Below are 56,305 nucleotides of genomic sequence, written 5' to 3' on the forward strand. Positions count from 1 at the left end.
TCGGCGAGGATCTCGCCCGCGCGCATGAGCAGGAGGCGGTCACAGCGCTCGGCCTCGTCCATGACGTGGGAGGAGATCAGCAGGCTGGCGCCCCGTTCGGTGGCGATGGCGTGGAAGAGCTGCCAGAGGTCCCGGCGCAGGACGGGGTCGAGGCCGACCGTGGGTTCGTCGAGGACCAGCAGTTCGGGGGTGCCGAGGAGGGCGACGGCGAGGGAGACGCGGTTGCGCTGGCCGCCGGAGAGGTTGCCGGCGAGGGCGTCGGCGTGCGTGGTGAGGTCGACGTCGGCGATGGCCCGGGTGACGCTGTCCCGGCGGCGGTCCGCGGCGACGGGGGTACCCCCGCGCGAGCGAATTCGAGCGGGGGGAAGGCCGGGGTCGAGAACCGAGGCGAAGTAGTCGAGGTTCTGCCGGACCGTCAGGTCGTCGTAGACCGAGGGGGCCTGGGTGACGTAGCCGATGCGGGTGCGCAGGGTGGGGTGGCCCGCTGGGAGGCCGAGCACGTCCAGCGTGCCGGTGACCTTGGCCTGGGTGCCGACGATGGCCCGCATCAGGGTCGACTTGCCGCAGCCGGAGGGGCCGAGGAGCCCGGTGACCTGCCCGCGGGGAACGGTGAAGTCGAGGCCGCGCAGGACGGTGCGGGGGCCTCGGACGACGGTGAGGTCCTGGGCCCGGACGGCGGGGTCGTGCTCGCCGGGGCCCTCGCCGGTGTCCGGGCGTGGAGGGCCGGAGGAGTAATTCACCATATGATGAATAATCCTCTCGGGGACGGGACACGTCAAGCCGGCCGGCGGACCCGCCGAAGGGGCGCGCGGGCACGGTGGCGGCAGGCGCGTGGCGGTGAGGACGCGGGGGAGGCGGGCGGCGGGAGCAGGCCGGGGCGGCGGTATGTGCGGCGCGGGCGCGCGGGCAAGCGGCCCGCGCGGCGATGCGCGGTTACGGGCGGCGATGCGCGGTTACGGGCGGCGATGCGCGGTTACGGGCGGCGGCGCTTCCCGGGGTTGCCGGAACGGCGGGACGTCCGCTTCTCGTACTGGGTGCGGGCCGTTTCGTACTCCTCGCGGTGGAGCCTCTCGCCGGGGGCCTCGACGAGGGAGCGGAAGAAGTAGGCAAGGAGGGAGCCGACGAAGCCGATGGTGAGCAGACCGCGGAGGGACCGCCGGCGGTCCGGGTCGGGCCGCCGTTTGAACGCCTCCCAGGTGTGCCCGAACGCGAGGGCGCTGCAGACCGCGAACATCACGACCATGAGAAGGGTGACGAAACCGCCGACCTCGGCGATCCGGAGGCCCTGGTAGGCGATGCGCAGAACGAGGCAGGCGGCGGCCGCGGCGGCGAGCGAGCCGACGGCGACGCCGATGCGGCGGGCCGGGTAGCCCTTGTCGTGGTCGACCCAGGCCGTCCCGAAGAAGCGGATGGGCTCGGGGCGGGGGCCGACGGGAGTTCCCGAAGGGCCCGCGGGGTGGTCCGGGGTGCCGTTCTCTGCGCTCACGCTTCGATTATGGCGCCGGCACCCACACGGGCTCCGAGCGGGATCGGGTGGGATCAGGTGCAGCGCGGGGCCACGTAGCCGTCGCTGCCGGTCTTCACGTAGGCGTCCGAGACGTACTGGCCGCTGTCGATGTTGCACCAGATGTTCGACGTGCCGTACGGGCCGGTGACGGTCGTGCCCGGACGCTGGCAGAAGATCGGCACCTGCGCGCCCACGGGCAGGGTGCGGACGATGGCGTGGTTCGTTCCCGGACCGCTGCGGACGTTGACCCGGTAACCCGGCGCGACCGGGTAGTACCGCGCGGCCGCCGCCGCGACCGACTCGGCCTCGACGGTGTTCTCTGCTTCTCCGGCATGGTCAACTGCCATGGAAATACTCCCCCGTTGTGCACCCCATGCCTGTCATGGGGTCCCGTTGATACCCCGAAAAAACGCCACCCACACATGTACGTTGTTTGAACGTCGGCGCTGGCACGCCGCCTCGGTCCCGTACGTTTCATCGACTAGGGTCCGTGTGGCGCGCACGCGGACGAACAGCACGGGGGTGGTCCCATGGCGCCACAGCGGGACGTCGGAGCGGGTGCGGAAGCGGAACTTCCCGAGTACGCCGGTCACTACCGTCTCGAGTCCTGCCTCGGCTCCGGTGGAATGGGTGTGGTCCATCTGGCCCGGAGTACGTCCGGGCTGAAACTCGCGGTGAAGGTCGTGCACGCCGAGTTCGCGCGGGACCGCGAGTTCAGGGGGCGTTTCCGCCAGGAGGTCGCGGCGGCACGGCGGGTGAGCGGCGCCTTCACCGCGCCGGTCGTCGACGCCGACCCGGAGGCCGGACGGCCCTGGATGGCCACGCTGTTCATCCCCGGCCCGACGCTCGCCCAGCATGTGAAGCGGAACGGGCCCATGCCCCCACCGCAGTTACGCAGGCTGATGGCCGGACTCGCGGAGGGGCTGCGGGACATCCACCGGGTCGGGGTCGTGCACCGCGATCTCAAACCCAGCAACGTACTGCTCGCCGAGGACGGGCCGAAGGTCATAGATTTCGGCATATCCCGGCCAGAGGACAGCGAGCTGCGGACCGAGACCGGGAAGTTGATCGGCACCCCGCCCTTCATGGCGCCCGAGCAGTTCCGGAGTCCCCGTGAGGTGGGGCCCTCCGCCGACATCTTCGCGCTCGGTTCGCTCTTGGCACACGCCGCTACCGGGCGTGGGCCGTTCGACTCCGACAGCCCGTACGTCGTCGCCTACCAGGTGGTGCACGACGAGCCCGATCTGACCGGCGTGCCGGAGGAACTCACCCCGCTGGTGCTGCGCTGCCTGGCCAAGGAACCCGAGGAGCGGCCCTCCCCCGACGCGTTGATGCGGGAACTGCGCTCCGTCGCGGCCTCGTACGACACCCAGACCTTCATGACCGCCCAGGCCTTCATACCGGCGCAGCGGACGGACCCGGGAGCGGACTCGGCGGGGGCCGTGGCCGCCCGTCAGGAGGTGCCCGACGCGGAGGACCGGGACGCGGAGGACCGGGACGCGGAGGACCGGGACGCGGCCGGGGCCGGGCCCGCCGCCGCGCCCGGCCCTGGTGCCGTCCGCCGCGGCGGCCCGGCGGCGGCCCGGCGTTCCGTGCGGCCTCCCCTCAGCAAGCGGGCACTGGTCGGGGGCGGGGCGCTCGCCCTGGCCGTGTTCGGCACGCTCCTCTCCGTCCAGTTGCTCGGCGACGAGCCCCCGGCCCGGCAGAGAACCGCCGGCACACGGACCACACCGGACGCGTTCCGGGCGTGGGAGGCGGCGCCGTCGGGCAAGCCGGGCAGCCCGCAGTGCTCGTACGGGGCCGACCGGCTGGTGTGTGCCCTGGCGGGGTCGGTGTTCGCCCTCGACCCCGACGACGGCCGCCTGCTGTGGCGGCACGCCACCGCGCGGACGTCGGTGAGCGGACCGCCGGTCGTGTCGGGCGGGCTCGTGCAGCCCGCCCTGGAATTGGGCAGCGGCCCGGAGGCACTCGACCCGGGCTCGGGGAAGCCCCGGTGGCGGCAGGACGCCGCCGAGTACAACGGCCTGACCGGAGCCGGGGACATGCTGCTGCTCACCGGCGCCGACGGCACGGCCACCGGCATGGACAGCGCCTCGGGCGACGTGCTGTGGACCGGGCGGGTGCCGGGGCACGACGCTCCGTACTTCCGCACGTTCGCGGGGGATCCGCTGGCCTACGTGGCAAGCACGTCGGACGACGGTTCCAGCACGCGGGTCACGGCGGTCGATCCGCGGTCCGGTGCGGTGCGCTGGGACGCCCGGCTGGAGGGCATGCTGACGCCGGTCGGCATCACGGGCGAGGCGGTCGTCCTCGCCTTCGACGACCCGGTCCTCGGCGACACGCAGGCCCTGGTCCGCTACACACCGGGCAGCGGGGAGACGCGCCGGGTGACGCTGCCCGTACCGCTGGCCCAGGGGCACGGCACCGTGCACGGGAACATCGCCTATCTGACGGGAACCGGCGGCAGGCTGGTGGCCGTCGACATGGCCGCGCTGCGGCAGCGGTGGAGCCTGGAGACGGGTGTCGCCCGCGGGTCCGCGCCGGTCGCGGACGGGCGGCACGTCTACTTCACGGCGCCGGACGGCCGGCTGCTCGCCGTGGACGCGCGCGAGGGACGGCTGGCCGGGCAGACGGCACCCCGGATGGGTGACCACCCCGACCGCGTGGCCGCCACCCTGCCGGAACCGGTGATCGCCGACGGCCATGTCCACGCCACAGCCCCCGACGGCACGGTCTTCGCCGTGGACGGCCGCGACCCGGTGGACTGGTAGGACCCACGGAACACGGCGGGGCTCACAGAACACCATGGTTCCGTGAGCCCCGTGGGAGCCGGGCGGTTCAGCCCAGCTTCGATACGTCCCGCACCGCGCCCTTGTCGGCGCTCGTGGCCATCGCCGCGTACGCCTTCAGGGCCGCCGAGACCTTGCGTTCACGGTTCTTCGGGGCGTACACGCCGTCCAGTGCCTGCTCGCGGCGGGCCAGCTCGGCGTCGTCGACCAGCAGCTCGACCGAGCGGTTCGGGATGTCGATGCGGACGCGGTCGCCGTCCTCGACCAGGGCGATGGTGCCGCCCGAGGCCGCCTCCGGGGAGGCGTGGCCGAGGGAGAGGCCGGACGTGCCGCCGGAGAACCGGCCGTCGGTGACCAGGGCGCAGGCCTTTCCGAGACCGCGGCTCTTCAGGTACGACGTCGGGTAGAGCATCTCCTGCATGCCGGGACCGCCCTTGGGGCCCTCGTAACGGATGACGACGACGTCACCCCCCTTGACCTGCTTGGTGAGGATCTTCTCGACGGCCTCGTCCTGGGACTCGCAGACGACCGCCGGGCCCTCGAAGGTCCAGATCGACTCGTCGACGCCGGCCGTCTTGACCACGCAGCCGTCCACGGCGAGGTTGCCGCGCAGCACGGCCAGGCCGCCGTCCTTGGAGTACGCGTGCTCGGCGGAGCGGATGCAGCCGCCCTCGTCGTCCTCGTCGAGGGTGTCCCAGCGCTCGGACTGGGAGAACGCCTCGGCGGAGCGGACGCAGCCGGGAGCGGCGTGCCACATCTCCACAGCCTCCGGGGACGGGGAGCCGCCTCGGATGTCCCAGGTCTTGAGCCAGTCGGCCAGGGTGGGGCTGTGGACGGAGTACACGTCCTCGTTCAGCAGGCCGGCGCGGTGCAGTTCGCCGAGCAGGGCGGGGATGCCTCCCGCGCGGTGCACGTCCTCCATGTAGTACGTACGGCTCTTGGCGACGTTCGGCGCGACCTTCGCCAGGCAGGGGACGCGGCGCGAGAGGGCGTCGATCTCGGTCAGGCCGAAGGGCACCTCCGCCTCCTGGGCCGCGGCCAGCAGGTGCAGGATCGTGTTGGTGGAACCGCCCATGGCGATGTCCAGCGCCATCGCGTTCTCGAACGCGGCGACGGTGGCGACGCTGCGGGGCAGGACCGTGTCGTCGTCCTGCTCGTAGTAGCGGCGGGTGATGTCCATGACCGTGCGGGCGGCGTTCTCGTAGAGCGCCCTGCGAGCCGTGTGGGTGGCGAGGACCGAGCCGTTGCCCGGGAGGGACAGGCCGATGGCCTCGGTGAGGCAGTTCATCGAGTTGGCGGTGAACATGCCGGAGCAGGAGCCGCAGGTCGGACAGGCGTTCTCCTCGATGCGCAGGACGTCCGCGTCGGAGATCTTGTCGTTGGCGGCGTCCACCATCGCGTCGATCAGGTCCAGCGTGCGGACCGTGCCGTCGACCAGCGTCGCCCGGCCTGCCTCCATGGGGCCGCCGGAGACGAAGACCGTCGGGATGTTCAGCCGCAGGGCGGCGTTGAGCATGCCCGGGGTGATCTTGTCGCAGTTGGAGATGCAGATCAGGGCGTCCGCGCAGTGGGCCTCGACCATGTACTCCACGCTGTCCGCGATCAGGTCGCGGGAGGGCAGGGAGTACAGCATGCCGCCGTGGCCCATCGCGATGCCGTCGTCGACGGCGATCGTGTTGAACTCGCGCGGGATGCCGCCGGCCGCGACGACCGCCTCGCTGACGATCCTGCCGACCGGCGCGAGGTGGGTGTGACCGGGGACGAACTCCGTGAAGCTGTTGGCGACGGCGACGACCGGCTTCCGGCCGATGTCCGCACCCGGTACGCCGGAGGCTCGCATCAGGGCGCGCGCGCCCGCCATGTTGCGGCCGTGGGTGACTGTGCGGGACCTCAGCTCGGGCATCGTCGCTCGCTCCTTCAGACCTTCTCGGGGTGCCGGGGTCAGAGAATTCTGACTGTCGTCGAGCGTACGCCCGTCATCCAGTGCGCGGGACGGCGCGTCCGTAATGCGGGATACGCATCTCAGTGCGAGGGGTGCGGGGCTGCGGTGAGCGGACGGGGCACGGTGCGTCAGCGGCCGGTGAGGTGGCCCTGGACCACCGGCGCCACCCGTCTGATGATCTGCTCGGGGTCGGCCGAGGCCAGCGGTTCGATCTTGATCACGTACCGGATCATCGCGATCCCGACCAGCTGGGCGGCGGCGAGCTCGGCACGCAGCTCCGCGTCCGCCAGGTCGAGCTGCCCCGCGATACGGCGCAGCAGCTGGCCGGCGACCAGGCGACGGAAGACACCGGCGGCAGTCTCGTTGTTCACGGCGGACCGGATGATCGCGAGCAGCGGAGCCCGGGTCACCGGGTTCTCCCACAGACCGAGGATCATCCGGGTCATCCGCTCCCCGACCTCCTCCAACGGAGCGTCGAGAACCGCTTGGCGACCCTCGAGCACCGGGGCGAAGGCGACCTCGACGGCCGCCTCGAACACCTGCTCCTTGGTGCCGAAGTAGTGGTGCACGAGCGCGGCGTCGACCCCGGCCGACTTGGCGATGCCCCGCACGGATGTCTTGTCGTACCCATGTTCGGAGAACTCCTCGCGGGCCGCGCCCAGGATGCGGTCGCGGGTGTCGGCCGACTCCGTGCGCGGTGGCCGGCCACGGCGCCGGGGTACGGTGCCGTGGCGGCCTGGGGACACGTCCGGGCCTCCGGGGGCGCGGGCGCCGGTCATCGGCGCGGTGTCCGCAGCGCCGAGGCCGCCGACGCCAGGTGCAGGCGGGTGAACGCCAGCGCCTCCTCCAGGTCGGCCTCGCGCTCGGCGCCGGACATGGCGCGGCGGGTGTTGACCTCGATGACGACATGGCCGTCGAAGCCACTGTGGGCGAGGCGCTCCAGCACCTCGGCGCAGGGCTGGTCACCGCGGCCGGGCACGAGATGCTCGTCCTTGGCCGAGCCCCGGCCGTCGGCGAGGTGGAGGTGACCGAGGCGGTCGCCCATGCGGTCGAGCATCCCGAGGGTGTCGGTACGGGATGTCGAGGCGTGGCTGAGATCCATCGTGAAGTGGCGGTAGTCGTCCTTGGTGACGTCCCAGTCGGGGGCGTAGGCGAGCATCTCGCGGTCGCGGTAGCGCCAGGGGTACATGTTCTCGACGGCGAACCGCACATCCGTCTCGTCCGCCATCCGCCAGATTCCGTCGACGAAGTCGCGGGCGTACTGGCGCTGCCAGCGGAACGGCGGATGGACGACGACCGTGGCGGCACCGAGCCTCTCGGCGGCGGAACGGGCCCGCTGGAGCTTGGTCCAGGGGTCGGTGGACCACACGCGCTGCGTGATGAGCAGGCAGGGGGCGTGCACGGCGAGGACGGGGATGCGGTGGTAGTCGCTGAGCCGGCGCAACGCCTCGATGTCCTGGCTGACCGGATCGGTCCACACCATGACCTCGACACCGTCGTACCCGAGGCGCGCGGCGATCTCGAAGGCCGTCGCCGTCGACTCCGGATAGACGGAGGCCGTCGACAGAGCGACCTTCGCATCCGGGATGCGCACCGCTGGATCTGCCACGAGGGACAGCGTACGGGGTGTGTTCGACGGGTGGGACGCGGACGGCCGGCTTCGGCCAGGGGCCGTCCGGCGTGGCCGCGGCCACGTGTCCGCAGGGCACGGGACGCTTCGTCCGTTCGAGGGACCTGCGGTCCGGAAGGCCGCCGTGTGACCGAGCTGACCGGACATCACCGCGCGGCCCGGCTCGCCGCCCACCGCGCGGTGGGCGTTCACGCCGCCCCGGTACGCCGTCCTCCCGCGCGGGATGCCGCTACGCGGGCCCCATGTGGTCCAGGCGGCGCAGGATGACGCCCTCGCGCAGCGCCCAGGGACAGATCTCCACGGACTCCACCCTGAACAGGTCCATCGCGGCCTCCGCGACCAGTGCCCCGGCGACCAGCTGGCCCGCGCGCGCCTCGGAGACGCCCGGCAGCTCGGCGCGCTCGGCGGTGGTCATCGCGGACAGCCTCGACGCCCACCCCTCCAGGGACTGGCGCTTCAGCTCGCGCGGGACGTACAGGCCCTCGGCGGAGCGGGCGGCTCCCGCGATGCGGGCGAGCTGCTTGAAGGTCTTGGAGGTGGCCACCACGTGGTCCGGCGGGCCGAGGCGGCTGAACTCGCCGACCGTACGGGCGATCTCCGTGCGAACGTGCCGGCGCAGCGCCCGGACGTCATCCGGCGCCGGCGGGTCGCCGGGCAGCCGGGTGCCTGTGAGGCGGCCGGCGCCCAGCGGCAGTGACACCGCGGCGTCGGGTTCCTCGTCCATCCCGAAGGCGATCTCCAGCGAGCCACCGCCGATGTCGATGACCAGCAGCTTTCCCGCCGACCAGCCGAACCAGCGGCGGGCGGCGAGAAAGGTCAGCCGGGCCTCCTCCGGACCGGTGAGGACCTGGAGTTCGACTCCGGTCTCCCTGCGCACGCGCTCCAGGACCTCACCGGCGTTGCGGGCGTCGCGCACCGCCGAGGTCGCGAACGGCAGCAGTTCCTCGACACCCTTGTCCTCGGCGGCCTGGAGTGCGTCGCGGACGACCCGGATCACCCGGTCCAGACCGCCGGGACCGATCGATCCGTCCGTGTCCAGCAGCTGTGCGAGGCGCAGCTCCGCCTTGTGGGAGTGCGCGGGCAACGGACACGCCCCGGGGTGCGCGTCCACCACCAGCAGATGCACCGTGTTCGAACCCACGTCGAGGACACCGAGTCTCATGCACGGAACGCTACTGCCCGTCGCATGGCCCGGACCCCGCTCCGGGGCACTCGGTCCGGTGGAGGACCGTGATCCGGGCGACTTACCCTGGACGGGTGCCAAAGACGAAAAAGGCGAAGACCGGCAAGACGGACAAGAAGACCGGACGGGTCAAGCAGAACAAGACCCCCGAATCGGCCGACGGTCCGTCGGGGGTGCCGCCGAACGACGAGAAGGGCCTCGACTTCGCCCGGGCGTGGGTGGAGTTCCCCGATCCGGCGGACGAGGAGCAGGTGTTCCGCTGCGATCTGACCTGGCTGACCTCTCGCTGGAACTGTGTCTTCGGCAGCGGTTGCCAGGGCATCCAGGCGGGCCGTGCGGACGACGGATGCTGCACCCTGGGGGCGCATTTCTCGGACGAGGACGACGAGAAGCGGGTCGCGGGGCACGTGGCGAGGCTGACACCGGACATCTGGCAGCATCACGACGTGGGAATCCGGGGCGGCTGGGTCTCCGAGGACGAGGACGGTGACCGCCAGACGCGCCCCTTCGAGGGATCGTGCATCTTCCAGAACCGGCCGGGCTTCGCCGGCGGCATGGGCTGTTCGCTGCACATCCTCGCCGTACGGGAGGGCCGCGAGCCGCTGGAGACCAAGCCGGACGTGTGCTGGCAGTTGCCGGTCCGGCGGACCTACGACTGGATCGACCGGCCCGACGACACGCGTGTACTGCAGGTGTCGATCGGTGAGTACGACCGCCGGGGCTGGGGCCCCGGCGGCCACGACCTGCACTGGTGGTGCACGTCGGCGACCTCGGCGCACGGCGCGGGCGACCCCGTGTACGTGTCCTACCGGGCGGAGCTGACCGAGCTGATGGGCAAGGCCGGTTACGACCGGCTGGCCGAGCTGTGCGAGGAGCGGCTGGCCTCGCAGCTCCCGCTGCTGGCACCGCATCCGGCGGATCCCGCCTGATCCACCCGCCGATGTGCGGGACTCGGACCACCGGTCACGGGCCTGAAAGCCACGCGGTCACGACGCGGACGGACTCGGACCGCCACCCCTGCCCCTGCCCCTGCCCCTGCCCCTGCCCCTGCCCCCACCGGTGCCCTCGTCCTCGGTGGGCGGTGGTGTCGTGTCCGCCGGGTGGGCGGGGGCGGCCGGGCCTCCGGGCGGTGATTCCGCGGGCGCAGGGCCGGACGCCGGGGGCGGGTCGCTCGGGGCGGGCTCCGACGGGGGCGGCGACGTGGGCGTCGGGGCCGGGGGTGACGGCGGAGGACCGCCCGGGTCGCCGGGGCTCGGAGACGGACTGCCCGGGGGAGCGGGATGCGCCGTTCCCGGACTTCCCGGGCTGCCGGGGCCTTCGGAGTGACCGGGGAACGGGGCGTCCGGGAAGGAAGGGCCGGGTGTGTCGCCATGGCCGCGGCTGTCGATGGTCACCACGGCACCGGCGGGCGAGACCGCCACCCGCGCGTTCCAGCGGCCGGACGGCTCGCGCAACTGATCGACGTACACCCTGACCGTCAGCGACTGGCCCGCCCGGAGCGTTCCCGACGACTGGCTCAGGTAGAGCCAGGGCGCCCCCGTCGACGCGGACCAGCGGACCGGTGCGACGCCCCGCGCGGCGAGCGTGATCAGTGTGGTGTCGCCGCTGTGACCGGCGGTGACGCCCAGCACGGAGGGTCCCCCGTGGCCGGCGCCGGTGACCCCGACGACCTCCACGGACACGTCCGCCCTGCCGTTCTGACCGCTCTTGCCGTCCCTGCCGAAGGGGCCCCCGGGCCGCGGGCCGGGGTTGCCGGTGTTCTCGTAGCCGCCCGGGCCGTCGAGACCGACGGTCGAGTCGTCCTGCCGCGCGGAGGCCGACCGGCCGTCCCGGCCCTCGCCGACGGGGGTGCCCCGGTGGGCGGCGTACAGCGCGAGCACGGGCGCGGCGACGACGGTGGCGACGACGGTCGTCGTGACCGCACGCGCGCGCAGCCGGTCCCGGCGGGCGACGCGGTCCTTGGGATCCATCGGGAAGCCGCGCCGGTCGAAGCGGGGCGCGCCGCGCCGCGCGCGCGGATGGTGTGCGAGGGCGGTGCGCAGGGCCGCCCCGGGGGCCGGGAGGACGGGCAGGGCGTCGGGGGTGACGCAGTTGCCGGGCCAGCGGCCGGGGATGGCACGGCCCGCGGTGCGGCGACAGTGCGGGCAGTCGTCGACGTGCCGGACGAGTTCGCGACGCAGTGCGCTGCTGAGTACGAGCCGGTTGTCGCCGGTGAGATGCGCCACACCCGGGCAGGCGCCGGTCTCGACGACGGCGAGTGCCGCGCGGGTGCGCTCGACCTCGCAGGCGGCGGAGGCGAGGAGTTCGTGGGCGGCGTCCGGCTGCATGCCGAGCACGGCGGCGACCTCGTGGGCCCCGAGGTGGTGCCGGACCGCGAGTTCGAGCGCCTCACGCTGCTCAGGCGTGGTGCCCGCCGCCTCCGGCCAGGCGAGCAGGGCCAGTTCACGGCGGCGCTGCTCCCGCACCTCCTCGGAGACGGCGGGGACGGCGGTCCGCGCCGCCCCCTGCCGGTCGGTCCGGCCCGCCACAGGGGTGACCTGACGTTTCTGCCGGGTTTCGGCCAGCTTGCGCAGGCAGGCCCAGCGGGCCAGCGCGTACAGCCACGCCCTGCGGTCCCCGGGCGCCTCCGGGACGTGCCGGCCGCGGCGCTCCGCGAGCGTGAGGACGTCGGCCAGGGCTGCGGTCGCCGCGTCGTGGTCGCACAGCACCGACAGGCAGTAGGTGAACAGGCCGTCCAGATACGGTTCGTGGCAGGTGGACGGCCGGTGTGCCAGCGCGCGCGCGGCCCCGCGGTCGCGCACTTCCCGGTGTGCGCCGGTCGTGCGGGGCGGGATCTCCGGGCCACTGCTCGTCATTCGGCGACCGTAGGCGGCCGGGGGCGGCCCCTTCCGGAGCCCTGCGCACTTTTAATCCGTACGGGTGAAACGATCCCTCAATCGGGGACGGGAACCCTTCGTTCCACGGGCGGGACGGGGCGATCGGCCCGGTCCCGGGGCCGGTGACCGTGCCGGTGACCGAGCTCCGGACGCCGGGCTGTCAGTGCCGGGCGCTACGGTTTCGACCATGGCTGCCCGTTCCAAGACCACCAAGGACCGACCGTCCTACCGCTGCACCGAGTGCGGCTGGCAGACGGCGAAGTGGCTCGGGCGCTGCCCCGAGTGCCAGGCCTGGGGGACGGTCGAGGAGTACGGCGTGCCCGCGGTCCGCACGACGGCGCCGGGGCGGGTCACCACCTCCGCCGTGCCCATCGGCCAGGTCGACGGCCGGCAGGCCAAGGCCCGTTCCACCGGCGTTCCCGAGCTGGACCGGGTGCTCGGCGGCGGGCTGGTCCCCGGCGCGGTGGTGCTCGTCGCGGGCGAGCCCGGTGTCGGCAAGTCCACGCTCCTGCTGGACGCCGCGGCCAAGTCGGCGAGCGACGAGCACCGCACGCTCTATGTCACGGGCGAGGAGTCGGCGAGCCAGGTCCGGCTGCGCGCCGACCGGATCCACGCCATCGACGACCACCTGTACCTCGCCGCCGAGACGGACCTGTCCGCCGTTCTCGGCCATCTGGACGCGGTGAAGCCGTCTCTGCTGATCCTCGACTCGGTGCAGACGATCGCCTCCCCGGAACTCGACGGCGCGCCGGGCGGCATGGCCCAGGTGCGCGAGGTGGCGGGCGCGCTGATCCGCGTCTCGAAGGAGCGCGGGATGTCCACGCTGCTGGTGGGCCATGTCACCAAGGACGGCGCGATCGCGGGGCCGCGCCTGCTGGAGCACCTGGTGGACGTCGTCCTGAGCTTCGAGGGCGACCGGCACGCGCGTCTGCGCCTGGTCCGGGGTGTCAAGAACCGCTACGGCACCACCGACGAGGTCGGCTGCTTCGAACTGCACGACGAGGGCATCACGGGCCTGGCCGACCCCAGCGGGCTGTTCCTGACCCGCCGCGCGGAGCCGGTGCCGGGCACCTGCCTGACGGTGACGCTGGAGGGCCGCCGGCCCCTGGTCGCCGAAGTGCAGGCGCTCACCGTCGACTCGCAGATCCCCTCCCCCCGCCGCACCACGTCGGGACTGGAGACCTCGCGCGTCTCGATGATGCTCGCCGTGCTGGAACAGCGCGGCCGCATCAGCGCCCTGGGCAAGCGGGACATCTACTCCGCGACGGTCGGCGGGGTGCGGCTCTCCGAGCCGGCGGCGGATCTGGCGATCGCGCTCGCCCTGGCGTCGGCGGCGAGCGACACCCCGTTGCCCAAGAACCTGGTCGCGATCGGCGAGGTCGGCCTCGCGGGCGAGGTCAGACGGGTGACGGGGGTGCAGCGCAGGCTCTCCGAAGCGCACCGCCTGGGCTTCACGCACGCGCTCGTGCCGGGCGATCCGGGCAAGATCCCGTCAGGGATGAAGGTTCTGGAAGTCGCGGACATAGGGGACGCCCTGCGCGTCCTTCCACGCTCGCGTCGCCGGGACGCCCCACGGGACGAGGAGGACCGCCGGTAGACTTTGCCCTGGTCTCGCCCGTCCGTACGAACCGAGTGTGTCAGGGCCCCTGTCCGGATCAGGCCGGACAGGGAGCGGGGCGTGATCCGAACGGGAGACCCTGAGCGGGGGCGCCCCCGACACCGCGACCGGAGGAGTGCAGTGGCAGCCAACGACCGGGCAGCAACTCCCGGAAAGTCCGGCGGGAGTACCGGCTCCGATCGCCTGATGCGCGCCTCGCTGAGCGCCGTGGCACCCGGTACCGCCCTGCGTGACGGCCTGGAGCGCGTCCTGAGGGGCAACACCGGCGGTCTCATCGTGCTCGGTTCCGACAAGACCGTCGAGACACTGTGCAGCGGCGGTTTCGTCCTGGATGTCGAGTTCACCGCGACCCGGCTGCGCGAGCTGTGCAAGCTCGACGGCGGCATAGTCCTGTCGTCCGACCTGTCGAAGATCCTGCGGGCGGGCGTCCAGCTGGTGCCGGACCCGACGATCCCGACCGAGGAGACGGGCACGCGGCACCGCACCGCCGACCGGGTCTCCCGGCAGGTCGGTTTTCCGGTCGTCTCGGTCTCCCAGTCGATGCGCCTGATCGCGCTCTACGTCGACGGCCACCGCCGCGTCCTGGAGGACTCGGCGGCGATTTTGTCCCGCGCCAACCAGGCGCTCGCGACGCTGGAGCGCTACAAGCTCCGCCTCGACGAGGTCGCCGGCACGCTCTCGGCGCTGGAGATCGAGGATCTGGTGACCGTGCGGGACGTCTCGGCGGTCGCGCAGCGTCTGGAGATGGTGCGCCGCATCGCCACCGAGATCGCCGAGTACGTGGTCGAGCTGGGCACCGACGGCCGTCTCCTCGCCCTTCAGCTGGACGAGTTGATCGCGGGTGTGGAGCCGGAGCGCGAGCTGGTCGTGCGGGACTACGTGCCCGAGCCCACCGCCAAGCGCTCCCGCACGGTCGACCAGGCCCTGCACGACCTGAACGGCCTCCCCCAGGCGGAGCTGCTGGACCTGCCCACGGTGGCCCGGGCGCTGGGCTACACCGGCTCCCCCGAGACCCTGGACTCGGCAGTGTCCCCGCGCGGCTTCCGGCTCCTCGCCAAGGTACCGAGGCTGCCCGGCGCGATCATCGACCGTCTGGTGGAGCACTTCGGCGGCCTGCAGAAGCTGCTGGCCGCCAGCGTGGACGACCTCCAGACGGTGGACGGCGTCGGCGAGGCCCGCGCCCGCAGCGTCCGGGAGGGCCTGTCGCGGCTGGCGGAGAGCTCGATCCTGGAGCGGTACGTCTAGTGCCCTATGTCATAGATTCGTTGAATAAGTAGACTGTCTTCATGGCGAACGAGCCGGGACCGCCCAGCGGAACGACAACCCGAAGCCCTTCCTCTGAGACGAAGGACGCCGACGAGATCCTTCAACGCCTCGCTTCACATCTTGATCGAATTCCCGGCGCAGGACACTAGGGCGGGTTCCATGGCACGGCCTCCGGTCTGCTGCCGGCGGGTCGTGCCGGACCGGCCCTGTGGCTCCGGCCCGGGTGGCCGTCAGGCGCTCTTCAGCACGAAGGACGTCCGTACCTTGGTGAATCCCGGTGCCTTCGCCTCGACCAGGTACGTGCCTGCCTCGGCCGACCCGGCCGGAGGCGTCGCGCACCGCGGGGCACTCGGCTTGCGGTCCCACTTCACGGTGTACGTGATGCTGTCGTCCGCGGGCACCCGGAACACCAGGCTCTCCGAGCCCCTGGGGCAGTCGTCCGACGCCCAGTACGTGTCGTCGGCGGTCGCCCGAGTGATCGTCAGCACCGTGCTCCCCGGACCGAGGTCGACCTTGCAGTCGCTGCCGGAGATGTTCCGCGCGGTCAGCCGGAAGGCGGGCTTCCCGTCGGGCTCGTAGGAGTTGCGGACACTGCTCAGGCTGAACTTGACGGCGACCGCGGTGCAGTCGGGGAGCCCGGAACCGGTCGGCAGCGCGTCGCCCGCACCGACCCCCGCCGTGCCGCCCCCGGAGCCGCCGCCGGCGCTGCCCCCGCCGTCGCCACCGTCGTCCGAACCGCTGCCGTCCGGCCCGCCGGAGTCACCGGGGTCGCCGTTCGCCCCGTCGTCCCCGGTGCCGGTGCCGGACGAGGAACCGCCCGATTCCTCGTCACCGGACTCGTCACGGCCGCCCGGCGCCTGACTGATCACCGGCCCCGAACTCGACGGTCCCGGAGTGATGGTGGAGGGCGTGGGATTCTTGCCGTTGGCCCCGTTGTCGTGCCCGCCGCCGTCCCCGCCACCGGAGACGACGACCCAGGTGACCAGCAACGCCAGCACACCCAGCAGGGACAGCAGTACGGCCCTCCTTCGCCAGTAGATGGAGGAGGGAAGCGGCCCGACCGGATTGCGCAGAGATCCCACGGCGCAAACTGTACGAGAAATCCCGGCCTTCGCTGGCCCCACCCGCCGCTGCGAGCCCAACTTTTCCGGATCATCATCCCGGAAACCGCCGCCCGTCCCCGCTCTTCCTCAGGCACGACACGCAACGGTCGCGGAGTGTGATCACACGGCCGCCCCCTTTACGGTCCGTGACCGAGGAGTTCAGGGACCGCCCCGGCCACCGGGAGCTCCGCACTCCGGCACCCCGTGTTCGCGATCGCGTCCCTTGCAGCCTTGGCCACGGATCGGGCCGCCACGGCGGCACGACGGGGTGGCGATGTCACCGTTCGTGCCGGTGGTCGTGGCAGGATCGAGAGGCCATGACTGCTCTCACGAAGTCCCCGCCCGACGGCACTGCCGATCACGTGTCCGAGCACGCTCCCGGAGCGCCGCTCCACTCCCCGGTCATCGACTGGTTCGACGAGCACGCCCGGGATCTGCCGTGGCGGCGCCCGGAGGCCGGTGCGTGGGGGGTGATGGTCAGCGAGTTCATGCTCCAGCAGACCCCGGTGAACCGGGTCCTGCCCGTCTACGAGCAGTGGCTGGCCCGCTGGCCGCGCCCCGCCGGCCTCGCCGCCGAGGCGCCCGGCGAGGCCGTCCGCGCCTGGGGCCGGCTCGGTTACCCGCGCCGTGCGCTGCGGCTGCACGGCGCCGCGGCCGCCATAACGGAACGGCACGGTGGCGACGTACCCGCCGACCACGCGCAGCTCCTGGCCCTGCCCGGCATCGGCGAGTACACGGCCGCCGCCGTGGCGTCGTTCGCGTACGGGCAGCGGCACGCCGTGCTGGACACCAATGTGCGCCGGGTGTTCGCCCGTGCGGTGACCGGTGTCCAGTACCCGCCGAACGCCACCACGGCCGCCGAGCGCCGGCTCGCCCGTGCGCTGCTGCCCGAGGACGAGTCGACCGCCGCGCGGTGGGCCGCCGCCTCCATGGAGCTGGGGGCACTGGTGTGCACGGCGAAGAACGAGTCGTGCCATCGCTGCCCCATCGCCGCACGGTGCGCCTGGCGGCTCGCGGACAAGCCGGCACACGACGGCCCTCCCCGCCGGGGACAGACGTACGCGGGTACGGACCGTCAGGTCCGCGGGCGGCTGCTGGCCGTGCTCCGGGAGACGCACGGTGCCGTACCGCAGGCGGCCCTGGACCGGGTGTGGCAGGAGCCGGTGCAGCGCGCCCGCGCGCTGGACGGCCTGGTCGCCGACGGTCTGGTCGAACCACTGCCCGGCGGGCTCTACCGGCTGCCGCTGACCTGACCGCCACCGGCCCGGCTCCGGCCCGGCTCCGGCCCGGCCGTTCCGCGTTCCCGCCCGGGCGGCGCACATCGACCCACAAGACGCCCAAATCCCCCACCGCTTTACCTCGTTCCTACTTCCGTTACACAACCGACGGACAGCCGAGGGCAGGCCGCAGGCTGCTCCGCACAGTGCCGTGACAACGCCTCCGTACCTTCGTTCCCGTGCCCCGCACGCAACACGCAGAACGCAACACGCAGAACGCAGCGCACAGCGCACCGGGGCGCGAGCACCACGGATCACGGCAGTGGACCGGGCCGCACGGGCGGGCCGGTACGGGGAACGGAAGGCGGTTCACCATGGCGCAGGGCGAGGTGCTCGGGTTCGAGGAGTACGTCCGCACCCGGCAGGACGCGCTGCTGCGCAGCGCCCGCCGTCTGGTGCCGGATCCCGTCGACGCGCAGGACCTGCTGCAGACCGCGCTGGCCCGGACGTACGGCCACTGGGACGGGATCGCCGACAAGCGGCTGGCCGACGCCTACCTGCGCCGCGTCATGATCAACACTCGGACCGAGTGGTGGCGCGCCCGCAAGCTGGAGGAGGTGCCCACCGAGCAGCTTCCGGACGTCTGCGTGGACGACGCCACCGAGCAGCACGCCGACCGCGCCCTCCTGATGGACGTGCTGAAGGTGCTCGCCCCGAAGCAGCGCAGCGTGGTGGTGCTGCGACACTGGGAGCAGATGTCCACGGAGGAGACGGCCGCCGCACTCGGCATGTCGGCCGGAACGGTCAAGAGCACGCTGCACCGGGCGCTCGCCCGGCTCCGCGAGGAGCTGGAAACCCGCGAGCTGGACGTACGCGCGCTGGAGCGTGAGGAGCGGGAGCGTTGCGCGGCCTGACCGGCGTGGGACCCATGCGGGTCCGGAGAACCGCCCAGGCGGCGACCACGGCGACGTCCGTGCTCGCCGCCCTCGTCTTTTTCGTCACCGCCTGCGGTACGGGCGGCACCGGTGCCCGTGACGAGGGCCCCGCGCACGCGGACTCGGTGGTCAGCCCGCTGCCCACCTCCTCGTCCTCCGCCCTGCCCACACCTTCGCGGGCGGAGGCGGCGACCGGGGCCGGGGGCCGGGTGGACGCGGTGCGGCTGGTCAAGGGGGACCCGGCCGTCTCGGCGGCGGTCAAGCGGGAGCTGAAGCCGTGCGTGGGCGACGAGTACCCCGTCGACGTGAGCTACGGCAACCTCACCGGGGGGACCACGAACGACGTCGTCGTCAACGTGCTGACCTGTGGGGACGCAGTGGGCGTCGGTTCGTACGTGTACCGCGACCAGGGCGGTGCGTACGTGAACGTGTTCCAGACCGAGGAACCCCCCGTGTACGCGGAGATCGACCGCGGGGACCTGGTGGTGACGATGCAGGTGTACGACCGGGGCGACCCGGTGTCGAGCCCGTCCGGCGAGAACGTGATCACCTACCGCTGGACCGCGGGCCGGTTCACCGAGGAGTTCCGCACCCACAACGACTACGGCAAGGTGTCCGGCACGGAGCCGGCACCGATGCCGGGCAGCTGAGATCCGGGGACCGGGACCGGCCCGGAGTGGGGGACCCGGACCACAGGCGAGGGTGTGCGGCGTGAACCGGCGGGCCGCACGGTCCGATGAAGGGGATGAACCCTCCGCGCGGTCCGCGCGTCCGTCCGGTGGGCGGGGCGAAACCCCCGCACCGGTCCGGCACCGCACAAACACCGAGCACCGAGCACCGAGCACCGAGCACCGAGCACCGAGCACGAGAGCTGAGAGCTGAGAGCTGAGATCACCAGGATGGCAGACCAGACCCACGTCCTGTTCGTCGAGGACGACGACGTCATCCGTGAGGCCACCCAACTCTCCCTGGAGCGGGACGGCTTCGCGGTCACAGCGATACCCGACGGGCTGTCGGGCCTGGAGGCGTTCCGCGCCGACCGGCCGGACATCGCGCTGCTCGACGTCATGGTGCCCGGCCTCGACGGCGTCAGCCTGTGCCGGAGCATCCGCGACGAGTCGACGGTGCCGGTGATCATGCTGTCGGCACGGGCGGACGCCATCGACGTGGTCCTGGGCCTGGAGGCGGGAGCCGACGACTACGTGACCAAGCCGTTCGACGGTGCCGTCCTGGTCGCCCGCATCCGGGCGGTGCTGCGCCGGTTCGACCGGGCGAACGGCAGCCGGGAGGAAGCGGAGGCCGGGGCCCTCGCCGGCGCGCTGGCCTTCGGTGAACTGGAGATCGACACCGTGGGCATGGAGGTGCGTCGGGCCGGGACCCCGGTGGCGCTGACCCCGACCGAGATGCGGCTGCTGCTGGAGTTCTCCTCGGCGCCGGGCATCGTCCTCTCCCGCGACCGGCTGCTCGAACGTGTCTGGGAGTACGGGTGGGGCGGCGACACCCGCGTCGTCGACGTCCATGTGCAGCGGCTGCGCGGGAAGATCGGCCAGGACCGCATCGAGACGGTCCGCGGCTTCGGCTACAAACTGAAGGCCTGAACACGGACATGCGGCGACACGTCGGACGGCTGGTGGGTGCGGGGCTCGAGCGGGCGGGCGTCCTCACCGGGCTGAGATGGAAGCTCAGTGCCGCCATCGCCCTGGTCGGCGCGCTGGTGGCGGTCGCGCTGAGCCTGGTCGTGCACAACGCCGCCCGGGTGTCGATGCTGGACAACGCGCGCGATCTCGCCGACGAGCGCATCATGATCGCCCAGCGCAACTACGAGCTGTCCGGGCGGCTGAACTTCCCCGACACCAAGGTCGACGACCCCGAACTGCCGACGGAGCTGCGGGCGAAGGTGGAGGAGGGCCGACGGGCCACCTACGTGGCCGACCGGCCGGGCGGGGCGCCGGACATCTGGGCGGCCGTACCGCTGAAGAACGGCCATGTCATGTCCCTGCATTCAGGCTTCACGGACCGCAGCTCGGACATCCTCAAGGACCTCGACCAGGCCCTGGTGATCGGTTCCATCGCGGTCGTCCTGGGCGGCAGCGCGCTCGGGGTGCTGATCGGCGGGCACCTGTCACGCCGGCTGCGCAAGGCGGCGAGCGCCGCCAACCGGGTCGCCAAGGGGGAGACGGAGGTCCGGGTGCGCGAGGCCATCGGCGGGGTCGTCCGGGACGAGACCGACGACCTGGCCAGCGCGGTGGACGCGATGGCGGACGCGCTGCGTCAGCGGCTGGAGGCCGAACGCCGGGTCACCGCCGACATCGCGCACGAACTGCGTACCCCGGTCACCGGTCTGCTGACCGCCGCCGAACTCCTGCCGCCCGGCCGGCCCACCGAGCTGGTGCTGGACCGGGCGAAGGCCATGCGCACCCTGGTCGAGGATGTCCTGGAGGTGGCCCGGCTGGACGGCGCGTCCGAGCGGGCCGAGCTGCAGGACATCCTGCTGGGCGAGTTCGTCACCCGGCGGGTCGCGGTCAGGTCCTCCCGTCTGGATCGGGCCGGGGCCCGCGGGCCCGGACCGATCCAGACGGGAGGACCTGGAGGCCCGGACGTCACGGTGCGCGTGGTGCACGAGTCGGAGGTCACCACCGACCCGCGGCGTCTGGAGCGGGTGCTGTTCAACCTGCTGGCCAATGCCGCCCGGCACGGCAGGCCGCCCATCGAGGTCTCCGTCGAGGGGCGGGTCGTCCGGGTCCGCGACCACGGGCCCGGCTTCCCCGCGGACCTGCTTGCCGAGGGGCCGAGCCGGTTCCGCACCGGCAGTACGGACCGGGCCGGGCGCGGTCACGGTCTGGGCCTGACCATCGCGGCCGGGCAGGCCCGGGTGCTGGGGGCACGGCTGACCTTCCGCAACGTGCGGCCGGCCGGCGCGTCCGAGGGGGCGCTCGCCGTGCTGTGGCTGCCGGAACACGCGCCGACGAACACCGGGAGTTATCCGGTACTGCCGTAGGGTGCCCGGCCGAGGAGACCCGGGACCTGGACCGGGTTGCCGGACCGGGGCCCTCAGAACTGCACGCCCTTGCCGTGCAGGAACTTGACCGGGTCGATCGCGGAGCCGTAGTCCGGGCTGGTCCGGATCTCGAAGTGCAGATGGGGGCCGCTGGAGTTGCCGGTGTTGCCGGACGCGGCGATCTTCTGACCGGTCTTGACCATCTGACCGGGCTGCACGTTCACCTCGGAGAGGTGGGCGTACTGGGAGTACGTCCCGTTGCCGTGGTTGATGACGAGGGCGTTGCCGTAGGCCGGGCCGTCGCCGGCGCCGTTGCCGCCCGCCTTGACGACCGTGCCGCCGTGCGCGGCCACCACCTTCGTGCCGTTCGGGACCGCGTAGTCCTGCCCGCTGTGGGCGGACTGCCACATGCCGCCGGCCTGGGCGTAACTCGCGGAGATCTTGTACTTCTTCACCGGGTCGACCCAGGACGCCTTCTTCTTGGCGGGCTGAGCCGGCTTCTCGGCCTTCTCGGCCTTCTTCGCCCCGGCGGGCTTCTTGTTCTCGGCGGCCTTGGTCTTCACGGCCTCGGACTTCGCGGCCTCGGCCTGGGCGTCCGCCTGGGCCCGCACGGCCTTGGCGGTTTCGCTGCCGACGCCCGTGGTGTCGGCGGCGGCCGCGATCCCGGCTCCCACGACGGCCGTGGCTCCCACGCCGGCGGCCATGACGGCCGCACGGGTGCGGAGGTGGGACGTGAGGAAGGAACGGGGCGTGACGCGCTGGGACATCTGAACCTCGCGAGGAAGGGAGCAACGGAAAACCATCGGGCGAACAGGTCCGCTCCGAAGTGGCCATCCCTTGGTAACCCCTCCGCCCACACGGGCACAAAAAGGGCCATCTACGACAGACCTTCGTACTCCCACAGTGAGACGGACGTCTCTTGACACCTCGCCCGTACCGGACGAAAGCCCCACCCGCGGCCGGTCGATCAGAGTTTTACGTTAAATGTCTGTTTTGCCTTTTAGTATTTCTCCACTATTCCGGCTAGTACCGGACGAAACGCCTGTGGAGCATGTCACCGGGGGCGGGGTGCGGACATTCCATAAATGTGGCGTGCACCTCTCTGGCCGCCTACCGCGCGGTAACCCTACGGTTCACCTCGCGTCACTCTCCACGGCGAACATGCACACGACTCATCGACCCGTTGGCAGCGTCACGAGCCCGAGAGGCCCCCACCACATGAGAAGCCGACGCCCCTGGCTGCGCCGCGCATCGGTCACCGCCGTCTCCACCACGGCTCTGGTGGCCCTGGCCGTCCCCGCCCAGGCAGCGACCGCCACCGGCACCTCCGCACCGGCCGCCGCAGACATCGACTACGACGCCTGGCAGCGGGACTGCCAGGCGGTCATGGACCAGGCCCTGCCACAGCTGCAGCAGCGGATCGCGAACCCGCGGCCGGGCGAGAAGCAGGCGATCGTCCTCGACATCGACAACACCGCCCTGGAGTCCGACTTCGGCTTCAGCTTCCCGGCACCGGCCAACGAGCCGGTCCTGGAGGTCGCGCAGTACGCCCAGGAGCGCGGCGTGGCGGTGTTCTTCGTGACCGCCCGGCCGGGCATCATCGAGGCCTTCACCGAGTACAACCTCGACCACGCCGGGTACGAGTCCGCCGGTCTGTACGTCCGCAGCCTCACCGACCTGTTCCGGAACGTGGCCGCCTACAAGACGGCCAGGCGCGTCGACATCGAGTCGAAGGGCTACACGATCATCGCCAACATCGGCAACAACGACACCGACCTGTCGGGCGGCCACGCCGAGAGGACCTACAAGCTGCCGGACTACGACGGCCAGCTCTCGTAACCCCGGACACGGCAGCCGAAAGGGGCCGGTGCCCCTCTCGGGCACCGGCCCCTTTCGGCTGCCGTCACGCTGACGCGTTACGCACTGACGTGCTTACGCGTCCTTGCTGAGATTCGGGCCGGCTCCGCCGGCCGCCTGCTCGATCGGCGGGACGTCGGGCAGGGCCGCCTTCTCCTCGCCCCGGAAGGTGAAGGTCGCGCTCTCGCCCTCACCCTCGGTGTCCACGACCACGATGTGGCCGGGACGCAGTTCGCCGAAGAGGATCTTCTCCGACAGCGAGTCCTCGATCTCGCGCTGGATGGTCCGGCGCAGCGGCCGGGCGCCCAGCACGGGGTCGTAGCCCCTCTTGGACAGCAGCTCCTTGGCGGACTGCGAGAGCTCGAGACCCATGTCCCGGTCCTTCAGGCGCTCGTCCACCTTCTCGATCATCAGATCGACGATCGCGAGGATGTCCTCCTGGGACAGCTGCGGGAACACGACCACGTCGTCGACACGGTTGAGGAACTCGGGACGGAAGTGCTGCTTGAGCTCGTCCGACACCTTGTTCTTCATGCGCTCGTAGTTGGACTTCTTGTCGCCGGCGGCGGCGAAGCCCAGGTTGAAGCCCTTGGAGATGTCCCGGGTGCCGAGGTTGGTCGTCATGATGATGACCGTGTTCTTGAAGTCCACGACCCGGCCCTGGGAGTCGGTCAGGCGACCGTCCTCCAGGATCTGCAGCAGCGAGTTGAAGATGTCCGGGTGGGCCTTCTCGACCTCGTCGAAGAGGACGACGGAGAACGGCTTGCGGCGCACCTTCTCCGTCAGCTGACCGCCCTCCTCGTAGCCCACGTAGCCGGGGGGCGAGCCGAAGAGCCGCGAGACCGTGTGCTTCTCGCTGAACTCCGACATGTCGAGGGAGATCAGCGCGTCCTCGTCACCGAAGAGGAACTCGGCGAGCGCCTTGGACAGCTCGGTCTTACCGACACCGGACGGGCCGGCGAAGATGAACGAACCACCGGGACGCTTCGGGTCCTTCAGACCGGCGCGCGTACGGCGGATCGCCTTCGACAGCGCCTTGACGGCGTCCTTCTGGCCGATGACCCGCTTGTGGAGCTCGTCCTCCATGCGCAGCAGACGCGAGGACTCCTCCTCGGTCAGCTTGAAGACCGGGATGCCGGTGGCCGTGGCGAGGACCTCGGCGATCAGGTCGCCGTCGACCTCGGCGACGACGTCCATGTCGCCGGCCTTCCACTCCTTCTCCCGCTTGGCCTTGGCGGCCAGGAGCTGCTTCTCCTTGTCGCGCAGGGAGGCGGCCTTCTCGAAGTCCTGCGAGTCGATCGCGGACTCCTTGTCCCGGCGGACACCGGCGATCTTCTCGTCGAACTCGCGCAGGTCCGGCGGCGCGGTCATCCGGCGGATGCGCATCCTCGAGCCGGCCTCGTCGATCAGGTCGATCGCCTTGTCCGGGAGGAAGCGGTCCGAGATGTACCGGTCGGCCAGGGTGGCGGCCTGCACCAGCGCCTCGTCGGTGATCGAGACACGGTGGTGCGCCTCGTACCGGTCACGCAGACCCTTGAGGATCTCGATGGTGTGCGGCAGGGACGGCTCCGCGACCTGGATCGGCTGGAAGCGGCGCTCCAGGGCCGCGTCCTTCTCCAGGTGCTTGCGGTACTCGTCCAGCGTGGTCGCGCCGATGGTCTGGAGCTCACCACGCGCCAGCATCGGCTTCAGGATGGAGGCCGCGTCGATGGCGCCCTCGGCGGCACCCGCACCGACCAGCGTGTGCAGCTCGTCGATGAACAGGATGATGTCGCCGCGGGTGCGGATCTCCTTGAGCACCTTCTTCAGGCGCTCCTCGAAGTCGCCGCGGTAGCGGGAGCCGGCGACCAGCGCGCCGAGGTCGAGGGTGTAGAGGTGCTTGTCCTTGAGGGTCTCGGGCACCTCGCCCTTGACGATGGCCTGGGCGAGGCCCTCGACGACGGCGGTCTTGCCGACGCCGGGCTCACCGATCAGCACCGGGTTGTTCTTGGTACGGCGGGACAGCACCTGCATGACCCGCTCGATCTCCTTCTCGCGCCCGATGACCGGGTCGAGCTTGGACTCACGGGCGGCCTGGGTGAGGTTCCGGCCGAACTGGTCGAGGACCAGGGACGTCGAGGGGGTGCCCTCGGCAGGACCGCCGGCCGTGGCGGTCTCCTTGCCCTGGTAACCGGAGAGCAGCTGGATGACCTGCTGCCGCACGCGGTTGAGATCTGCGCCCAGCTTGACCAGGACCTGGGCGGCGACGCCCTCGCCCTCACGGATCAGGCCGAGCAGGATGTGCTCCGTGCCGATGTAGTTGTGACCCAGCTGCAGCGCCTCGCGGAGCGACAGCTCGAGCACCTTCTTGGCACGGGGGGTGAAGGGGATGTGACCCGACGGAGCCTGCTGGCCCTGCCCGATGATCTCCTCCACCTGCTGGCGGACCGCCTCGAGCGAAATCCCGAGGCTCTCAAGGGCCTTGGCGGCGACACCCTCACCCTCGTGGATCAGGCCCAGGAGAATGTGCTCGGTGCCGATGTAGTTGTGGTTGAGCATCCGGGCTTCTTCCTGAGCCAGGACGACAACCCGCCGCGCGCGGTCGGTGAACCTCTCGAACATCGTTAATCGCTCCTCAGAGCGGTCAGGCAGTGGGGGGAACTTCCCCTCCCTGTCCTTCCGCAGCTTAGTCCCGCGAGCGGGGACCGCTCATTCCAACTGCCGACACCGTCGATGGCCTCCTGACCTCGAACGCCGACATATGCTCCAACCCGATGGTGCGAGACGATGTTCCCGCAGACCAGGCAGTTACCCCTATCGCCAGTACGCCGATGGCGAACGCGGGACGTGCCGCCCCGTGTGTCGCCCCCTCCCACTAGGGGTGTCTTACCCGCTGCGACCGACGGTCCATGCCGGGCAGAGGGGTTCCCTCCGCTACGGGCGAACAACCTCGCGCCCCCCGGCCCCCGCACGCCTCCGCGTTCGACACCCTTTGCATGTACACGCAGACCCAGCGTAACCCGGACGGTCTTCCTGCGGTTGCGCCTGGCATGGCCGGCACCGCCCTCTCCGTCATCCCCGTCACCCCGGGCCCGCTCGTCCCCGCGCACCGTTCCGTCACCACGGCCGAGGGGTCCCGGGGCGGTCCGGACGACCCGGTCCTGCGCTGGTACGAGGACGAACAGGGGTGGCCGACGCTGCCCGGTTCTCCGGTACGCCTGTCGGTGGGGGTGCGCTTCGACGTCCTGGACGTCCCCGCCGAGGCCGGCCGTGCGGCGCTGGAGCGTCTGGAACTCCGGGGGCCGGTGGCCCTGCAGGGCGGCCGGACGCGGCTGCTGGTGGCCGTGGGCAGCGCGGAGGAACTGCCGGGGCTGCTCGCCTGGCTGGAGTGGGGCACGCTGGCCCTCGATCTGGCCGCGGTCGGCGCGGGCGGGCTCATCGACGCCCCGCCACCCCCGGGGGCGGTCGGCCACGGTGCCGTCCGGCCGCTTCCGCCGGACCACACCGGCACACAGGGGGCCGCCGTGTGGCTGCGGCCCCCCGAGCCGGGGCGCGAGGTCGAGGCCTCGCTGCCGACACTGTCGGCGACGGGGGGCCGTGGGGGCGCCCCCGATCTCGTACGGCTGGTGAACACGGTGGCCACGCAGTGCCACCGGCTCCGGCTCCTGCGCGCCTGCGGCCGACCACCGGCCGGGGGACGCGGGGCGGGACGGACCGGCAGTCAGCCGTTGGCCTGCTCGTAGGCCTCGCGAATGGCCGCGGGGACCCGGCCGCGGTCGTTGACCTCGTGGCCGTTCTCCTTCGCCCAGGCGCGGATCGCCGCGGTGTCCTGGTTGCCGCCGGAAGCGGCGGCACGCGCCTTTCCACGCCCGCCCGAAGCGCGGCCTCCCGTGCGCCGGCCGCCCTTCACGTAAGGCTCGAGAAGGCCACGGAGCTTGTCCGCATTGGCGGTGGTGAGATCGATCTCGTATGTCTTGCCGTCCAACGCGAACGTCACGGTCTCGTCCGCCTCACCGCCGTCGAGGTCGTCGACAAGAAGAACCTGAACCTTCTGCGCCACCGGATTTCCTTTCATCGATAACGTCAGGGCCTGGGTGTACCGGCGTCCGCCGTATCGCCGTCCCCTGTTATATCCACTGCTGCAGTACATCGGAAAGCAAACCGCTTTTGCCGGAAAAACACAAACCCCGGGAGAGACGGGCTGCCCGCCCGCAGTCCGGAAACGTGCGCGTTTCGGACATAGGGAACCGGGCAAGGCCCACGGCGGCGAAGCAACTGCGGAAGCAAGTACGGAATATGCCCTGGCGTCGCCCGCCGAGGGCCTCCGTCCCGAGGTGCCGGATGCGGAACGCCGAAGATCACAGATGCAGAAGCATCCTGCTGTTGCCCAGGGTGTTCGGTTTCACTCGTTCGAGACCGAGGAACTCCGCGACACCCTCGTCGTAGGAACGCAGCAGCTCGGTGTACACATCGGTGTCGACGGGCGTCTCGCCGATCTCCACGAAGCCGTGCTTGCCGAAGAACTCGACTTCGAAGGTCAGACAGAAAACACGGCGAACACCGAGCCGTCGGGCCGTCTGCAGCAACTTCTCCATCAAGCGATGCCCCACACCGGCACCCTTCAGCCCGGGCTTCACCGCGAGAGTGCGGACTTCCGCAAGGTCTTCCCACATCACGTGCAGCGCGCCGCAGCCGACGACCTCCCCGTTGTCGTCCCGTTCCGCGATCCAGAACTCCTGGATGGCCTCGTAAAGCGTCACCGTTGCTTTGTCGAGCAGGATGCCCTCGCGGACGTAGGCGTCAAGGAGGTGACGAACGGCGGGGACATCGCTGGTGCGGGCCCGTCGGACGGTGATGGCTTTTGCGGGGACATCCGGGCTGTCTGCTGACATGAGCGGACGCTATCGCCCACGCGGGCCCTCGGCCGAGGCGGGGTTCTCCACAGAGGGTTCCGCAGGCGGGGGTTGTTCGGACGATCCGGCTTGTCCGGCCGTTCCGGGCTGTTCCGTTCCCTGCTGTTCCGGCGTTCCCGGCTGTTCGGCCGGCCGGCGTTGTTCCGTGGTTTCCGGAAGGGGTGCGACGCGTACGGCATCGGTGAGGGCCTGGCGCTGTTCCTCGCTCATCATCCCGAAGAAGGCGACGAGTGCGGCGGCGGCGTTGTCGCTTCGCGACCAGGCCTCGTTCATCAGTGCGGCGGCGTAGGCGGCGCGGGTGGAGACCGCCTCATATCGATAGGCCCGGCCTTCCGCCTGGCGGCGCACCCAGCCCTTCTGATGGAGATTGTCCAGAACGGTCATCACCGTGGTGTACGCGATGGACCGCTCCTTCTGCAGATCTTCGAGGACTTCCCTGACGGTGACCGGGCGGTTCCACTTCCACACCCGCGTCATGACCGCGTCTTCGAGTTCTCCCAGTGGGCGAGGCACACCTCGTAACAATAGTGCGAAATCCATATCATGGCGTGCTGATCATGCGTGAAGAGCGACGAACGCGAACAAAACGCGAACAAAACGCGAACAAAAAAGGGCGCACGACTCGCGCCCGGTCACGCTCGAGTCGTACGCCGGATCCGTCTCCCGCGCCGCCCGCGGTCGGCCGGACAGCCGTCGGTCAGCCCGTCGGTCGGGCCTCGGTCTCGGCGGAGGCCCGGTGGGGCGCCTCCGCGCGGGCGAGGGCCGCGTCCACGGCGGCGTCCTCCTTGGCCTTGTTGGCGCCGCCCTGGGTCTTCACGATCACCCGGATCACGCCGATGAAGAGGACGGCCATGACGGCCGGGGGCAGGAGCGCGGAGACGTAGTCCATGGATCCAGGGTAGCCAGGGCCCGGCTGACGGCCGGGCGGGGGTGGGGGTGCGGCGGACGCGCGCGGCGGCTCCGCGGCAGGCTTCTCAGCCCGCGGCGAGCCGCCGGCCCTGCGGGGGCGGGGCGGGCTTGCGACGGGGGAAGACCTCGCCCGGGGTGGGGACGGGCCGGTCCGGCTTCGGGTTGCCGGGTGCGGGGGCGTCGGGAGCCGGCGCGGGTTCGGGCCGGGGAGCGGACGGCTTGCGCTCCGGCTCCTTCTCCGGCTTCTCGGCGGCCTGGCCGCCCGGCAGGGCGAGGAGGCGCGTGCGGGAGGCGGGGACGGCGGACAGGGGGCCCTGGGGCGGCGGAGCTGCGGACGGACTGCCCGGCGGGGACCCCACGGACCCCACGGAGCCCACGGAGCCCACAGAGCCCACAGAGCCCACGCGGACCGTACGGCCGGCGAGGCGGGCGCGCACGTCCTGCTCGGCGAGGAGCCGGCAGCGGTCCAGGAGAGCGGCGGCGCCGGGATTGCCGCGCAGCGCCCGGAGGGCGGCGAGGTCGTCGGCGTCCGGGCGGTAGCCGGCACCCAGCGCCTCCTCCAGGAGCCTGAGATAGCCGACGACGGTGCCGGGGAGGGCAGCGCGGTAGCGGCCGAGGTCGGCCACCAGGAAGGCGCGCAGGCGGGCACCCTCCCCCGTCGCCTCGTCGAGGGACTCGGCGAGGCGGAGGCAGTCCTGGACGTCTTCGGCCGAGGCGGACGTGGGATGCAGGGCGAGGGCGAGGGCACGGCGGAGCACACACAGCTCCTCCGCACCGAACGCCATGCCGCCGCGGGATCCGTAGGGCGTGGGCATGTGACGACGATACGCGCTAATCGGACAAACAGCGCATAGCGCACGGGTGTGGCGTGCGGGCGGGCGCGGTTCCACCCGGGTGGGGGCGGGCCTGGTGAGGGCCGCCCGGTCCCGCTCCGGACGCGGTGACGAATCAGCGGGGCCCGCAGCCCGGCTCCGCCGGCCGTGGCGCTTTCCGGGAACGTGTCACGGTCCGCGGCAGGAACACCCGGGGCCGCACGGCGTGGACTCACAGGGCCCGGCCCGTTCCACGAGGCGTGCGGACCGGCGGGCAGCCCCCGTACGGCTCGGGACCGGCTGCCCGCGGCCCGCGTCCGGTCCCGGAGCGCCGCGTCCGGGTGGCGCTACATCCGCGACACGTTCCGTTCGTGGACCAGGCGCAGGCCGACCAGGGTCAGCCAGGGCTCGTGCTCGTCGATGACCGTGCTCTCGCCCAGGACCATCGGCGCGAGTCCGCCGGTCGCGATGACGGTCACCTCGTCGGGGTCGTCGGAGAGCTCGCGGACCATCCGGCGGACGACGCCGTCGACCTGGCCGGCGAAGCCGTAGATGATGCCGGACTGCATCGCCTCGACCGTGTTCTTGCCGATCACGCTCCGGGGCCGGGCCACCTCGATCTTGCGGAGCTGCGCGCCGCGGACGCCGAGCGCCTCGACGGAGATCTCGATGCCGGGGGCGATCACGCCGCCGACGTACTCCCCGCGCGCGCTGACCGCGTCGAAGGTGGTGGCGGTGCCGAAGTCGACGACGACGGCGGGTCCGCCGTACAGGTCGACGGCGGCGACCGCGTTGATGATGCGGTCCGCGCCGACCTCCTTGGGGTTGTCGGTGAGGATCGGCACGCCGGTCTTGACGCCCGGCTCGACCAGGACCGCGGGAACGTCGCCGTAGTAGCGGCGGGTCACCTCGCGGAGTTCGTGCAGGACGGAGGGGACGGTCGCGCAGATGGCGATGCCGTCGATGCCGTCGCCCAGTTCGTCGCCGAGCAGGGGATGCATGCCCATCAGGCCCTGGAGGAGGACGGCGAGCTCGTCGGCGGTGCGGCGCGCGTCCGTGGAGATCCGCCAGTGCTCGACGATGTCCTCGCCGTCGAACAGGCCCAGGGTGGTGTGCGTGTTGCCCACGTCGATCGTCAGCAGCATGGCCGGCCCCTACTCCGCCGCTCGCAGGTCCAGGCCGATGTCCAGGATCGGCGAGGAGTGCGTGAGGGCGCCCACGGCGAGGTAGTCGACCCCCGTGTCGGCGTACGCCCTCGCGTTGCCGAGGGTGAGCCGGCCGGACGCCTCCAGGGCGGCGCGGCCGGCGACGAGAGCCACCGCCTCCTCGCACTCGCCGGGGGTGAAGTTGTCCAGCAGGATCAGGTCGGCGCCGGCTTCCAGGACCTCGCGGAGCTGGTGCAGGGTGTCGACCTCGACCTCGATCGGCACGTCGGGGAAGCGTTCCCGGACAGCCTGGAAGGCCTGGGCGACGCCGCCCGCGGCGACCACATGGTTGTCCTTGACCAGGGCCGCGTCGGAGAGCGACATGCGGTGGTTGACGCCACCGCCGCAGCGCACGGCGAACTTCTCCAGGGAGCGCAGGCCCGGAGTGGTCTTGCGGGTGTCGCGGACCTTGGCCTGCGTTGTGCCCAGAACGTCCGCCCACGCGCGCGTGGCCGTGGCGACACCCGAGAGGCGGCACAGGAGGTTCAGGGCGCTGCGTTCCGCCGTGAGGAGGTCGCGGGTACGGGCGGTGACGGAGAGGAGCCTGGCGCCTGCTTCCACCCGGTCTCCGTCCTCCACGTGCCGTTCCACCTCGAACTCCGCCGTGCAGACCACCGAGACGACCGCCTCGGCGACCCTGAGACCCGCCACCACGCCCGCCTCCCGCGCGGTGAAGTCGGCGGTGGCGACGGCGTCCTCGGGGATGGTCGCGACCGTCGTCACGTCCACGCCGTGGGCGAGGTCCTCCTGGAGGGCGACGGTGGCGATGTCCTCGACCTCCACCGGGTCCAGCCCCGCGTCGGCCAGGAGCTCGGCGAGCGCGGAGTCGAGGCCGCACTCCAGGTAGGTCTCGTCGTAGGTCTCGCCGTAGCTCTCGTCGCTGTCCGCGCCGCAGGCGCAGCCGTCGCCGCAGCCGCCGGACGGGGCGAGGGGAAGGTCTGGTGTGGTCACTGCTGTCACTGCTCCTGAGGGGCCTGGGGCGGGAGGTTCGGGGCGTTCGGGACGTCGGGAAGAAGCGGGACGTCGGGGAGAGTCGGAGGGAAGTCCGTGGCGTCGGTGGTGTGCACCGCCAGCGTGCGGTCCGGGTTCAGCCGTACGACGATGTGGCGGCGCCATGCGGTGTCGTCGCGCTCGGGCCGGTCCTCGCGCCAGTGACAGCCCCGGGTCTCCTCACGGCGCAGCGCGGCGGCGACCAGGACGCGGGCGACGCACAGGAGGTTCGTCGCCTCCCAGGTGTCGACGCCGGGCTCGGCGGTCTTGCCCTGCTCGTCGAGGGCGTCGCGGGCGTCGGCGTGCAGCCGCTGAAGCCCGTCGGCGGCCTGCCCGAGGGATGCGGCGGAGCGCAGGACCCCGGCTCCCCCGGTCATGATCCGCTGGATGGTGAAGCGGGCCTCCGCGGGGAGGAGGGGGTGCCCGGGGCGCTCGGCGTGCGGGAGGGGCTGCGGCGCACGTGCGCGAAGGGTGTCCCCGGTCCGGCTCGCGGCGATGTCGGCGGCGATGCGCTCCGCGTAGACCAGACCCTCCAGGAGCGAGTTGGAGGCGAGCCGGTTGGCTCCGTGCACGCCGGTGCAGGCGACCTCCCCGCAGGCGTAGAGGCCGGGGACGGTGGTGCGGCCGTGGGAGTCGGTACGGACTCCGCCGGAGGCGTAGTGGGCGGCGGGGGCGACCGGGACGGGCCCGGTGACCGGGTCGATGCCGTGGGCTCGGCAGGCCGCGAGGATCGTCGGGAAGCGGTGCTCCCACATGCCGGCGCCGAAGTGCCGGGCGTCGAGGTACATGTGCTCGGCGTCCTGCTCCCGCATCCGGCGCATGATGCCCTTGGCGACGACGTCCCGCGGGGCGAGCTCGGCGAGCTCGTGCTGCCCCGCCATGAAGCGCACTCCGTCGGCGTCGACCAGGTGGGCGCCCTCGCCGCGTACCGCCTCGGAGACCAGGGGCTGCTGGCCCTCCGCGTCCGGGCCCAGGAACAGGACGGTCGGGTGGAACTGCACGAACTCGAGGTCACTGACCTCGGCACCCGCGCGCAGGGCCAGCGCCACCCCGTCGCCGGTCGAGACGGAGGGGTTCGTGGTCGCGCTGAAGACCTGCCCCATGCCACCGGTCGCGAGCACCACCGCGGGAGCGTGCACGGCCCCCACGCCGTCGTGCTGGCCCTCCCCCATGACGTGCAGGGTCACGCCGGCACTGCGGCCCTCGGAGTCGGTCAGCAGGTCCAGGACGAGCGCGTTCTCGATCGTGCGCAGACCACGCGCGCGTACGGCCTCGACCAGCGCGCGGGAGATCTCCGCGCCGGTGGCGTCCCCGCCCGCGTGCGCGATGCGCCGGCGGTGGTGGCCGCCCTCGCGGGTGAGTTCCAGGCTGCCCTCCTCGGACTCGTCGAAGTGGGCGCCGGTGGCGATGAGCCGGCGTACGGCGTCGGGGCCCTCGGTGACGAGGAGGCGGACCGCCTCCTCGTCGCACAGGCCGGCCCCGGCGACCAGGGTGTCGTCCCGGTGCTGTGCGGGGGTGTCTCCCTCGCCGAGGGCCGCGGCGATGCCCCCCTGGGCCCAACGGGTGGAACCGTCGTCGAGCCGGGCCTTGGTCACGACGACCGTGGCCAGCCCGGCGGCCTCGCAGCGCAGCGCGGCGGTCAGTCCGGCCACGCCGGAGCCGACGACCACGACGTCCGCCTCGATGGACCACCCGGGCGCGGGCGCGTGCAGTCGTATGCCGGTGCTGGTCACGAGGCGGCTCCGAGGGTGCCGAAGGTCAGGGGGACGTTGTCGATCAGGCGGGTCGTGCCGACCCGGGCGGCCACGGCGAGGACGGCCTCGCCGGTGAAGCCGTCGCCGATCTCGGTGAAGTCCGAGGGGTCGACCAGAGCCAGGTAGTCCAGGGTGAGCGGCGGCGTGAAGCGGGCGGCCGCGTCGAGGACCTGGCGGGCGGCGGTACGGACGGCGTCGGGGCCGCCGGCCGTGGCGACGGCGTGTGCGTCGGCCGCCGCTCGGGACTCCCCGAGCGCGCTCAGCGCCTCGGCGCGCGCGCGTGTGGCGGGCACTTCGCGGGCCCGCGCGCGCAGCGCCTCCTGCGCGGCGTGCCGGTCGCGTCCGGCGAACAGGGCACCGGAGAGGGCGAGCGCGGTGCGCCGCTCCGTGGCGGAGAGGTAGCGGTTGCGGCTGGACAGGGCCAGCCCGTCGGCCTCGCGGACGGTGGGGACGCCGACGACGTCGACACCGAAGTTCAGGTCGCGCACCATGCGACGGATCAGCGCGAGCTGCTGGGCGTCCTTCTGGCCGTACAGGGCGACGTCGGGACGGGTGAGGTGCAGCAGTTTGGCGACGACGGTGAGCATGCCGTCGAAGTGACCGGGGCGGGCGGCGCCCTCCAGACGTTCGCCCATGGGACCGGCACTGACGCGGACCTGGGGCTCGCCGCCCGGGTAGACCTCGTCGGCCGACGGGGCGAAGACCACGCCCGCGCCCGCCTGCCCGGCAAGCCCGAGGTCGGCGTCCAGGGTGCGCGGATACCGGTCGAGGTCCTCGCCCTCGCCGAACTGCAGCGGGTTGACGAAGACGGTGACCACGACCTCGCCCGCGGGACCCGCGAGGTCGCGCGCGGCGCGGATCAGGGTGGCGTGGCCCTCGTGCAGGGCGCCCATGGTCATCACGACGGCGCGACGGCCCGTGCGCGCGCGTACGTGCAGGTCGTCGGCGGTGCGCAGCAGGGTGGTGGTCATCGGGGACTTCCCTCGCCATCGCCGGTGGGGCCTGTTTCGCCGGTGGTGCCCGTCGTCCCGTCCGCGAGTACCCCGAGGAGGTCCTCGGCGAGTTCCGGCTTCAGCAGGCCGTGGGCGAGGGCGCGGTCGGCGGTCGCGCGGGCCATCGCCAGATAGCCGGCGACGGCCTGCGGGGCGTGCCGGCGCAGCTCGGCGACATGGGCGGAGACGGTGCCGGCGTCGCCGCGCGCGACGGGGCCGGTGAGGGCCGCGTCGCCGGAGCGCAGGGCGTTGTCCAGGGCGGCGCCGAGCAGCGGGCCGAGCATCCGGTCGGGGGCCTCCACCCCGGCGGTGCGCAGCAGTTCCAGGGACTGGGCGACCAGGGTGACCAGGTGGTTGGCGCCCAGGGCGAGGGCCGCGTGGTAGAGCGGGCGGTTCTCCTCGGCGATCCACTCCGGTTCGCCGCCCATCTCGATCACCAGGGCCTCGGCGGCCAGCCGCAGTTCCTCCGGCGCGGTGACGCCGAAGGAGCATCCGGCGAGCCGCTGCACGTCGACGGGGGTGCCGGTGAACGTCATCGCCGGGTGCAGGGCCAGCGGCAGCGCGCCGGCCCGCAGGGCGGGGTCCAGCACCTTCGCGCCGTACCGGCCCGAGGTGTGCACGAGGAGTTGTCCCGGCCGTACCGCACCCGTCTCGGCGAGCCCGGCCACCAGCTCCGGCAGCGCGTCGTCCGGGACGGTCAGCAGCACCAGTTCGGCACGCCCCAGCACCTCGGCGGGCGCGACCACCGGCACGTCGGGGAGCAGCTGCTCGGCACGCCTCCGGGAGGCGGCGGAGACGGCGGACACAGCCACCGGACGGTGTCCGGCGAGCTGCAGGGAGGCGGCCAGGGCCGGGCCGACGCGCCCGGCGCCGACCACACCGACGCTGAGCCGCGCGGGGCGGTCCCTGGGATCCGGTTGTGGGCTTGTGTTCACGCGACGACGGCCTTCCCGTTCCAGTCCGCTCGGGGTACCGGACGATTTCTCGTCATGCTAACGCGAAACGCGGGCGGCCCTCGGGTGCACGTTTGTCCCCAGGGTGTGGATTTCCCAGGGGAAAACCGGGTGCCCGCTCCCGCCCGTACGCGGGATGGTCCCGGGCATGGGCGATACGGCGGAGAGCGGCACCACGGCACCAGGCGGACGGCGGTCCGGGCCGCAACCGGGCCCGGACCGGGAACCGGATCGGGGAACGGACCGGGAAACGGACCGGGAACGGGGCCAAGAGCTCCGCGCACGGCGGATCGCCGCCTCGCGCAGCGCCCCGCGCGTGCTCGCGCGCCTCGGTTTCCTCGGCCCGCTCCGGGAGCGACTGGCCCTGCTGGAGGCGGCGGGCAGCGTGTACGACCTGGACGAGACGGCCGATCTCTACGGCAACGGCGTCGTCGAGACCCTGGAGGAGCGGGTCGCCGGGCTCCTGGGCACCGAGGCCGCCGCGTTCTTCCCGACCGGGACGATGGCCCAGCAGGTGGCTCTGCGCTGCTGGGCGGGCCGTACCGGCAGCCCCGTGGTCGCGCTGCACGGGCTCAGCCACCCCGAGGTCCATGAGCGGAGCGCGTTCAGCCGGGTCAGCGCGAGGTCGAGGACCTCGACGACGCCCTGCCGCCAGGAGACCAGTTCCTGGAAGTCCCCCCGCAGTTCGGGCGGGAGCATGCGGCGCAGCCCGAATCCGGCGTGCTCCGGATCGCAGACGACACTGCCCGGGAGACGACGCCGCAACTCGTACGCGGTCTGCGTCTTGCCGCCCCCGAAGGGACCGTTGATCCACAGCAGCATGCGCAGACCCTACCGATGCGAGGACTCCAGGTCAGCCCTGCGAGCAAGGTCAGCCCTGTCCGCCGGCCCGTACCAGTCCCGTCTCGTAGGCGAGGACCACCACCTGCACCCGGTCCCGCAGTCCCAGCTTGGTCAGGATGCGGCCCACGTGGGTCTTCACGGTCGCCTCCGACAGCACCAGGCGGGCCGCGATCTCACCGTTGGACAGGCCCTGCGCGACCAGCACCATGACCTCCCGTTCCCGCCCGGTGAGCCGTTCCAGCTCCTTGTACTGGGGCTGTTTGGTGGCGCTCGGCAGCATGGGTGCGAAACGGTCCAGGAGCCGGCGGGTGGTGGACGGGGCGACCACGGCGTCGCCGCTGTGCACCGCGCGGATCGCGGCGAGCAGTTCGCCGGGCGGCACGTCCTTGAGCATGAAGCCACAGGCGCCCGCCTTCAGGCCGGAGAAGGCGTACTCGTCGAGGTCGAAGGTGGTCAGGATCAGCACCTTCGGCGGGTCGGTGTCCGCACAGATCCGGCGGGTGGTCTCCACCCCGTCCAGCTTCGGCATCCGGACGTCCATGAGCACCACGTCGACGGCGGTGGACCGCAGCACCTGGAGGGCCTCCACACCGTCGCCCGCCTCCGCCACGACCTCCATGTCCGGCTGGGCGGCGAGCACCATCCGGAACCCGGCGCGCAGCAGCGCCTGGTCGTCGACGAGCATCACGCGGATCGCCATCGGGGCCTCTTCCGTCTCAGAAGGTGTTACAGGTGTCAACAAAGGGTGTGCGCAAGCGTTCAGGTGTCAATGAGCGGGTTTGAGAGGCAGCAGGACACTGATGCGGAACCCTCCGCCCGGCCGCGGACCCGCGTCCAGGGTGCCGCCGACCATACCGACCCGCTCACGCATGCCGATCAGACCGTGGCCCTGGCCGTCGAACCCGCCCTCCTCGTACAGCTCGTGCGAGGCACCCTTGCCATCGTCCTCGACGAGCAGGCCGAGGCCGTCGTCGAAGTACACCAGGCGCACGCTGGCGCCCGTGTCGGGCCCGCCGTGCTTGCGGGTGTTGGTGAGCGCCTCCTGCACGATGCGGTACGCGGTGAGCTCGAGGCCGCTGGGCAGCGGACGCGGGGTGCCCTCGACCTTGAAGTCCACCGGCAGTCCGGACCCCCGGCACTGCTCGACGAGGTCCTCGATCTGCCGCACGTCGGGCTGCGGTACGTACTCACCGGCCTCCTCGTGCTCACCGGTGCGCAGCACGCCGAGCAGGCGGCGCATCTCGGCGAGCGCCTGGCGGCCGGTGGAGGAGATCGTCTCCAGGGCCTTCTTCGCCTGGTCGGGGGCCGCGTCGAGGACGTAGGCGGCGCCGTCGGCCTGCACCACCATCACCGACACGTTGTGCGCGACGACGTCGTGCAGTTCGCGCGCGATGCGGGCGCGTTCGGCGGCGACCGCGACCTTCGCCTGCGCCTCGCGCTCCTTCTCGAGCCGCGCGGCGCGCTCCTCGAGCTGGGCGAAGTAGGCACGCCGAGTGCGTATGGAGTCACCGAGCACCCAGGCGAGGACGAAGGGAACGGTCTGGAACACCACCATGGCGATGTTGCCCGCCACGCTCACGTCGTCGAGCGGCCAGCGTGCCTGCGCGACCGGCGCCGCGCACAGGCCGGCGCCCAGCGCGAGACGGGACGCCCAGCGGGCCCCGACGGCCGCGACCGTGTAGACGATCACCAGCATCGCGAAGTCCGCCGGCACCGGCGCCACGTCCAGGACCACCTGGAGGACGCCCACCACGACGGCCAGGACCAGCATCCGCTCCGGCATCCGGCGGCGCAGCGCGACGGTCAGTGACAACAGCAGCACGACCGACACGGTCACGGCCGCCGGATCGCTCCCCCCGGCCTCCTCCACGGTCGCTCCGCCGATCACCGAAATCCCGAACAGGACGACGGCCCAGAAGCCGTCGCCCCATGACGGGTGTCTGCGGAGAAAATCATAGAGGCGTTGCACGTAACCCAGCGTAGGGAAGCCACGTGTGTGCAGGGGTCAACCGGAGGGCCGATCCCCGGCCCGCACGCGTACTCCGCAAGGTGGAGGCCCGGCGCGTTCCCGCACGTAACCTGGGCCGATGACGGCGACGGCGGCGGGGGCACACGGCGGCCCGCGCGGGTGGCGGGCGGCGACCCGGGCGGCTCTGTACGGGCCGGACGGCTTCTACCGCAGGCCGGAGGGCCCCGCCGGGCACTTCCGTACGTCGGTGCACGCCTCGCCGCTGTTCGCGGGGGCCGTGGCACGTCTGCTGTGCCGGGTCGACGAGGCGCTGGGCCGGCCCGCGGTGCTCGATTTCGTGGACATGGCGGCGGGCCGGGGCGAACTCGCCGCCGGTGTGCTCGCCGCACTCCCCGCCGACGTGGCGGCACGCACGCGTACGTACGCCGTCGAACTCGCCGGCCGTCCCGGCGGTCTCGACCGGCGGATCGAGTGGCGGGCCGAGCCGCCGGAGCGGATCACGGGGCTGCTGTTCGCCAACGAGTGGCTGGACAACGTGCCCCTGGAGGTCGCCGAGGTCGGCCCGGCGGGCGTCCTGCGCCTGGTCCTGGTGGCCGACGACGGAACGGAGCGCCTCGGGCCGCCACTCACGGGCCCGGAGGCGAAGTGGCTCGCCCGGTGGTGGCCGCTGACGGCCGGACGGCCCTCATGGGGCGGCGGGGAGGCCGCGGCCGGCGGGGAGGCCGCCCCCGAGGCCGCGAGCGGAGTGGGACTGCGGGCGGAGATCGGACTGCCCCGGGACCTGGCCTGGGCGTCGGCGGTCGGGACACTCGCGCGCGGGCTCGCCGTCGCCGTGGACTACGCGCACACGGCGGACGCCCGCCCGCCGTTCGGGACGCTGACGGGATTCCGGGAGGGGCGGGAGACGGCACCCGTGCCGGACGGGTCGTGCGACATCACCGCGCATGTCGCCCTGGACGCCTGCGCGGCGGCCTGCGCACTCCCCGGCGCCCGCCTGCTCCCCCAGCGGGCCGCCCTGCGCGCCCTGGGCCTCACCGGCTCGCGCCCCCCGCTCACCCTCGCGTCCGCCGACCCCTCCGGCTACGTACGGGCCCTGGCGGCCTCCTCGGAGGCCGTCGAACTCGTCGCGCCGGGCGGACTCGGCGACTTCGGGTGGCTGCTGCAGCCGGTCGGGATCCCGGACGTGCTCGCGGCCCCGGGCCCCGCCTGACCCCGTGCGGCTCCCCACGCCCGCCTCCCCGCCCCCGCTTCCCTGCCTGTCGGCTACTTGTCGATGTCCCCCACGACGAAGAACATCGACCCCAGGATCGCCACCATGTCCGAGACCAGCGTCCCCGGCAGCAGCTCGGCGAGCGCCTGGACGTTGTTGTAGGACGCCGAGCGCAGCTTCAGCCGGTACGGCGTCTTTTCGCCCTTGCTGACCAGGTAGTACCCGTTGATGCCGAGCGGGTTCTCGGTCCACGCGTACGTGTGCCCCTCGGGCGCCTTGAGCACCTTGGGGAGCCGCTGGTTGACGGGGCCGGGAGGCAGGTCGGCAAGCCGGTCGAGGCAGGCCTCGGCGAGGTCGAGGGCGTGGTACGTCTGCTCCAGGAGGCATTCGAAGCGGGCGAGGCAGTCGCCCTCCTCGCGGGTCACGACCTTCAGGACGTCCGTCAGCTCTCCGTAGGCGAGATACGGCTCGTCACGGCGCAGGTCGAGATCGACGCCCGAGGCACGGGCGATCGGCCCGCTCACCCCGTACGCGTGCACGGCCTCCGGGGACAGGACGCCGACACCGCGCGTGCGACCGCGGAAGATCTCGTTGCCGAGCACCAGGTCGTCGAAGCGGTCCATACGGGAGCGCACGTCGGCGACGGCGCCGCGCGCGCGTGTGGTCCATCCCGCCGGAAGGTCCTCCTTGAGACCGCCCACGCGGTTGAACATGTAGTGCATGCGCCCGCCGGAGACCTCCTCCATCACGTGCTGGAGTTCCTCGCGCTCGGTGAAGGCGTAGAACATGGGGGTGATGCCGCCGAGTTCCAGCGGATAGGAACCGAGGAACATCAGGTGGTTGAGCACCCGGTTCAGCTCCGCGAGGAGTGTGCGCAGCCACACCGCGCGCTCGGGGACCTCCATGCCGAGCATCCGTTCCACGGCGAGGACCACGCCCAGCTCGTTGGAGAACGCCGACAGCCAGTCGTGGCGGTTGGCCAGCATGATGATCTGCCGGTAGTCCCGTGCCTCGAACAGCTTCTCCGCGCCCCGGTGCATATAGCCGATCACGGGCTCCGCACTGGTGATCAGCTCGCCGTCCAGGACCAGCTTCAGCCGCAGCACTCCGTGCGTGGACGGATGCTGGGGCCCGATGTTGAGCACCATGTCGGTGCTCTCCGCGGCGCCGCCGATGCCGACCGTGGTCTCCGTCGTAGGAGTCATGAACACAGTCTCCCCTACGTACGCTGGGGCCATGAAGACGGGCAACCCGCACGACACGGGTACAGCGGGACCGCGACAGCCGGAACAGCCCGCCGAGGCGGCGGCGGTGACCACCGGCGCACCTGCGGCCCCCGGTGACGGGCCGCAGTGGATCGCGCTGCCGTCGGGGCTGTTGAAGGTGCGCCGGCTGATGCTGGTGGTGTGGCTGGGACTGCTCACACTGGCCGCCGGGCTGGTCCCGGGCCTGCTGGCCGGACCCGGCTGGGCGGCCTTCGCCCTGCTGCCGTCGGCCGTGACGGTCTGGGGCTGGGTGATGCTGGAGCGCAACTGGCGTTCCTGGCGGTACGCCGAGCGCTCCGACGACCTGCTGATCAGCCGGGGGGTCCTGTGGCGCCAGGAGACGGTCGTTCCGTACGGGCGGATGCAGCTGGTCGAGGTCACGTCCGGGCCCGTCGAACGGCACTTCGGGCTGGCCAGCGTGCAGTTGCACACGGCGGCCGCGGCGACCGACGCCACCATCCCCGGTCTCGTCCCGGCCGAGGCCGAACGGCTGCGCGACCGGCTCACGGAGCTGGGCGAGGCCCGATCGGCGGGGCTGTGACCGCCCAGGAGGTCCCCGAGGAGGTACGCGAGCGGCCGCCCGTGATCGAGCGCCGGCTGCACCCCGTCACGCCGCTCAGGCGGGCATGGGCGCCCGTCGCGGTCGTCATCGGGTGGGCGCTGCACGACCCGGACCAGGCACAGCGCCAGCTGACCCGGCTGACGACGACCACCCTGCTCATCGGCATCGGCGTCCTCATCCCGGCCGCCGCCCTCTACGGCTTCCTGACCTGGTGGTTCACCCACTTCGCGGTGACCGACAGCGAACTGCGCATCCGCACCGGTCTGCTGTTCCGGCGTACCGCGCACATCCGGCTGGAACGGATCCAGGCCATCGACGTCACCCAGCCGCTGCTCGCGCGGGTCGCGGGCGTGTCGAAGCTCAAACTCGACGTCGTCGGGACCGACAAGAAGGACGAACTGGCCTTCCTGGGGGCCGGGCACGCCCGCGCGCTGCGGGCCGAACTGCTCGCGCGGGCGGCCGGTTTCGCGCCCGAGACGGCGCACGAGGTGGGCGAGGCACCGTCCCGGCAGCTGTTGCGCGTGCCGCCCGGCGTCCTCGCCCTGTCCCTCGTGCTGACCGGCACGACCTGGGTCTGGCTGATCGTCGCCGCCGTCGTGCTGCCGCCGCTGTGGATGGTCACCGACAGCCTGTGGACGATCCTCGCCACCGCCGTGCCACTGCTCGGCGCGGCGGGCGCCAGCAGCGTCGGCCGGTTCGTCTCCGAGTACGACTGGACGCTGGGCGAGTCGCCCGACGGGCTGCGCATCGACCACGGACTTCTCGACCAGGCGCACGAGACGGTGCCGCCCGGGCGGGTGCAGACCGTGCGGATCGTGGAGCCGCTGCTGTGGCGGCGCCGGGGCTGGGTACGGGTGGAGCTCGACGTGGCGGGCTCGTCCAACTCCCTGCTGCTGCCGGTCGCCCCGCGCGAGATCGCCGAGTCCGTCGTCGCGCGGGTGCTGCCCGGCGTCGGTGTGCCGTCGCACGTGGAGCTGTCCCGTCCGCCGCAGCGCGCGCGGTGGTGCGTGCCGGTGTGGTGGCGCGGCTACGGACTCGCCGTCACCGACACCGTGTTCGCCGCCCGGCACGGCCGGCTGACCCGGACCGTCGCCCTGGTGCCGCACGCCAAGGTGCAGAGCGTACGGCTGGTCCAGGGGCCCTGGCAGCGCGCCAGGGGCGTCGCGGACGTCCATGTGGACACCGGGGCCAACAAGTCCGTGGTGGCCCGGCTCCGGGACGCCGGCGAGGCGGCGGAGCTGCTGCGGTCCCAGGCGGAGCGGTCCCGGACCGGCCGCCGGGACGCCCGCCCGGACCGGTGGATGGCCTGACCCGGCCACCGGGCGCTCGGGGCCCGTTCCGGACACGCGAACAGGCGAACGGGGTTCCGCACGTCTTCCGTGCGGAACCCCGTTCGCGTGGCCACGTTGCGCCGTGTACCCCCGCTGCCGTCCGTCAGGAGACCGCGCTGCGCAGCCCTTTCGTGCCACCCTCGGTCTGCGCTCCGGCGCCGGTCTCCTCGGCTGCCGGCTCCGGCTCGTCGTGCGCCGTCAGGTCGATGACCTGGCCGACGCCCCGCGCGTCGTCGGCCGGCTCGGACTCCGGCTCGACCCGGGCCGCGTGGGAGGCCGGCGCCTCCTCCTCGGCCACGTCGGCGTCGCCCTCCACCTCCCTCTGTGTACCGAAGAAGTCGAAGGTGCCGTCGGACACCGGGCGCCGTACGGGCTCCGCCTGCGGTACCACCGCGACCGCGGTCGGCACGGTGAAGTGCCCGGAGGGCCTCCGTACGGAACTGCCGGACGGGGTCGACGGGGCAGGAAGGGCAGGCTGTGCGGACTGAGCCGGCCGGGCCGACTGCTCGGGCGTGGTGCCGGTGTCCGGGCCGGGGGAGGCGGTCACGCTCCCGTGCTCGACGGCCGCCTCGGACTGCTCCTGGGCCTCGTCCTCCGGCGGCTGCTCCGGCTTCCTCGCCGTGGTGGGCCCGGGGCCGTCGCCCTCGGGGGTGCTGTCGCTCCGGGGGGCGACGGCGGTGCGACCGGACCGGGTGCCGTCCCCGGCCGATGCGGAGTCCCCCTCGGCGACGTGGACGCCCTGAAGGGTGCCGACATCAGCCGGCGCCTCACCGGACGGCGGCTCCGCGGCCTCCGTGTCGGGGGTGTCGGGGGTGTCAGGCGTGGCATCGGCATCGGTGAAGGTGACGGTGACGTTCCCCGCGGGGCGGTCGTCGCCGGCTCCGTCCTCGTCGCCCTCACCGCGGCCGGCGAGCCGTGCCAGTGCCTCGTTGGCCCGCAGGAACAGCGTCGACCCCGCCGACGAGAAGGCGTGGGGAGCCGCGGGCCGGCCGGCCTCCTCACCGTCCGCGATCGGACCGGGCCCGGGCCCGGTCGTCGCCCCGCCCTCGGTTCCGGTCCCGGCCGCCGGCACGGTCGCCCTGGCGTCGGACTCGGCGGCCGACGGTCCCGCCGTCAACGCGCGGGCCGGAACCGCCGCCTCGATCTCGAGCATCCGGCGCTCCTCCAGGACGGTCGCCCGGTCGGCCTCCGCCGCGGCGTACCGCCTGAGCAGTGCCGCGTGCTCGTTGCGCAGCCCGGCAAGCTCCGTGCGCTTGGCGCGCAGCCGCTGCTCCAGCTTGACGCGCAGCTCTCGCGACTCGTCGAGGTCGGACTCCAGTTCGGCGACCCGTTCCTCGAAACGCCACTCGTCACTGGCACGCGCGCGCGTGAGTTCGGCGACCTGCTTGCCGGCCTGGGCGTCCCAGTGCCGCATCACGACCGCACCGAGGACCGCCGTGGCCGCCGCCGCGACGGCCAGGAGGCGAAGCGTCATCGGTTGTGTGAACCCCCAGGGCCCCAGGGCGCAGACGAGCGAGACGCCGGCGATCGCCGACGGGGGCAACATCCTGTGCAGGGGCGGGGAATGGCGGTGACGTCCACGTGACATGGCCAGAAACTTACCGCGCGTGGACGAATGATGGAGCCCCGCCCCATAAAACAAAGCCACACCGGGGCTTTCACAGGACATCGGGGAACTCCACCGAACCGTGAATGGACCCACGCCACAATTACCAAGATCGTTTTCGGGCGGGAGACCGGTCCAGTGCGCCCCGACCCGCCCCGGGCCCGGCACGCACCGCTCTTCCGCCCTACGCCGGCCCTCCTCGGGCTTCCGCCCGGAAACCCTGCTGCCGGGTGAGGAAGTCTCACCGGAGTCGTATCCCGAGGCGCCCGAATCTCCGCACCGCTTTCCGGGACGGCCGGCGAGATCCCGACGCACCCGCCACCCGTCTCGCCCTTGCCGGAAATACCGGGCCGCGCCCCGGGCTCCTGGATCGGGACACAGGACCCCCCGGAGCCGGCTTCCGTCCGTGCCCCCTGATCCAGGTACTCCCCGGCCCCACCCAACACCTAGGCTGAACATATGAGCAACAGCAGCGGACACCTCCACGTCTCGGGCCTCCCCCACTGGGACCGCTGCGCGGTCATGGGCGTCGTGAACGTGACGCCCGACTCCTTCTCCGACGGTGGCCGCTGGTTCGACACGACGACCGCCGTCAAGCACGGTCTCGACCTGGTCGCCCAGGGCGCCGACCTGATCGACGTCGGCGGTGAGTCCACCCGCCCCGGTGCCACGCGTGTCGACGAGACCGAGGAACTCAAACGCGTCATCCCCGTGGTCCGGGGCCTCACCTCCGAGGGCGTCACGATCTCCGTCGACACCATGCGCGCCTCCGTCGCGGAGCAGTCCCTCGCGGCGGGCGCCGCGCTCGTCAACGACGTGAGCGGCGGTCTCTCCGACCCCGGCATGATCCCCCTGGTCGCCGACGCCGGCGCCCCCTTCGTCGTCATGCACTGGCGCGGCCTGCTGGAGGGCGGCAACGTGAAGGGCACCTACGACGACGTCGTCACCGAGGTCGTCGACGAACTCCGCGCGCGCGTGAACGCCGTGCTGGCGGGCGGCATCGCCCCCGACCGCGTGATCGTCGACCCCGGGCTCGGCTTCTCCAAGAGCGCCGACCACGACCTCGCCCTCCTCGCCCGTCTCGACCGCCTCCGAGCGCTCGGCCACCCGCTGCTCGTCGCCGCGTCCCGCAAGAGGTTCCTCGGCCACGTCCTGGCCGGCCCCGACGGCGCGCCCCCGCCTGCCCGGGAACGCGACGCGGCCACCGCCGCCGTCTCCGCCCTCGCCGCCCGGGGCGGCGCCTGGGCGGTCCGCGTGCACGAAGTGCGCGCCACAGCGGACGCCGTACGCGTCGCCCGCGCCGTCCAACTGGCCCGTACCCCGGACGGCACGCCCTCCGTACACGGCGCACACGGCGCACACGGCGCAGAGGGGATCCGGTGAGCGCCCCGCACACCGATGTCGAGCAGGTCGAAGCCACCAACGCCGCCTTCTACGAGGCGCTCGAGCAGAGCGACTTCGAAAAGGTCGCGTCTCTCTGGCTGACCCCGGCCGGCCTGGGCATCGACGAGACCTACCACGACCCGGCGGACGCCGGAGTGATCTCCTGCGTGCACCCCGGCTGGCCGGTGCTCACGGGACGCGGCGAGGTGCTCCGGTCCTACGCCCTGATCATGGCGAACACCGACTACATCCAGTTCTTCCTCACCGATGTGCACGTCTCCGTCACCGGCGACACCGCTGTCGTGACCTGCACCGAGAACATCCTCAGCGGCGGCCCCGCCCCGGAGGCCGGCGAGGAGCTCGGCCCCCTGCTCGGCCAGCTGATCGTCGCCACCAACGTGTACCGGCGCACCCCCGAGGGCTGGAAGCTCTGGTCCCACCACGCCTCCCCCGTCCTCGCCGAGAACGCCGAGAACGCCGAGAACGCCGACTCCGAGGCCCCCGACGACACCGGGGCCCCTTCCTGAGCGAGCGGGCCGGCGGCGGACCCCGCTCTTTCGTCCCGCACCCGAAGAACGGTTGGCATCACCTCCGTGCGGGTAGGGGCCGCACCGCCACCTGTCCGTGGGCCCCGGGCCCTCACGGGGAGGACGCACGGGGAAACCTCCCGGCACGGGCCGGGCCCGCCCACCTCGGGACCAGCCCGGCCGGCGCCCGCGGGTAGATTCGACCGGGGCAGGGGTGCCGCCCGCACACGGCACCGACCGGCCGGACCGACGACTGCAGGAGTGGATTGGTGTGGATCGTGTCGCGCTGCACGGCCTGAAGGCCCGTGGGCACCACGGTGTGTTCCCCAAGGAACGCGAGGAAGGCCAGACCTTCGTCGTGGACCTGGTCCTCGGCCTGGACATCCGGCCGGCCGCGGCCCACGACGACCTGACGAAGACCGTGCACTACGGCATCGTGGCGGAGGAGGTCGTGGCGGTCGTCCAGGGCGAGCCCGTCGACCTCATCGAGACGCTCGCCGAGCGCATCGCACAGGTCTGCCTCAAGCACGACGTGGTCCAGGAGGCCGAGGTCCGCGTCCACAAGCCGGACGCGCCGATCACCGTGCCCTTCGACGACGTGACCATCACCATCATCCGGAGCCGCGCATGACCAGGCCGTCCACCCGGGGCCACACCGACCCGACCGTCCAGCCCGTCCCCGCCTCCGTGGTCGAGCGGGTCGACGCCGCCGACACCACCCTGCACAACCCGAAGCGGGCCGTCGTCTCCCTGGGCGCCAACCTCGGCAACCGGCTGGAAACCCTCCAGGGGGCCGTCGACGCCCTCGAGGACACCCCCGGCGTCCGGGTCAAGGCTGTCTCGCCCGTGTACGAGACGGAGCCGTGGGGCGTCGAGCCCGGCAGCCAGCCCTCCTACTTCAACGCGGTCGTGGTCCTCAAGACCACCCTGCCCCCGTCCTCCCTGCTGGAGCGGGCCCACGCGGTCGAGGAGGCCTTCCACCGGGTGCGCGACGAGCGCTGGGGCCCGCGCACCCTGGACGTGGACATCGTCTCCTACGCGGACCTCCTCTCCGACGACCCGCAGCTGACCCTCCCCCACCCCCGCGCCCACGAACGCGCCTTCGTGCTGGTCCCCTGGCACGACGTCGCCCCGGAGGCCGAGCTCCCCGGGCGCGGCCCCGTCGCCGCCCTGCTCGCCGCGGTCGCCCACGAGGGCGTCACGCCCCGCGGCGACCTGGAACTCCGGCTGCCCGAGTAGCCGTTAAGGTCGACAGGACCGCACACCGGGGGAACCGAAGGGACACCGAGGGACACCGTGAGAGAGCTGCGCATCAGGGTGCTGGCCGGCGTCTTCGTCGTGGCCGGGATCCTGTCCTGGGCCGGCGCCCGCCTCTGGAACTCCCTCGGCACCCTGCCGAGCGTCCCGCTGGCGGCGCCCGTCGTCCTCGCCCTGATCGCCGTGGTCCTCACGGCCACGGCGCTCTCCCTGCGCGCCCGCCTCAAGGACCAGCGCGAGCGCCGCCCCGACGCCAAGGGCGTCGACCCGATGATGGCGGCCCGCGCGGTCGTCTTCGGCCAGGCCAGTGCCCTGGTCGCGGCTCTCGTCGCCGGGATGTACGGCGGTACGGGCGCCTTCCTCCTGGAGTCCCTCGACGTCCCCGCCCGCCGCGACCAGGCCGTCTACGCCGGCTTCTCGGTCCTGGCGGGAATCGCCGTCATAGCGGCGGCCATCTTCCTGGAGCGCGTCTGCAAGCTCCCGGAGGACGACGAGGACCACAACGGCAGGGGCACGGCCCCGGCCGCCTGACGCCCGCCGGGCGCGCCCTCAGCGCGCCATGATCAGGCTCATCGCCTCGTTGCGCGTCGCCGCGTCCCGCAGCTGCCCGCGCACGGCCGACGTGAGGGTCTTCGCGCCGGGCTTGCGGATGCCCCGCATCGACATGCACATGTGCTCGCACTCGACCACCACGATCACCCCGCGCGGCTCCAGAATCTCCATCAGGGAGTCCGCGATCTGGGTGGTGAGTCGTTCCTGCACCTGCGGGCGCCGGGCGTAGACGTCCACGAGCCGGGCCAGCTTGGACAACCCCGTGATCTTTCCGCTGGTGGCCGGGATGTAGCCGACGTGGGCCACCCCGCGGAACGGCACCAGATGGTGCTCACAGGTCGAGTACACCTCGATGTCCTTCACGAGCACCATCTCGTCGTGGCCGAGGTCGAACGTCGTGGTCAGCACGTCCTCGGCCTTCTGCCGCAGACCCGCGAATATCTCCTGGTACGCCCGTGCCACCCGGCCCGGCGTCTCCCGCAGGCCCTCCCGGTCGGGGTCCTCGCCGACCGCGATCAGCAGTTCGCGTATGGCGTTCTCTGCGCGCTTCTCGTCGAACTCGCCGATCGTGGCATCGCCGTCCAGCGTCACCGGGTCGGTCATGGGGTGCCTCGTTCCTGTGCCTGCGCGCGTGTCGGACCTGACGCACACGCTCTCCACTTGCGGGTACACAAAAATGCGCGCCCCCCAGGCTAGAACCAGGGGGGCGCGACATCCATTCCGGGCCCGGTGGGGCCGCCGGGAGAGCCGGTCAGCTCTCGGGGCGGTCCTCCGGGATCGGCTCGGGCGCCGGGGCGGGCTCCGCGGCGGTGCTCTTCACGGTGGAAAGGGCCGGCGTCGCGCCGTTCGCCCCGTTCGTCAGTGCCAGCTCCTTGGGGGAGAGCACCGGCGGGCGGGTGGACGGCGTACGGCGGGAGGATCCGGTCCAGGCGGGCCTGGGCGGACGCTTGACGATCGAGGCGAAGACCTCGGCGATCTCCTCCTTGCCCAGCGTCTCCCGCTCAAGGAGTGCGAGGACCAGGTTGTCGAGCACGTCGCGGTTCTCGACCAGGATCTCCCACGCCTCGTTGTGCGCGGTCTCGATGAGCTTCTTGACCTCTTCGTCGACCAGCGCGGCGATCTCTTCCGAGTAGTCGCGCTGGTGAGCCATCTCACGTCCGAGGAACGGCTCGGTGTTGTCGCCGCCGAACTTGATCGCTCCGAGACGCTCGGTCATGCCGTACTGCGTGACCATCGCGCGGGCCAGGCCGGTGGCCTTCTCGATGTCGTTGGCCGCACCGGTGGTCGGGTCGTGGAAGACGAGCTCCTCGGCCGCGCGGCCGCCCAGCATGTAGGCCAGCTGGTCCAGCATCTCGTTGCGCGTGGTGGAGTACTTGTCCTCGTCCGGCAGCACCATCGTGTAGCCGAGGGCTCGGCCTCTCGACAGGATCGTGATCTTGTGGACGGGGTCGGAGTTCGGTGAGGCCGCCGCGACCAGGGCATGTCCGCCCTCGTGGTACGCGGTGATCTTCTTCTCCTTGTCCGACATGATCCGGCTCCGCTTCTGCGGGCCCGCGACCACTCGGTCGATCGCCTCGTCCAGCATGTGGTTGTCGATCAGCTTCTGGTCGCTGCGTGCGGTCAGGAGCGCGGCCTCGTTCAGCACGTTGGCCAGATCGGCACCCGTCATGCCGGGGGTGCGGCGGGCGACGGCCGACAGGTCGACGTCCGGAGCGACCGGCTTGCCCTTCTGGTGGACCTTGAGGATCTCCAGCCTGCCCTGCATGTCCGGGCGGTCGACCGCGATCTGCCGGTCGAAGCGGCCGGGACGCAGCAGAGCCGGGTCCAGGATGTCGGGCCGGTTCGTGGCGGCGATGAGGATCACGCCGCCCTTCACGTCGAAGCCGTCCATCTCGACCAGGAGCTGGTTCAGGGTCTGCTCGCGCTCGTCGTGGCCGCCGCCGAGGCCGGCGCCGCGATGGCGGCCGACCGCGTCGATCTCGTCGACGAAGACGATCGCCGGAGCGTTGGCCTTGGCCTGCTCGAAGAGGTCACGGACCCGGGAGGCACCGACGCCGACGAACATCTCGACGAAGTCGGAACCGGAGATCGAGTAGAAGGGGACGCCGGCCTCGCCCGCGACGGCGCGCGCGAGCAGGGTCTTGCCGGTGCCGGGCGGGCCGTACAGCAGCACACCCTTGGGAATCTTGGCCCCGACGGCCTGGAACTTGGCAGGCTCCTGCAGGAACTCCTTGATCTCGTGGAGTTCCTCGACCGCCTCGTCCGATCCGGCGACGTCGGAGAACGTCGTTTTCGGCGTGTCCTTGGTGATGAGCTTCGCCTTGGACTTGCCGAACTGCATGACGCGGGAGCCGCCGCCCTGCATCTGGTTCATCAGGAACAGGAAGACGACCACGATGAGGACGAAGGGGAGCAGCGACAGCAGAATGCTCACGAACGCGTTCTGCTTGGACGGCGAGACGGTGTAGCCGTCCGGGATCTGCTCGTTCTGGAACTTGTCCTGCAGTGTGTTGGCGATGGTGACGCCCTGGTCACCGATGTAGCTCGCCTGGATCTTCGAGCTGTCCTTGACCTCTTCGCCGTCCTTGAGCTGGACCTTGATGATCTGCTCGTCGCCGGTGGTCAGTTTGGCCGACTCGACTTTGTTCTCGTTGATCGCCTGGACGACCTCGCCGGTGTCCACCGTCTTGTAGCCGCCGGACGAGCCGACGACCTGCATCAACACGACCACGGCGAGGACGGCCAGCACGATCCACATGACCGGCCCACGGAAGTATCGCTTCACGTCCATCCATACGGAGCGGTGTCGCCCCGTCCCTCCTGCCATAGTGAGTTTGATAAAGGCTGTTCTTCGGACGGTACCCCAGCATTGCCCCCGGAAGCTGCGTGGGACTGCCGGCGAACGCGTCCACGCATGCTCCAACGGCGCGGAGGCCGCCGGGGTTCCCGATCACATACGGCACCCCGGCCCCGGTGTCTCAACCGCCGTAGACGTGGGGCGCGAGCGTACCGACGAAGGGGAGGTTGCGGTACTTCTCGGCGTAGTCGAGGCCGTAGCCGACGACGAACTCGTTGGGGATGTCGAAGCCGACCCATTCCACATCGATGTTGACCTTCGCGGCCTCGGGCTTGCGCAGCAGCGTGCACACCTTGAGGGAGGCGGGCTCACGCGAGCCGAGGTTGGAGATCAGCCACGACAGGGTCAGGCCGGAGTCGATGATGTCCTCGACGATCAGGACGTGCTTGCCCTTGATGTCGGTGTCGAGGTCCTTGAGGATCCGTACCACACCGGAGGACTGGGTACCCGCCCCGTACGAGGATACGGCCATCCAGTCCATCGTGAGGGGGGTGGACAGCGCCCGGGCGAGGTCGGCCATGACCATCACCGCGCCCTTGAGTACGCCGACGATCAGCAGTTCCTTGTCCGCGTACTCCGCGTCGATCTTCGCGGCCAGCTCAGCCAGCTTGGCGTCGATCTCTTCCTTGGTGATGAGCACCTTCTCGAGGTCGGCACCCATGTCTTTCGCGTCCACCCGCATCACTTTCGGTCGTCCCACCGGCTGTCTCGTACCGTCCGCGGCTCTGCCGAGGATACGTTTTTCAGCCTTGCCGAATCACCAGTCTGCCACCCTGGCGACGGGCCACGACCCGGCCGGGGAGATTGATGGCCCCCTGGCCGCGCCAGCCGGTGATCAGCCGGTCGACCTCCTCGATGTGCCGGGCGAACAGCGAACCGGCCGGAGCCCCCGCGTCGATGGCCGCGCGGCGCAGTACACGGCGGCGCACCGCGGGCGGGAGGGCGTGGAGTCCGGCACACTCCAGACGGCCGTCGGCGTCGCGGACACCGGCCCCGGCGCGGCCGGCCCAGGCGTCGAGGGCGTCGGCGTCGTCGCGGGAGAGCTGGGCCGTCCGGGCGAGTGCCTCGATGACGCCTTTGCCGAGGGCCTTCTCCAGGGCGGGCAGGCCTTCGTGACGGAGCCGGGATCGGGTGTAGGCGGGATCGGTGTTGTGCGGGTCGTCCCAGACGGGGAGGGACTGGGCCATGCAGGCCTTGCGGGCGGTCTGCCGGTCGAGCCGGAGGAAGGGCCTGCGGTAGCGGCCGGCGGTCCCCGAGACCGCGGCCATTCCGGACAGGGAGCGGATGCCGGAGCCGCGGGCGAGCCCCAGCAGGACGGTCTCGGCCTGGTCGTCGCGGGTGTGGCCGAGCAGGACGGCGGCTGCCCCGTGCCGTTCGGCGGCGGCGTCGAGGGCGGCGTAGCGGGCGGCGCGGGCGGCGGCCTCGGGTCCGCCCTCGCGGCCGACGGTGACGGCGACGGACTCGACGGGGCCGAGGCCGAGGCCGCGCAGGCGCAGGGTCACCTCGGCGGCGCGCAGGTCGGAGCCGGCCTGGAGGCCGTGGTCGACGGTGACGCCGCCGGCGCGCACACCGAGGCGGGGGGCTTCGAAGGCGAGGGCGGAGGCGAGCGCCATGGAGTCGGCGCCGCCGGAGCAGGCCACGAGTACGAGCGGGGAGGGTTCACGCTCGTGCGGGGCCCCGGGGATGCGGCCGGAACCGGCGGGGTCGGCGGGGTCGGCGGGGTCGGCGGGGTCGGCGGGGTCGGCGGGGGTCCGATCGTGTTCGCCGGAGTTCCGGTTGTGTTCGCCGGAGTTTCGGTCGTGTTCGCCGAGGATGTCGTGGAGTACGCGGCGGACCGCCAGGCGTATCGCCGCGACCGCAGGATGGGGACCCATGTCCGGTTCCCTTCATGAAGTTTTCGGGGGGGGGTGAGCCCGGGATCGGTCACTCAAAGTGTGTAGATGGTGACAGGATCCGGGCGTTCCCCGAGCATTGCACGCCTACTCTTCGCTCACGGTCCCTCGGACGGGTGATTGAGGACCCGTCCGACTGCCGTACACCGGATTCTCCTCATGCCCCCGCAGTCCGGTTCCCGGGCCGTCGCGCCGTCCTGTTCCCCGCGCGGCGCACGCCGGGCGTTCGGATGCACAAGCGGCGCACGCCGCGACGCGTGTCCAGGCCGTTCACGCATCGGGTTTGCGGTGAACGCGGGTGACCCACTCCGCGGGCTTGGCCATCTCCTCCTTGGTGGGGAGGGTGTTGGGCGAGGTCCACACCCGGTTGAAGCCGTCCATGCCGACCTCCTCGACCACCGCGCGGACGAAACGTTCGCCGTCGCGGTACTGGCGGAGCTTGGCATCCAGGCCGAGCAGCTTGCGCAGGGCCAGGTCCAGGCGGGAGGCGCCCTTCGCGCGGCGCTGCTGGAACTTCTCGCGGATCTCGGCGACGCTCGGCACGACCTCGGGCCCGACACCGTCCATCACGAAGTCGGCGTGTCCCTCCAGCAGGGACATCACGGCCGTGAGCCGGCCGAGGATCTCCCGCTGGGCAGGGGTCTGCACGAGCTCCACGAAGGAGCGCCCGTCGGCCCCGTCCGCGTCGTTCTCGCCCTCGGGCCGGCCGCCGGTGAAGGACTGGACGGCCTGGCGGACACGCTCCAGGACGGTCATGGGGTCGACGTCGGTCTCCCCCAGGAACGACTGGATCTCGCCCTGCATGTGGTCGCGCAGCCAGGGCACGGCGGAGAACTGGGTACGGTGCGTCTCCTCGTGCAGGCAGACCCACAGCCGGAAGTCGTGCGGATCCACGTCGAGTTCGCGTTCCACATGGACGATGTTGGGGGCGACGAGCAGCAGTCTGCCGCCGCCGTTCGGCGCGCCGGGCGGGCCGCCGGCCGGAAGCTCGCGGGTGGCGGGGGCGAAGGTCTCGTACTGGCCGAGGACGCGGGAGGCCAGGAAGGACAGCAGCATGCCGACCTCGACGCCGGTGACCTTGCCGCCGACGGTGCCGAGGAGGACCCCGCCGGGTGAGGTACCGCGCCGGTCGTGCATCTTGTCGAGGAGCGGCCCCAGCAGTTCACGGAAGCCCGCGACGTTGGCCCGGACCCAGCCGGGGCGGTCGACGACGAGGACGGGGGTGTCGTGCGTCTCGTCGGTGCCCAGCCGGGTGAAGCCGCGGACGTGCGCCTCGGAGGCCTTCGCGTGCTTCCGCAGTTCGGTGACGACGGCCCTGGCCTCGTCACGGCTCACGTCGGGCCCCGGCCGCATGAGCCGGGTCGCGGTCGCGACCGCGAGATCCCAGTCGACCATCCCGGAAGAGGCAGCACCACCGAAACTCGTCATGCTGCAACGGTACGTGAGGAGCGCGGCGCGGGGCAGGGCGGCGGGACAGCCGGTGCCGGGCGCCCCTGCGGCGCCCCTGCGGCGCCCGGCGCGTGGCCGGCAGGTCATCCGGCAGGTTGTCACCGGCAGCCGCACGCCGCCAGGGCCGTGGCGGCCTTGTCGAGGGCCGCCTGGGCGGCCGTGGGGTCGGTGGTGCCGGTCGCGAGGAAGGCGAAGGCGAGCAGCCTGCCCTCCCGGTCGACGACGGTGCCCGCCAGGGCGTTGACGCCGGTGAGGGTGCCCGTCTTGGCCCGTACGACGCCGGCCGCGCCGTCGGCGTAGCGGCCGGTGAGGGTGCCGGTGAAGCCGGCGACGGGCAGACCGGTGAGGACGGGGCGCAGTTCGGGGTGGGCGGGGTCGCCGGACTTCACGAGGAGCGCGGTGAGCAGGCCGGTGGTGAGCCGGTTCTTGCGGTCGAGGCCGCTGGCGTCCTTGAACGCGGTGCCCTTCAGGGGGACGCCGAGCTTCTGCAGCTGGGTGCGGACGGCGGCGGCGGCGCCCGCGAAGTCGGCGCGTCGGCCGGTGGCGATCGCGGTCTGGCGGGCGAGGGCTTCGGCGAGGTCGTTGTCGCTGTGGGTGAGCATCCGTTCGACCAGGGTGGCGAGCGGGGGCGAGGAGACCGTGGCGAGGGTGCCGGCGCGGGCTGTGGACTTCGACGGGCCGGGGGGTGTGGCCTTGATGCCGTGTTCCTTCAGCAGCGCGCCGAACTTCCCCGCGGCGTCGGCCGCGGGGTCCGGGACGCGGTCCGCGGGGCCGCTGACGGAGTCGTCGGTACGGGCCTCGTCGGCCATCAGCGGGGTGATGAGGGCGATGTTGGGGTTGACGCCGATCGGGTGTCGCTGGCCGCCCGGGTAGAGGGTGGTGTCGTAGGACAGGGTGACCTCGCGTACGCCGCGTTCGGCGAGGGCCGCGGCGGTGCGTGCGGCGAGGTCGCGCAGGCTCGCCGAGCCGGTGGTCTCCTTCTCCCGGTTCTCCCGGTTCTCCCGGTCCTTCCGGTCCTTCCGGTCCTTCCGGTCCTTCCGGTCCTTCCGGGCGGTGAGGGTGGGGTCGCCGCCGCCGACGAGGATGACCTCTTTCGTGTCGGGTTCGTAGGTGGCGCGGGTGGTCAGGCGGTGGTCGGGGCCGAGCGCGGTGAGGGCGGCGGCGGCGGTGGCGATCTTCGTGGTGGAGGCGGGGGTGAGCGCGTCGGCGGGACTGTCGGCGTACAGGCTCCGGCCGGTGGACACGTCGACCACGGAGGCGGAGCGGTCGCCGAACGCCGGGATCCTCAGCAGCGGGGCGAGGGTGCCCGAGAGGGCCTTGCCGCCGGGCGCCGACTTGACGGTGGTGGCGCCGCCGCCGAGTCCGGTGAGCACGGAGGGGGCGCTGGGGGCCGTACGGGACCCGCGGGGCGGTGTACCGGCGTTGCCGCGGGTGCCGCCGTGATCTGCGCCACGCGTGGCCTCCAGGGCCACGGCCCGGTCCTGCTCGGCCGTACGCTGACCGGTGGCGTCCCAGGGACCGGCGGCGGTCACCGCGCCTGCGGCCAGCACCGTTCCGGCGGTGGCCGCGACCACGGTGAACCGCCAGGTTCCCGGCCAGGTTCCCGGCCGGGCCACCGACCGCGTGATCCATGGCCCGGCGGCCGTGGCGCCACCCGCGGGACGACGCGGCCGCAACCGCGCCAGACGCGGCCGGACAGCCGCCGCGGTCCGTGCCAGACGGGGTCGCACGGTGTCCGCGAACCGCGCCACATGCGGTCTCGCGGCCCGCCAAGGCCTCAGCTCCGGCACGACCACCAGCCCCTTTCGCGATCACACACCTGCGTGAGGGACACTTAACCACCAGAACTATGTGCTGATCATGGAGGAGCCACCGGTGGAGTTCGACGTCACGATCGAGATCCCGAAGGGTTCGCGGAACAAGTACGAGGTGGACCACGAGACGGGTCGGATCCGTTTGGACCGTCGACTCTTCACCTCGACCGCCTACCCGACCGACTACGGCTTCGTCGAGAACACCCTCGGCGAGGACGGCGACCCGCTGGACGCGCTGGTCATTCTCGACGAGCCGACGTTCCCGGGCTGTCTGATCCGCTGCCGTGCGATCGGCATGTTCCGGATGACGGACGAGGCCGGCGGCGACGACAAGCTGCTGTGCGTCCCGTCGACGGACCC

51 protein-coding genes and 2 pseudogenes (2 of these 53 only partly in view) are annotated in these 56,305 nt (G+C 72.2%); 21 read left to right on the forward strand and 32 right to left on the reverse strand.

All coding sequences use genetic code 11. From position 1 onward, the window contains the following. The 3 genes from HUV60_RS14395 to HUV60_RS14405 all read right to left on the reverse strand — a co-directional run. Nucleotides 1–743, reverse strand: partial view of an ABC transporter ATP-binding protein gene (locus tag HUV60_RS14395; protein WP_257850867.1) — the 5' portion only. 115 nt of this gene lie to the left of the window's left edge; the window shows 743 of its 858 coding nt (coding positions 1–743); its start codon is at nt 741–743; its stop codon lies off the left edge, out of view. A gap of 230 nt (nt 744–973) precedes the next feature. Further along, a complete protein-coding gene (locus HUV60_RS14400; RefSeq protein ID WP_257850866.1) occupies nt 974–1,486 on the reverse strand; it encodes an EamA/RhaT family transporter in 513 nt (170 codons plus the stop codon). Between the two features lie 53 nt (nt 1,487–1,539). After that, a complete protein-coding gene (locus tag HUV60_RS14405; RefSeq protein ID WP_257850865.1) occupies nt 1,540–1,854 on the reverse strand; it encodes an SH3 domain-containing protein in 315 nt (104 codons plus the stop codon). A gap of 183 nt (nt 1,855–2,037) precedes the next feature. Between HUV60_RS14405 and HUV60_RS14410 the strand changes: the two genes are divergently transcribed. After that, nucleotides 2,038–4,278: a serine/threonine-protein kinase gene (locus HUV60_RS14410; protein ID WP_257850864.1), complete on the forward strand. Its 2,241-nt coding sequence runs from the start codon at nt 2,038–2,040 to the stop codon at nt 4,276–4,278. A 67-nt stretch (nt 4,279–4,345) separates the two neighbouring features. On the opposite strand, the gene ilvD is transcribed toward HUV60_RS14410, so the two are convergent. From ilvD to HUV60_RS14430, 4 genes are all read right to left on the reverse strand, one after another. Next, nucleotides 4,346–6,199 carry a dihydroxy-acid dehydratase gene (ilvD, locus tag HUV60_RS14415; protein ID WP_257850863.1) on the reverse strand — a complete coding sequence of 618 codons (1,854 nt, stop codon included), beginning with the start codon at nt 6,197–6,199 and terminating at the stop codon, nt 4,346–4,348. Nucleotides 6,200–6,366: 167 nt separating this feature from the next. Then, nucleotides 6,367–7,017: a TetR/AcrR family transcriptional regulator gene (locus HUV60_RS14420; protein WP_257850862.1), complete on the reverse strand. Its 651-nt coding sequence runs from the start codon at nt 7,015–7,017 to the stop codon at nt 6,367–6,369. Continuing rightward, on the reverse strand, nt 7,014–7,847 hold the full coding sequence (locus HUV60_RS14425) for a sugar phosphate isomerase/epimerase family protein (RefSeq protein WP_257850861.1): 834 nt from the start codon (nt 7,845–7,847) through the stop codon (nt 7,014–7,016). Before HUV60_RS14425 ends, HUV60_RS14420 begins: the two co-directional genes overlap by 4 nt. Before the next feature lie 250 nt (nt 7,848–8,097). Next, nucleotides 8,098–9,030 carry a Ppx/GppA phosphatase family protein gene (locus tag HUV60_RS14430; RefSeq protein WP_257850860.1) on the reverse strand — a complete coding sequence of 311 codons (933 nt, stop codon included), beginning with the start codon at nt 9,028–9,030 and terminating at the stop codon, nt 8,098–8,100. A gap of 95 nt (nt 9,031–9,125) precedes the next feature. On the opposite strand from HUV60_RS14430, the gene HUV60_RS14435 reads away from it, so the two are divergent. Next, nucleotides 9,126–9,980, forward strand: coding sequence for a hypothetical protein (locus tag HUV60_RS14435; RefSeq protein WP_257850859.1), 855 nt, complete (start codon nt 9,126–9,128; stop codon nt 9,978–9,980). A 57-nt stretch (nt 9,981–10,037) separates the two neighbouring features. Here HUV60_RS14435 and HUV60_RS14440 read toward each other — a convergent pair whose 3' ends face one another. Beyond that, nucleotides 10,038–11,906, reverse strand: a complete 1,869-nt coding sequence (locus tag HUV60_RS14440) for a BACON domain-containing protein (RefSeq protein ID WP_257850858.1) — start codon at nt 11,904–11,906, stop codon at nt 10,038–10,040. 208 nt (nt 11,907–12,114) lie between these two features. Between HUV60_RS14440 and radA the strand changes: the two genes are divergently transcribed. After that, nucleotides 12,115–13,524, forward strand: a complete 1,410-nt coding sequence (radA, locus tag HUV60_RS14445) for a DNA repair protein RadA (protein WP_257850857.1) — start codon at nt 12,115–12,117, stop codon at nt 13,522–13,524. 141 nt (nt 13,525–13,665) lie between these two features. Then, nucleotides 13,666–14,790: a DNA integrity scanning diadenylate cyclase DisA gene (disA, locus tag HUV60_RS14450; protein WP_257850856.1), complete on the forward strand. Its 1,125-nt coding sequence runs from the start codon at nt 13,666–13,668 to the stop codon at nt 14,788–14,790. Nucleotides 14,791–15,041: 251 nt separating this feature from the next. Here disA and HUV60_RS14455 read toward each other — a convergent pair whose 3' ends face one another. Then, on the reverse strand, nt 15,042–15,893 hold the full coding sequence (locus tag HUV60_RS14455) for a hypothetical protein (protein WP_257850855.1): 852 nt from the start codon (nt 15,891–15,893) through the stop codon (nt 15,042–15,044). 338 nt (nt 15,894–16,231) lie between these two features. Here HUV60_RS14455 and HUV60_RS14460 point away from each other — a divergent pair, with 338 nt between their 5' ends. From HUV60_RS14460 to HUV60_RS14480, 5 genes are all read left to right on the forward strand, one after another. Continuing rightward, complete coding sequence (locus HUV60_RS14460) at nt 16,232–17,167, forward strand: A/G-specific adenine glycosylase (protein WP_257850854.1); 936 nt, start codon at nt 16,232–16,234, stop codon at nt 17,165–17,167. Nucleotides 17,168–17,505: 338 nt separating this feature from the next. Further along, nucleotides 17,506–18,045: a SigE family RNA polymerase sigma factor gene (locus tag HUV60_RS14465; protein WP_257850853.1), complete on the forward strand. Its 540-nt coding sequence runs from the start codon at nt 17,506–17,508 to the stop codon at nt 18,043–18,045. After that, a complete protein-coding gene (locus HUV60_RS14470) occupies nt 18,033–18,716 on the forward strand; it encodes a hypothetical protein (RefSeq protein WP_257850851.1) in 684 nt (227 codons plus the stop codon). Before HUV60_RS14465 ends, HUV60_RS14470 begins: the two co-directional genes overlap by 13 nt. A gap of 249 nt (nt 18,717–18,965) precedes the next feature. Further along, a complete protein-coding gene (cseB, locus tag HUV60_RS14475; protein WP_257850850.1) occupies nt 18,966–19,664 on the forward strand; it encodes a two-component system response regulator CseB in 699 nt (232 codons plus the stop codon). Nucleotides 19,665–19,672: 8 nt separating this feature from the next. Beyond that, a complete protein-coding gene (locus HUV60_RS14480) occupies nt 19,673–21,064 on the forward strand; it encodes a sensor histidine kinase (RefSeq protein ID WP_257850849.1) in 1,392 nt (463 codons plus the stop codon). A gap of 53 nt (nt 21,065–21,117) precedes the next feature. Here HUV60_RS14480 and HUV60_RS14485 read toward each other — a convergent pair whose 3' ends face one another. After that, on the reverse strand, nt 21,118–21,831 hold the full coding sequence (locus HUV60_RS14485; RefSeq protein WP_257850848.1) for a M23 family metallopeptidase: 714 nt from the start codon (nt 21,829–21,831) through the stop codon (nt 21,118–21,120). A 451-nt stretch (nt 21,832–22,282) separates the two neighbouring features. Here HUV60_RS14485 and HUV60_RS14490 point away from each other — a divergent pair, with 451 nt between their 5' ends. After that, the gene (locus HUV60_RS14490) at nt 22,283–22,903 is read left to right on the forward strand and encodes an HAD family acid phosphatase (RefSeq protein WP_257850847.1); all 621 of its coding nucleotides are present in this window, start codon (nt 22,283–22,285) and stop codon (nt 22,901–22,903) included. A gap of 93 nt (nt 22,904–22,996) precedes the next feature. Here the strand turns inward: HUV60_RS14490 and HUV60_RS14495 are convergent, their stop codons facing one another. Continuing rightward, nucleotides 22,997–25,522, reverse strand: coding sequence for an ATP-dependent Clp protease ATP-binding subunit (locus HUV60_RS14495; protein WP_257850846.1), 2,526 nt, complete (start codon nt 25,520–25,522; stop codon nt 22,997–22,999). A 428-nt stretch (nt 25,523–25,950) separates the two neighbouring features. On the opposite strand from HUV60_RS14495, the gene HUV60_RS14500 reads away from it, so the two are divergent. Then, nucleotides 25,951–26,643, forward strand: coding sequence for an SCO3374 family protein (locus HUV60_RS14500; protein ID WP_257850845.1), 693 nt, complete (start codon nt 25,951–25,953; stop codon nt 26,641–26,643). On the opposite strand, the gene HUV60_RS14505 is transcribed toward HUV60_RS14500, so the two are convergent. From HUV60_RS14505 to HUV60_RS14550, 10 genes are all read right to left on the reverse strand, one after another. Then, complete coding sequence (locus HUV60_RS14505) at nt 26,622–26,960, reverse strand: histone-like nucleoid-structuring protein Lsr2 (protein WP_257850844.1); 339 nt, start codon at nt 26,958–26,960, stop codon at nt 26,622–26,624. The genes HUV60_RS14500 and HUV60_RS14505 overlap by 22 nt on opposite strands. A gap of 298 nt (nt 26,961–27,258) precedes the next feature. After that, nucleotides 27,259–27,792 carry an amino-acid N-acetyltransferase gene (locus HUV60_RS14510; protein WP_257850843.1) on the reverse strand — a complete coding sequence of 178 codons (534 nt, stop codon included), beginning with the start codon at nt 27,790–27,792 and terminating at the stop codon, nt 27,259–27,261. 9 nt (nt 27,793–27,801) lie between these two features. Next, entirely contained in the window at nt 27,802–28,290 is a 489-nt protein-coding gene (locus HUV60_RS14515) for a BlaI/MecI/CopY family transcriptional regulator (RefSeq protein WP_443047519.1), read from the reverse strand. A gap of 220 nt (nt 28,291–28,510) precedes the next feature. Beyond that, the gene (locus HUV60_RS14520) at nt 28,511–28,702 is read right to left on the reverse strand and encodes a hypothetical protein (RefSeq protein ID WP_257850841.1); all 192 of its coding nucleotides are present in this window, start codon (nt 28,700–28,702) and stop codon (nt 28,511–28,513) included. Nucleotides 28,703–28,787: 85 nt separating this feature from the next. After that, nucleotides 28,788–29,507 (reverse strand): hypothetical protein, encoded by a 720-nt coding sequence (locus HUV60_RS14525; RefSeq protein ID WP_257851726.1) that lies wholly within the window; start codon nt 29,505–29,507, stop codon nt 28,788–28,790. A gap of 374 nt (nt 29,508–29,881) precedes the next feature. Further along, nucleotides 29,882–30,679, reverse strand: a complete 798-nt coding sequence (locus HUV60_RS14530; protein ID WP_257850840.1) for a type III pantothenate kinase — start codon at nt 30,677–30,679, stop codon at nt 29,882–29,884. 9 nt (nt 30,680–30,688) lie between these two features. Beyond that, complete coding sequence (gene nadC, locus HUV60_RS14535) at nt 30,689–31,690, reverse strand: carboxylating nicotinate-nucleotide diphosphorylase (protein WP_257850838.1); 1,002 nt, start codon at nt 31,688–31,690, stop codon at nt 30,689–30,691. 5 nt (nt 31,691–31,695) lie between these two features. Next, nucleotides 31,696–33,462 (reverse strand): L-aspartate oxidase, encoded by a 1,767-nt coding sequence (locus HUV60_RS14540; RefSeq protein WP_257850837.1) that lies wholly within the window; start codon nt 33,460–33,462, stop codon nt 31,696–31,698. After that, nucleotides 33,459–34,454, reverse strand: a complete 996-nt coding sequence (gene panC, locus HUV60_RS14545) for a pantoate--beta-alanine ligase (RefSeq protein ID WP_257850836.1) — start codon at nt 34,452–34,454, stop codon at nt 33,459–33,461. The genes HUV60_RS14540 and panC overlap by 4 nt, the downstream gene beginning before the upstream one ends. After that, nucleotides 34,451–35,410, reverse strand: a complete 960-nt coding sequence (locus HUV60_RS14550; protein WP_257850835.1) for a Rossmann-like and DUF2520 domain-containing protein — start codon at nt 35,408–35,410, stop codon at nt 34,451–34,453. The genes panC and HUV60_RS14550 overlap by 4 nt, the downstream gene beginning before the upstream one ends. 154 nt (nt 35,411–35,564) lie before the next feature. On the opposite strand from HUV60_RS14550, the pseudogene HUV60_RS14555 reads away from it, so the two are divergent. After that, nucleotides 35,565–36,047 (forward strand): annotated as a pseudogene (locus HUV60_RS14555) (beta-eliminating lyase-related protein); the annotation flags it as partial. On the opposite strand, the pseudogene HUV60_RS14560 reads toward HUV60_RS14555, so the two are convergent. The 3 genes and pseudogenes from HUV60_RS14560 to HUV60_RS14570 all read right to left on the reverse strand — a co-directional run. Then, a pseudogene (locus HUV60_RS14560) lies at nt 36,041–36,250 on the reverse strand (ATP-binding protein); the annotation flags it as partial. The pseudogenes HUV60_RS14555 and HUV60_RS14560 sit on opposite strands and share 7 nt — an antisense overlap. 49 nt (nt 36,251–36,299) lie before the next feature. Further along, nucleotides 36,300–36,971 (reverse strand): response regulator transcription factor, encoded by a 672-nt coding sequence (locus HUV60_RS14565; RefSeq protein ID WP_257850834.1) that lies wholly within the window; start codon nt 36,969–36,971, stop codon nt 36,300–36,302. Nucleotides 36,972–37,037: 66 nt separating this feature from the next. Beyond that, a complete protein-coding gene (locus HUV60_RS14570; protein WP_257850833.1) occupies nt 37,038–38,240 on the reverse strand; it encodes a sensor histidine kinase in 1,203 nt (400 codons plus the stop codon). Nucleotides 38,241–38,358: 118 nt separating this feature from the next. Here HUV60_RS14570 and HUV60_RS14575 point away from each other — a divergent pair, with 118 nt between their 5' ends. After that, a complete protein-coding gene (locus HUV60_RS14575; protein ID WP_257850832.1) occupies nt 38,359–39,450 on the forward strand; it encodes an SAM-dependent methyltransferase in 1,092 nt (363 codons plus the stop codon). Between the two features lie 53 nt (nt 39,451–39,503). On the opposite strand, the gene HUV60_RS14580 is transcribed toward HUV60_RS14575, so the two are convergent. Continuing rightward, nucleotides 39,504–40,655 (reverse strand): NADH-quinone oxidoreductase subunit D, encoded by a 1,152-nt coding sequence (locus HUV60_RS14580; RefSeq protein WP_257850831.1) that lies wholly within the window; start codon nt 40,653–40,655, stop codon nt 39,504–39,506. A gap of 31 nt (nt 40,656–40,686) precedes the next feature. On the opposite strand from HUV60_RS14580, the gene HUV60_RS14585 reads away from it, so the two are divergent. Beyond that, nucleotides 40,687–41,256: a PH domain-containing protein gene (locus HUV60_RS14585; protein ID WP_257850830.1), complete on the forward strand. Its 570-nt coding sequence runs from the start codon at nt 40,687–40,689 to the stop codon at nt 41,254–41,256. Continuing rightward, nucleotides 41,253–42,587 (forward strand): PH domain-containing protein, encoded by a 1,335-nt coding sequence (locus HUV60_RS14590; protein ID WP_257850829.1) that lies wholly within the window; start codon nt 41,253–41,255, stop codon nt 42,585–42,587. Before HUV60_RS14585 ends, HUV60_RS14590 begins: the two co-directional genes overlap by 4 nt. A gap of 124 nt (nt 42,588–42,711) precedes the next feature. Here the strand turns inward: HUV60_RS14590 and HUV60_RS14595 are convergent, their stop codons facing one another. Continuing rightward, a complete protein-coding gene (locus HUV60_RS14595; protein WP_443047297.1) occupies nt 42,712–44,154 on the reverse strand; it encodes a hypothetical protein in 1,443 nt (480 codons plus the stop codon). 519 nt (nt 44,155–44,673) lie between these two features. On the opposite strand from HUV60_RS14595, the gene folP reads away from it, so the two are divergent. From folP to HUV60_RS14620, 5 genes are all read left to right on the forward strand, one after another. Next, a complete protein-coding gene (gene folP / locus HUV60_RS14600) occupies nt 44,674–45,597 on the forward strand; it encodes a dihydropteroate synthase (protein WP_257850827.1) in 924 nt (307 codons plus the stop codon). Next, entirely contained in the window at nt 45,594–46,124 is a 531-nt protein-coding gene (locus HUV60_RS14605; protein WP_257850826.1) for a nuclear transport factor 2 family protein, read from the forward strand. The genes folP and HUV60_RS14605 overlap by 4 nt, the downstream gene beginning before the upstream one ends. A gap of 271 nt (nt 46,125–46,395) precedes the next feature. Further along, nucleotides 46,396–46,755, forward strand: coding sequence for a dihydroneopterin aldolase (gene folB / locus HUV60_RS14610; RefSeq protein ID WP_257850825.1), 360 nt, complete (start codon nt 46,396–46,398; stop codon nt 46,753–46,755). Next, complete coding sequence (gene folK, locus HUV60_RS14615) at nt 46,752–47,363, forward strand: 2-amino-4-hydroxy-6-hydroxymethyldihydropteridine diphosphokinase (protein WP_257850824.1); 612 nt, start codon at nt 46,752–46,754, stop codon at nt 47,361–47,363. Before folB ends, folK begins: the two co-directional genes overlap by 4 nt. Nucleotides 47,364–47,420: 57 nt before the next feature. Further along, on the forward strand, nt 47,421–47,912 hold the full coding sequence (locus HUV60_RS14620; protein WP_257850823.1) for a DUF3180 domain-containing protein: 492 nt from the start codon (nt 47,421–47,423) through the stop codon (nt 47,910–47,912). Between the two features lie 18 nt (nt 47,913–47,930). Here HUV60_RS14620 and folE read toward each other — a convergent pair whose 3' ends face one another. From folE to dacB, 6 genes are all read right to left on the reverse strand, one after another. Beyond that, nucleotides 47,931–48,536, reverse strand: coding sequence for a GTP cyclohydrolase I FolE (gene folE, locus HUV60_RS14625; RefSeq protein ID WP_257850822.1), 606 nt, complete (start codon nt 48,534–48,536; stop codon nt 47,931–47,933). 148 nt (nt 48,537–48,684) lie between these two features. Then, on the reverse strand, nt 48,685–50,724 hold the full coding sequence (gene ftsH / locus HUV60_RS14630) for an ATP-dependent zinc metalloprotease FtsH (protein ID WP_257850821.1): 2,040 nt from the start codon (nt 50,722–50,724) through the stop codon (nt 48,685–48,687). Nucleotides 50,725–50,911: 187 nt separating this feature from the next. Continuing rightward, on the reverse strand, nt 50,912–51,472 hold the full coding sequence (gene hpt / locus HUV60_RS14635; protein WP_257851724.1) for a hypoxanthine phosphoribosyltransferase: 561 nt from the start codon (nt 51,470–51,472) through the stop codon (nt 50,912–50,914). Nucleotides 51,473–51,533: 61 nt separating this feature from the next. Beyond that, on the reverse strand, nt 51,534–52,664 hold the full coding sequence (gene tilS / locus HUV60_RS14640) for a tRNA lysidine(34) synthetase TilS (RefSeq protein WP_257850820.1): 1,131 nt from the start codon (nt 52,662–52,664) through the stop codon (nt 51,534–51,536). A gap of 288 nt (nt 52,665–52,952) precedes the next feature. Then, nucleotides 52,953–54,110, reverse strand: a complete 1,158-nt coding sequence (locus HUV60_RS14645) for a zinc-dependent metalloprotease (protein WP_257850819.1) — start codon at nt 54,108–54,110, stop codon at nt 52,953–52,955. A gap of 119 nt (nt 54,111–54,229) precedes the next feature. Beyond that, on the reverse strand, nt 54,230–55,927 hold the full coding sequence (dacB, locus tag HUV60_RS14650) for a D-alanyl-D-alanine carboxypeptidase/D-alanyl-D-alanine endopeptidase (RefSeq protein WP_257850818.1): 1,698 nt from the start codon (nt 55,925–55,927) through the stop codon (nt 54,230–54,232). Between the two features lie 79 nt (nt 55,928–56,006). Between dacB and HUV60_RS14655 the strand changes: the two genes are divergently transcribed. Beyond that, a protein-coding gene (locus HUV60_RS14655) for an inorganic diphosphatase (RefSeq protein ID WP_257850817.1) crosses the window boundary here: on the forward strand, nt 56,007–56,305 show its 5' portion. The gene runs 193 nt beyond the window's last position; the window shows 299 of its 492 coding nt (coding positions 1–299); its start codon is at nt 56,007–56,009; the stop codon falls past the right edge of the window.

The organism is Streptomyces sp. KMM 9044, assembly GCF_024701375.2.
GTDB lineage: Bacteria > Actinomycetota > Actinomycetes > Streptomycetales > Streptomycetaceae > Streptomyces.

Excerpts from the sequence above, each read along its gene's own strand:
- HUV60_RS14500 (WP_257850845.1), top strand. The coding sequence starts at position 25,951 with ATGGCCGGCACCGCCCTCTCCGTCATCCCCGTCACCCCGGGCCCGCTC.
- HUV60_RS14645 (WP_257850819.1), bottom strand. The coding sequence starts at position 54,110 with ATGACGAGTTTCGGTGGTGCTGCCTCTTCCGGGATGGTCGACTGGGAT.
- folE (WP_257850822.1), bottom strand. The coding sequence starts at position 48,536 with ATGACCGACCCGGTGACGCTGGACGGCGATGCCACGATCGGCGAGTTC.
- HUV60_RS14490 (WP_257850847.1), top strand. The coding sequence starts at position 22,283 with ATGAGAAGCCGACGCCCCTGGCTGCGCCGCGCATCGGTCACCGCCGTC.
- HUV60_RS14515 (WP_443047519.1), bottom strand. The coding sequence starts at position 28,290 with ATGACGCGGGTGTGGAAGTGGAACCGCCCGGTCACCGTCAGGGAAGTC.
- folP (WP_257850827.1), top strand. The coding sequence starts at position 44,674 with ATGAGCAACAGCAGCGGACACCTCCACGTCTCGGGCCTCCCCCACTGG.
- HUV60_RS14585 (WP_257850830.1), top strand. The coding sequence starts at position 40,687 with ATGAAGACGGGCAACCCGCACGACACGGGTACAGCGGGACCGCGACAG.
- HUV60_RS14530 (WP_257850840.1), bottom strand. The coding sequence starts at position 30,679 with ATGCTGCTGACGATCGACGTGGGCAACACGCACACCACCCTGGGCCTG.
- cseB (WP_257850850.1), top strand. The coding sequence starts at position 18,966 with ATGGCAGACCAGACCCACGTCCTGTTCGTCGAGGACGACGACGTCATC.
- HUV60_RS14595 (WP_443047297.1), bottom strand. The coding sequence starts at position 44,154 with ATGTTGCCCCCGTCGGCGATCGCCGGCGTCTCGCTCGTCTGCGCCCTG.
- HUV60_RS14410 (WP_257850864.1), top strand. The coding sequence starts at position 2,038 with ATGGCGCCACAGCGGGACGTCGGAGCGGGTGCGGAAGCGGAACTTCCC.
- HUV60_RS14510 (WP_257850843.1), bottom strand. The coding sequence starts at position 27,792 with ATGTCAGCAGACAGCCCGGATGTCCCCGCAAAAGCCATCACCGTCCGA.
- HUV60_RS14565 (WP_257850834.1), bottom strand. The coding sequence starts at position 36,971 with ATGGCGATCCGCGTGATGCTCGTCGACGACCAGGCGCTGCTGCGCGCC.
- ftsH (WP_257850821.1), bottom strand. The coding sequence starts at position 50,724 with ATGGACGTGAAGCGATACTTCCGTGGGCCGGTCATGTGGATCGTGCTG.
- HUV60_RS14405 (WP_257850865.1), bottom strand. The coding sequence starts at position 1,854 with ATGGCAGTTGACCATGCCGGAGAAGCAGAGAACACCGTCGAGGCCGAG.
- ilvD (WP_257850863.1), bottom strand. The coding sequence starts at position 6,199 with ATGCCCGAGCTGAGGTCCCGCACAGTCACCCACGGCCGCAACATGGCG.
- panC (WP_257850836.1), bottom strand. The coding sequence starts at position 34,454 with ATGACCACCACCCTGCTGCGCACCGCCGACGACCTGCACGTACGCGCG.
- HUV60_RS14485 (WP_257850848.1), bottom strand. The coding sequence starts at position 21,831 with ATGTCCCAGCGCGTCACGCCCCGTTCCTTCCTCACGTCCCACCTCCGC.
- HUV60_RS14520 (WP_257850841.1), bottom strand. The coding sequence starts at position 28,702 with ATGGACTACGTCTCCGCGCTCCTGCCCCCGGCCGTCATGGCCGTCCTC.
- HUV60_RS14575 (WP_257850832.1), top strand. The coding sequence starts at position 38,359 with ATGACGGCGACGGCGGCGGGGGCACACGGCGGCCCGCGCGGGTGGCGG.
- HUV60_RS14465 (WP_257850853.1), top strand. The coding sequence starts at position 17,506 with ATGGCGCAGGGCGAGGTGCTCGGGTTCGAGGAGTACGTCCGCACCCGG.
- folK (WP_257850824.1), top strand. The coding sequence starts at position 46,752 with ATGACCAGGCCGTCCACCCGGGGCCACACCGACCCGACCGTCCAGCCC.
- HUV60_RS14460 (WP_257850854.1), top strand. The coding sequence starts at position 16,232 with ATGACTGCTCTCACGAAGTCCCCGCCCGACGGCACTGCCGATCACGTG.
- tilS (WP_257850820.1), bottom strand. The coding sequence starts at position 52,664 with ATGGGTCCCCATCCTGCGGTCGCGGCGATACGCCTGGCGGTCCGCCGC.
- HUV60_RS14480 (WP_257850849.1), top strand. The coding sequence starts at position 19,673 with ATGCGGCGACACGTCGGACGGCTGGTGGGTGCGGGGCTCGAGCGGGCG.
- radA (WP_257850857.1), top strand. The coding sequence starts at position 12,115 with ATGGCTGCCCGTTCCAAGACCACCAAGGACCGACCGTCCTACCGCTGC.
- hpt (WP_257851724.1), bottom strand. The coding sequence starts at position 51,472 with ATGCGGGTGGACGCGAAAGACATGGGTGCCGACCTCGAGAAGGTGCTC.
- HUV60_RS14525 (WP_257851726.1), bottom strand. The coding sequence starts at position 29,507 with ATGGCGTTCGGTGCGGAGGAGCTGTGTGTGCTCCGCCGTGCCCTCGCC.
- HUV60_RS14420 (WP_257850862.1), bottom strand. The coding sequence starts at position 7,017 with ATGACCGGCGCCCGCGCCCCCGGAGGCCCGGACGTGTCCCCAGGCCGC.
- HUV60_RS14495 (WP_257850846.1), bottom strand. The coding sequence starts at position 25,522 with ATGTTCGAGAGGTTCACCGACCGCGCGCGGCGGGTTGTCGTCCTGGCT.
- HUV60_RS14440 (WP_257850858.1), bottom strand. The coding sequence starts at position 11,906 with ATGACGAGCAGTGGCCCGGAGATCCCGCCCCGCACGACCGGCGCACAC.
- HUV60_RS14430 (WP_257850860.1), bottom strand. The coding sequence starts at position 9,030 with ATGAGACTCGGTGTCCTCGACGTGGGTTCGAACACGGTGCATCTGCTG.
- HUV60_RS14580 (WP_257850831.1), bottom strand. The coding sequence starts at position 40,655 with ATGACTCCTACGACGGAGACCACGGTCGGCATCGGCGGCGCCGCGGAG.